This window comes from uncultured Algibacter sp. (assembly GCF_963976535.1).
Classification (GTDB): Bacteria; Bacteroidota; Bacteroidia; order Flavobacteriales; family Flavobacteriaceae; genus Algibacter_B.
Map to the genome: position 1 here is coordinate 1 of NZ_CAXBLF010000025.1, position 46468 is coordinate 46468.

39 protein-coding genes and 1 tRNA gene are annotated in these 46468 nt (G+C 32.6%); 29 read left to right on the forward strand and 11 right to left on the reverse strand.

Annotation, left to right across the window (positions count from 1 at the left end):
* The first annotated feature begins 83 nt into the window (after nt 1–83).
* From AAC024_RS08615 to AAC024_RS08650, 8 genes are all read left to right on the forward strand, one after another.
* On the forward strand, nt 84–2381 hold the full coding sequence (locus tag AAC024_RS08615) for an NADP-dependent malic enzyme (RefSeq protein WP_339894922.1): 2298 nt from the start codon (nt 84–86) through the stop codon (nt 2379–2381).
* A gap of 51 nt (nt 2382–2432) precedes the next feature.
* On the forward strand, nt 2433–3014 hold the full coding sequence (gene ruvA, locus AAC024_RS08620; RefSeq protein ID WP_339894880.1) for a Holliday junction branch migration protein RuvA: 582 nt from the start codon (nt 2433–2435) through the stop codon (nt 3012–3014).
* A gap of 6 nt (nt 3015–3020) precedes the next feature.
* A complete protein-coding gene (gene sprA, locus AAC024_RS08625) occupies nt 3021–10298 on the forward strand; it encodes a cell surface protein SprA (protein WP_339894881.1) in 7278 nt (2425 codons plus the stop codon).
* Between the two features lie 512 nt (nt 10299–10810).
* The gene (gcvH, locus tag AAC024_RS08630) at nt 10811–11191 is read left to right on the forward strand and encodes a glycine cleavage system protein GcvH (protein ID WP_339894882.1); all 381 of its coding nucleotides are present in this window, start codon (nt 10811–10813) and stop codon (nt 11189–11191) included.
* Nucleotides 11184–11558: a VanZ family protein gene (locus tag AAC024_RS08635; RefSeq protein WP_339894883.1), complete on the forward strand. Its 375-nt coding sequence runs from the start codon at nt 11184–11186 to the stop codon at nt 11556–11558. The genes gcvH and AAC024_RS08635 overlap by 8 nt, the downstream gene beginning before the upstream one ends.
* Nucleotides 11559–11618: 60 nt before the next feature.
* A complete protein-coding gene (locus tag AAC024_RS08640; protein WP_339894884.1) occupies nt 11619–12338 on the forward strand; it encodes an energy transducer TonB in 720 nt (239 codons plus the stop codon).
* 277 nt (nt 12339–12615) lie between these two features.
* On the forward strand, nt 12616–13362 hold the full coding sequence (locus AAC024_RS08645; protein ID WP_339894885.1) for an energy transducer TonB: 747 nt from the start codon (nt 12616–12618) through the stop codon (nt 13360–13362).
* Between the two features lie 539 nt (nt 13363–13901).
* Nucleotides 13902–16001, forward strand: coding sequence for a gliding motility protein RemB (locus AAC024_RS08650; protein ID WP_339894886.1), 2100 nt, complete (start codon nt 13902–13904; stop codon nt 15999–16001).
* A gap of 84 nt (nt 16002–16085) precedes the next feature.
* On the opposite strand, the gene AAC024_RS08655 is transcribed toward AAC024_RS08650, so the two are convergent.
* On the reverse strand, nt 16086–16952 hold the full coding sequence (locus AAC024_RS08655) for an MBL fold metallo-hydrolase (protein ID WP_339894887.1): 867 nt from the start codon (nt 16950–16952) through the stop codon (nt 16086–16088).
* Nucleotides 16953–17459: 507 nt separating this feature from the next.
* Here AAC024_RS08655 and cyoE point away from each other — a divergent pair.
* The 14 genes from cyoE to tsaB all read left to right on the forward strand — a co-directional run bounded on the left by cyoE (nt 17460) and on the right by tsaB (nt 30375).
* The gene (gene cyoE / locus AAC024_RS08660; RefSeq protein WP_339894923.1) at nt 17460–18353 is read left to right on the forward strand and encodes a heme o synthase; all 894 of its coding nucleotides are present in this window, start codon (nt 17460–17462) and stop codon (nt 18351–18353) included.
* Nucleotides 18354–18356: 3 nt separating this feature from the next.
* Complete coding sequence (locus AAC024_RS08665; protein WP_339894888.1) at nt 18357–18938, forward strand: cytochrome c oxidase subunit 3; 582 nt, start codon at nt 18357–18359, stop codon at nt 18936–18938.
* 454 nt (nt 18939–19392) lie between these two features.
* Nucleotides 19393–20385: a cytochrome c oxidase subunit 3 gene (locus AAC024_RS08670; protein WP_339894889.1), complete on the forward strand. Its 993-nt coding sequence runs from the start codon at nt 19393–19395 to the stop codon at nt 20383–20385.
* Between the two features lie 53 nt (nt 20386–20438).
* Nucleotides 20439–20819, forward strand: coding sequence for a cytochrome C oxidase subunit IV family protein (locus AAC024_RS08675; protein WP_339894890.1), 381 nt, complete (start codon nt 20439–20441; stop codon nt 20817–20819).
* Between the two features lie 97 nt (nt 20820–20916).
* Nucleotides 20917–21633, forward strand: a complete 717-nt coding sequence (locus AAC024_RS08680; protein WP_339894891.1) for a hypothetical protein — start codon at nt 20917–20919, stop codon at nt 21631–21633.
* A gap of 113 nt (nt 21634–21746) precedes the next feature.
* On the forward strand, nt 21747–22487 hold the full coding sequence (locus AAC024_RS08685; protein ID WP_339894892.1) for an SCO family protein: 741 nt from the start codon (nt 21747–21749) through the stop codon (nt 22485–22487).
* Nucleotides 22488–22633: 146 nt separating this feature from the next.
* Complete coding sequence (locus AAC024_RS08690; protein ID WP_339894893.1) at nt 22634–23167, forward strand: DUF420 domain-containing protein; 534 nt, start codon at nt 22634–22636, stop codon at nt 23165–23167.
* Nucleotides 23168–23389: 222 nt separating this feature from the next.
* The gene (locus AAC024_RS08695; RefSeq protein WP_339894894.1) at nt 23390–23611 is read left to right on the forward strand and encodes a hypothetical protein; all 222 of its coding nucleotides are present in this window, start codon (nt 23390–23392) and stop codon (nt 23609–23611) included.
* 86 nt (nt 23612–23697) lie between these two features.
* Complete coding sequence (locus AAC024_RS08700) at nt 23698–24396, forward strand: ABC transporter ATP-binding protein (protein ID WP_339894895.1); 699 nt, start codon at nt 23698–23700, stop codon at nt 24394–24396.
* Entirely contained in the window at nt 24389–25618 is a 1230-nt protein-coding gene (locus AAC024_RS08705; protein ID WP_339894896.1) for an ABC transporter permease, read from the forward strand. Before AAC024_RS08700 ends, AAC024_RS08705 begins: the two co-directional genes overlap by 8 nt.
* The gene (locus tag AAC024_RS08710) at nt 25611–26861 is read left to right on the forward strand and encodes an ABC transporter permease (RefSeq protein WP_339894897.1); all 1251 of its coding nucleotides are present in this window, start codon (nt 25611–25613) and stop codon (nt 26859–26861) included. Before AAC024_RS08705 ends, AAC024_RS08710 begins: the two co-directional genes overlap by 8 nt.
* A 102-nt stretch (nt 26862–26963) precedes the next feature.
* The gene (locus AAC024_RS08715) at nt 26964–28082 is read left to right on the forward strand and encodes an efflux RND transporter periplasmic adaptor subunit (RefSeq protein ID WP_339894898.1); all 1119 of its coding nucleotides are present in this window, start codon (nt 26964–26966) and stop codon (nt 28080–28082) included.
* Nucleotides 28069–29403 (forward strand): TolC family protein, encoded by a 1335-nt coding sequence (locus tag AAC024_RS08720; RefSeq protein ID WP_339894899.1) that lies wholly within the window; start codon nt 28069–28071, stop codon nt 29401–29403. The genes AAC024_RS08715 and AAC024_RS08720 overlap by 14 nt, the downstream gene beginning before the upstream one ends.
* A gap of 291 nt (nt 29404–29694) precedes the next feature.
* Nucleotides 29695–30375 (forward strand): tRNA (adenosine(37)-N6)-threonylcarbamoyltransferase complex dimerization subunit type 1 TsaB, encoded by a 681-nt coding sequence (gene tsaB / locus AAC024_RS08725; protein WP_339894900.1) that lies wholly within the window; start codon nt 29695–29697, stop codon nt 30373–30375.
* A gap of 63 nt (nt 30376–30438) precedes the next feature.
* On the opposite strand, the gene AAC024_RS08730 is transcribed toward tsaB, so the two are convergent.
* The 5 genes from AAC024_RS08730 to AAC024_RS08750 form a co-directional block, all read right to left on the reverse strand.
* Nucleotides 30439–31254 carry a mechanosensitive ion channel domain-containing protein gene (locus AAC024_RS08730; protein ID WP_339894901.1) on the reverse strand — a complete coding sequence of 272 codons (816 nt, stop codon included), beginning with the start codon at nt 31252–31254 and terminating at the stop codon, nt 30439–30441.
* A gap of 87 nt (nt 31255–31341) precedes the next feature.
* A complete protein-coding gene (locus AAC024_RS08735; RefSeq protein WP_339894902.1) occupies nt 31342–31695 on the reverse strand; it encodes a DUF1304 domain-containing protein in 354 nt (117 codons plus the stop codon).
* Nucleotides 31692–33728 carry a thioredoxin domain-containing protein gene (locus tag AAC024_RS08740; protein WP_339894903.1) on the reverse strand — a complete coding sequence of 679 codons (2037 nt, stop codon included), beginning with the start codon at nt 33726–33728 and terminating at the stop codon, nt 31692–31694. Before AAC024_RS08740 ends, AAC024_RS08735 begins: the two co-directional genes overlap by 4 nt.
* Nucleotides 33729–34204: 476 nt before the next feature.
* Nucleotides 34205–34405 (reverse strand): dodecin family protein, encoded by a 201-nt coding sequence (locus AAC024_RS08745; RefSeq protein ID WP_339894904.1) that lies wholly within the window; start codon nt 34403–34405, stop codon nt 34205–34207.
* Between the two features lie 87 nt (nt 34406–34492).
* The gene (locus tag AAC024_RS08750; RefSeq protein ID WP_339894906.1) at nt 34493–35398 is read right to left on the reverse strand and encodes a NifU family protein; all 906 of its coding nucleotides are present in this window, start codon (nt 35396–35398) and stop codon (nt 34493–34495) included.
* A 175-nt stretch (nt 35399–35573) separates the two neighbouring features.
* On the opposite strand from AAC024_RS08750, the gene AAC024_RS08755 reads away from it, so the two are divergent.
* The 4 genes from AAC024_RS08755 (at nt 35574) to lspA (ending at nt 38881) form a co-directional block, all read left to right on the forward strand.
* Nucleotides 35574–36584, forward strand: a complete 1011-nt coding sequence (locus AAC024_RS08755; RefSeq protein ID WP_339894907.1) for a type IX secretion system membrane protein PorP/SprF — start codon at nt 35574–35576, stop codon at nt 36582–36584.
* A 292-nt stretch (nt 36585–36876) separates the two neighbouring features.
* Complete coding sequence (locus tag AAC024_RS08760; RefSeq protein WP_339894908.1) at nt 36877–37392, forward strand: gamma carbonic anhydrase family protein; 516 nt, start codon at nt 36877–36879, stop codon at nt 37390–37392.
* Nucleotides 37393–37474: 82 nt separating this feature from the next.
* Entirely contained in the window at nt 37475–38368 is an 894-nt protein-coding gene (gene fabD, locus AAC024_RS08765) for an ACP S-malonyltransferase (RefSeq protein ID WP_339894910.1), read from the forward strand.
* A complete protein-coding gene (gene lspA, locus AAC024_RS08770) occupies nt 38369–38881 on the forward strand; it encodes a signal peptidase II (protein ID WP_339894911.1) in 513 nt (170 codons plus the stop codon).
* A 53-nt stretch (nt 38882–38934) separates the two neighbouring features.
* On the opposite strand, the gene galE is transcribed toward lspA, so the two are convergent.
* Complete coding sequence (galE, locus tag AAC024_RS08775; protein WP_339894912.1) at nt 38935–39960, reverse strand: UDP-glucose 4-epimerase GalE; 1026 nt, start codon at nt 39958–39960, stop codon at nt 38935–38937.
* Nucleotides 39953–41110, reverse strand: a complete 1158-nt coding sequence (locus AAC024_RS08780) for a DegT/DnrJ/EryC1/StrS family aminotransferase (protein WP_339894913.1) — start codon at nt 41108–41110, stop codon at nt 39953–39955. Before AAC024_RS08780 ends, galE begins: the two co-directional genes overlap by 8 nt.
* 215 nt (nt 41111–41325) lie before the next feature.
* On the opposite strand from AAC024_RS08780, the gene AAC024_RS08785 reads away from it, so the two are divergent.
* Nucleotides 41326–42501 carry a glycosyltransferase N-terminal domain-containing protein gene (locus AAC024_RS08785; RefSeq protein ID WP_339894915.1) on the forward strand — a complete coding sequence of 392 codons (1176 nt, stop codon included), beginning with the start codon at nt 41326–41328 and terminating at the stop codon, nt 42499–42501.
* A gap of 97 nt (nt 42502–42598) precedes the next feature.
* On the forward strand, nt 42599–42922 hold the full coding sequence (locus AAC024_RS08790) for a hypothetical protein (RefSeq protein ID WP_339894916.1): 324 nt from the start codon (nt 42599–42601) through the stop codon (nt 42920–42922).
* A gap of 279 nt (nt 42923–43201) precedes the next feature.
* Here AAC024_RS08790 and AAC024_RS08795 read toward each other — a convergent pair.
* Nucleotides 43202–43300, reverse strand: a tRNA-Leu gene (locus AAC024_RS08795).
* A gap of 115 nt (nt 43301–43415) precedes the next feature.
* On the opposite strand from AAC024_RS08795, the gene AAC024_RS08800 reads away from it, so the two are divergent.
* On the forward strand, nt 43416–44630 hold the full coding sequence (locus AAC024_RS08800; RefSeq protein WP_339894917.1) for a site-specific integrase: 1215 nt from the start codon (nt 43416–43418) through the stop codon (nt 44628–44630).
* A 7-nt stretch (nt 44631–44637) separates the two neighbouring features.
* Here the strand turns inward: AAC024_RS08800 and AAC024_RS08805 are convergent, their stop codons facing one another.
* Nucleotides 44638–45297: a hypothetical protein gene (locus AAC024_RS08805; protein WP_339894918.1), complete on the reverse strand. Its 660-nt coding sequence runs from the start codon at nt 45295–45297 to the stop codon at nt 44638–44640.
* The gene (locus AAC024_RS08810) at nt 45297–45707 is read right to left on the reverse strand and encodes a BfmA/BtgA family mobilization protein (protein ID WP_339894920.1); all 411 of its coding nucleotides are present in this window, start codon (nt 45705–45707) and stop codon (nt 45297–45299) included. Before AAC024_RS08810 ends, AAC024_RS08805 begins: the two co-directional genes overlap by 1 nt.
* Nucleotides 45708–46468: the final 761 nt, after the last annotated feature.

Consider the following 46468-nt stretch of genomic DNA (forward strand, 5'->3'; position numbering starts at 1 on the left):
AAAAGAAACATCAATTTTCTAAAAGATTAGAGGTTTCCTTAAAAGGATTATTATATTTTTACGTTTACTTAATATCCAATGTTATGAGCGAAGAAAGCAAACGAAGAGAGGCCCTTATATACCACGCAAAACCAACTCCAGGTAAAATTAAAGTAGTTCCAACCAAAAAATATGCAAGTCAAAGAGATTTATCTTTAGCTTATTCTCCGGGTGTAGCTGCACCTTGTTTAGAGATTGAAAAAGATATAGATGCCGCCTATAAATATACGGCCAAAGGAAATTTAGTTGCTGTAATTTCCAACGGAACTGCCGTTTTAGGTTTAGGGAATATTGGTCCTGAAGCTTCAAAACCTGTTATGGAAGGTAAAGGTTTGTTGTTTAAAATCTTTGCAGACATTGATGTATTTGATATTGAGGTAGGCACTGAAAATGTAGAAGAATTTATTCAAACGGTAAAAATGATTGCGCCTACTTTTGGCGGTATTAATCTTGAAGATATTAAAGCTCCTGAAGCTTTTGAAATTGAAAGGCGTTTAAAGGAAGAGTTGGATATTCCAGTAATGCACGATGACCAACATGGTACAGCTATTATTTCGGCAGCAGCCTTGTTAAATGCAGTAGAACTTTCTGAAAAGAAACTTGGCGACGTAAAAATAGTTATAAGCGGTGCAGGAGCAGCAGCCATTTCATGTTCACGCTTATACCAAGCCTGTGGAGCAACACGTGAAAATATGGTGATGCTAGATAGTAAGGGTGTTATTAGAAATGATAGAGCAAGTTTAACCTCAGAAAAAGCCGAATTTGCCACGGATAGAAAAATAGATACACTTGATGAAGCCATGAAAGATGCCGATGTGTTCATCGGGCTTTCTAAGGCAGATATTGTAACTCCAGATATGCTTCTGGTTATGGCTAAAAACCCCATAGTTTTTGCTATGGCCAATCCAAATCCTGAAATAAAATACGATATTGCAGTTGCTACCCGAAAGGACATTATTATGGCAACTGGCCGTAGCGACCATCCTAACCAAGTAAATAATGTATTAGGATTTCCATTTATTTTTAGAGGCGCTCTGGATGTGCGTGCTACCAAAATTAACGAAGCTATGAAAATGGCTGCGGTACAAGCCCTAGCTAAATTAGCAAAAGAGCCTGTTCCAGAACAAGTAAATATTGCCTATGGCGAAACACGTTTAACTTTTGGAAAAGATTACATAATCCCAAAACCTTTTGATCCACGTTTAATAGCTGAAGTTCCTCCAGCTGTAGCAAAAGCAGCTATGGAGAGTGGTGTTGCTAAAAAACCAATTACTGATTGGGAAAAATATACAGATGTTTTATTGGAGCGTTTAGGGTCTGATAATAAATTAGTGAGGTTGTTGTTAAATCGAGCTAAACTAAATCCGAAGCGTGTTGTTTTTGCTGAGGCAGATCAGCTTGATGTTTTAAAAGCAGCTCAAATAGTACATGAAGATGGTATTGCAATTCCAATTCTTTTAGGAAGAAAAGAGACTATAAAAACACTTATGGTAGAAATTGAGTTTGATGCCAATATCCTTGTTATAGATCCTAAAGAGGAAGAAGAAAACGATAGAAAAAATAAATATGCCAAAGTATATTGGGAGCAACGTAAACGTAGAGGTGTAACGTATTATTCTGCACAACGATTAATGAGAGAGCGTAATTATTTTGCTGCTATGATGGTTAATGAAGGCGATGCAGATGCATTGATTTCTGGGTATTCTCGTAATTATCCAACAGTGGTAAAACCTATGTTAGAGTTAATTGGAATGGCAAATGGGGTTTCTAAAGTGGCTACTACTAACCTAATGATGACTAAAAGAGGGCCGTTATTTTTAAGTGATACTTCTATAAATATAGATCCAGACTCAAAAACTTTAGCTAAGATTACTCAAATGACTTCTAACGTTATTAAAATGTTTGGTTTGAAACCTGTGCTAGCTATGGTGTCATATTCTAATTTTGGTTCTTCAGAAAACGAAAAAGCTTCAAAAATAAGAGAAGCAGTTTCTATTTTACATAGAAATAATCCAGAGATGGATGTTGATGGTGAGCTACAAACAGATTTTGCTTTAAATGACGAGATGCTTCGCGAAAGATTTCCTTTTTCTAAATTAGTTGGTAAAAAGGTAAACGCGCTTATTTTTCCAAATTTGGATTCAGCAAATATTACTTATAAACTATTGAAAGAACTTAATGAAGCAGATTCTATAGGGCCTATTATGATGGGGATGAGAAAACCGGTTCATATTTTACAATTAGGGGCAAGCGTTGACGAAATTGTGAACATGACTGCTATTGCTGTTATAGATGCGCAACACAAAGAAAAACGGGAAATAGAAAATGCTGAGAGTAAGTAAATGAAATGTGAATAATTTTATTACATTTGGTTGTTTAACGAATTGCTCTAAATGATAACACATATTCAAGGAAAACTTACTGAAAAAAATCCAACACATGTTGTTATTGATTGCAACGGTGTAGGCTATATGCTTAATATTTCTCTACATACCTATTCTCAAATTTCAGATAACGAACAGTTAAAGTTATTTACCCATCTTCAAGTAAAAGAAGACTCTCATACTTTGTTTGGTTTTTCGTCTTTAGCAGAGCGAGAAATATTCAGATTATTAATTTCTGTAAGTGGTATAGGCGCAAGTATAGCGCGAACCATGTTATCATCGTTAACTCCAAAACAAATAAGGGAAGGGATAGCCACAGGAGATGTTGTTTTAATTCAGTCTATTAAAGGCATTGGAGCTAAAACAGCACAACGTGTTATTTTGGACTTAAAAGATAAAATATTAAAGATTTACGATATTGACGAAGTTTCTGTTTCTCAAGGCAATACCAATAAAGATGAAGCGTTATCTGCTTTAGAAGTTCTTGGTTTTGTGAAAAAACAGGCAGAACGTGTTGTGGATAAAATTATGGTAACTCAACCTGATGCCAATGTTGAAACTATCATAAAACAGGCCTTAAAAAATTTATAATATATTTTGAACCGAACTAACCATAGCCTTTACAAATTAGCCAAACAATCTCTCCTAATAGTATTCGCTCTATGCTATTCTCTAATAGCTTGGTCTCAGCAACCTACACAAGACTCAGTGAAAACAGGATTTAGTTTGGGTAATATTAAAATACCAAACCCTAATAGCGTAGAGTCTAAATACACATACGACCCACTAAGTGATCGTTACATTTATACTGAGAAAATAGGAGAATTTAATATTAACTATCCTATCATTCTAACACCCAAAGAATACTATGCTTTAGTTGCTAAAGAAAATTTACGGAATTATTATAAAGATAAAATTGATGCTTTTGATGGAAAAAAAGAGGGTACGGAAGACGAGCGTAAAAATTTGCTTCCAGAATTTTATGTTGACTCTGGTTTTTTCGAAAGTATTTTTGGAAGTAATACCATTGAAGTTGTTCCACAAGGATCTGTTGAAATGGATTTAGGAGTGCTATTTTCAAAACAAGATAATCCATCTTTTTCACCAAGAAATAGAAGTAATTTTACTTTTGATTTTGATCAGCGTATCAGCTTAAGTTTACTAGGTAAAGTTGGTACAAGACTACAGGTTACAGCTAATTATGACACGCAGTCTACTTTTGATTTTCAACAGCTTATAAAATTAGAATACACGCCAACCGAAGATGATATTATTCAAAAAATAGAAGTTGGTAATGTGAGTATGCCTTTAAATAGTTCTTTAATTACAGGAGCACAAAGTTTATTTGGTGTAAAAGCACAACTTCAATTTGGAAAAACGACAGTAACAGGAGTGTTTTCAGAACAAAAATCTCAAGCTAATACCGTTATTGCTCAAGGCGGTGGTACACTTGAAGAATTTGAATTTTTTATTAGAGAGTACGATGAAAATAGGCATTTCTTTTTAGCACAATATTTTAGAGATGAATATGATAATGCGTTGGCAAATTATCCATTTATCAACAATAAAGGTTTACAAGTTACACGATTAGAGGTTTGGGTTACTAATAGAAGTAATAGAACCGAAAACGTTAGAAATATTGTGGCGCTTCAAGATTTAGGAGAAAGTGATAAAGTGTTTTCTGCAGTTCCTGTCTTTTCTGGACCAGGGGCTTTTCCTGATAATGAGAATAATGGTTTTAACCCTATAACCATAACAACAGGAGGGTCAACCTTAACAGAACAAATACGAGATATTTCTACCGCAGATCAGGGTTTTGGTGCTTTAAATAATCAAGTTAATGAAGGCGCAGATTATGCCAAACTTGAAAATGCTAGAAAATTAATCAATGGGCAAGAATATAATTTGAACACGGATTTAGGTTATATTTCCTTAAATCAACGATTAAATAATGATGAGGTTTTAGCTGTTGCATTTCAGTATACTGTGGCAGGACAAGTGTATCAAGTAGGTGAATTTGCTAATGATGGCCTTGATGCGACGGATGTTGGCACGAATGCCCAAGGTCAAGTGACTTCTGTAGTTAATACAGCTCTAGTTTTAAAAATGCTAAAGAGTAGTATTACCAATGTCAATCAACCTGTTTGGGATTTGATGATGAAAAACGTGTATGATACAGGTGCTTTTAATTTAAGTCAAGACGATTTCACCTTAAACATTTTCTATAACGAAGCATCGCCTTTAAACTTTATTTCACCTGTTGGCGCTAATTTTGATTTAGATATTAACGGAAACCCAGTTAGCGGGAGTACACCAAGTGACGATCTTATTGAAAACTCACCATTATTGCGTGTTTTCAATCTGGATAAATTGAATTTTAATAACGATCCGCAATCCAGAGGAGATGGATTCTTTGATTATGTTCCAGGGCAAACAGTAATTCCCCAAAACGGAAAAATTGTATTTACCAGTGCTGAACCTTTTGGTGAATATTTATTTAACATATTAGGTGGTGGTAATTACAATGGTGACAATTCGTTATATAACGATGACCAGAGAAAATATGTTTACGACATACTTTATAAAAGCACCAAAACAGAAGCTTTAGACGAGATTGAAAAAAATAAATTCAAACTTAAAGGACGTTATAAGTCTTCTGGCGGTGGCGATGGTATTCCTATTGGATCTTTTAATGTGCCTAGAGGTTCTGTTAGGGTTACTGCAGGTGGTCGTGTTTTAGTTGAAGGGATTGATTATACTGTAAATTATCAATTAGGCCGTGTTCAAATTTTAGATGAATCTTTAAAAGCATCAAATACACCAATTCAGGTTTCAACAGAAAACAATGCTGTTTTTGGTCAGCAAACCAGACGTTTTACAGGATTAAATGTAGAGCATAAATTCAATGATAATTTTGTTTTAGGAGGAACTTTATTAAACTTAAACGAACGCCCTATTACACAAAAAGCAAATTTTGGTAATGAATCTATAAATAATACCATTTTCGGATTAAATGGGAATTATTCTACCAAAGTCCCTTTCTTAACCCGATTAGCAAACAAATTACCAAATATTGATACCGATGTAGAATCTAATTTATCGCTTCGTGGTGAATTCGCGTATTTGGCTCCAGGTGCTCCAAAAGGCACTAATTTTAATGGTGAAGCCACCTCTTATATTGACGATTTTGAGGGTTCGCAAAACGGTATCGATTTAAAATCACAGCAGTCATGGTTTTTATCGAGTAGACCTTTAGATATAAATGGCAATGGTAATCCGGATGAGTTAGAAGACGAAGCAGGTATTCAAAATGGTTATGGCAGAGGGCTTTTAAACTGGTACACTATTGACCCTATTTTTTATAGTAGTCAACGTCCTACTGAAATATCTGATGACGATGTTTCTAATTTATATACAAGCCGTGTTTTTATTAATGAACTGTTTCCAGAGAGAGATTTAGTTCAAGGTCAAAATTCAGTTCTGTTCACATTAGATTTAGCCTATTATCCAGAAGAAAGAGGCCCTTATAATTTTGAGCCAGATTCTGAAGATGACGTATTGGATAATCCAATGGATAGTTGGGCAGGTATAACAAGACAAATAACGTCCACCGATTTTGAACAACAAAATGTGGAGTATATTGATTTTTGGTTACAAGATCCATTTCAAGATAGTCCAACAAATCCTGGAGGGAAGTTAGTTTTCAACTTAGGAAATATTTCAGAAGATATTATAAAAGATGGTAAAAAACTTTATGAGAACGGATTGCCTGATGATGGTGATGTTACTATATTGAGGCAACAGCCAACAAGCTGGGGAACCATTGTGCCACAAAATCAATCCCTAATTTATGCTTTTGATACTACAGGAGCTGAGCGAGATAATCAAGATGTTGGTTATGATGGTTATGATGACGCTAACGAAATAGATGTTTTTGGTAGTCAATTTGGGGATGATCCTGCAAAGGATAATTACACATACTTTTTAACTGCTGAAGGTGATATTTTTGATCGTTACAAAAAATATAACGGTGTAGAAGGCAATACGCCTGATTTATTCACTAATACAGATAGAGGTTCTAATACACAACCCGATGTAGAAGATATTAATCGTGATAACACTATGAATACGATTGATAGTTACTTTGAATATGAGTTAGACTTAACAAGACAAAATTTACCGCAAACACAATCTGATTTTGATAACCTTCCAGATTCAAACCCTTTAAAAGAATTTTTAAGAGATTTTAAAGAAAAACAACGTTCATTTCCTAACGGAGATTCACGAAATGTAAGATGGTATCAATTCAGGGTACCTGTTGAAGGAAGCCATGTTAAGGCAGTTGGTGGTATAAATGATTTGCGTTCCGTAAGGTTCACAAGAGTCTATCTAAAAGATTTTCAAGAAGCAACCGTATTCCGTTTTGGTACTTTAGATTTAGTGAGAAGTGACTGGAGGCGATATACACAAGCTTTAGATAAGAACGACCCAACGCCTGAGGATTCACAAACCGATTTTTCTGTAGGTGTTATTGGCACTATTGAAAATGAAGTGAGTTACGACAGTCCTCCAGGAATTGAGCCAGAACAGTTATTTAATAATAATACAGTAGTACGTCAAAATGAACAATCCTTAGTTGTTAAAGTATGTAACTTAGAAACTGAAGATTCAAGAGGTGTATTTAAAAATATAAATATTGATATGCGCCAGTATAAGCGTATGAGAATGTTTATGCATGCTGAAGATGGTGAATCAGGAATAGGAGATTTAGCTAGTGATGATTTAGTAGGATTTATCAGATTGGGTAATGACCTTACTGAAAATTATTATCAAATAGAAATTCCGTTACAGGTGTCTACATCTACCTCAAGAGAGGGTTTATGGCCAACAGCGAATGAAATTAATTTACCCATTGAAATTTTAGGAAAAATCAAAGCTCAAGGCATTTCGGATATGACTTTAAGTAACGAAGACCCTACGTTTTATGATGTTGTAAATGGCGAAATAGTGCTAGCTGCGAATCCATTTGGAGGTTATACTGTAGGTCAACATCGTGTTGGAATTAGAGGAAATCCTAATTTTGGAGATGTAAGAACATTAATGGTTGGTGTTAAAAATGTTTCAGGAGATAATGACCTTTGTGCTGAAGTATGGTTTAATGAATTACGTTTGTCAGATTTAGATAACGAAGGCGGTTGGGCAGCCGTTGTAAGTATGGATACCAACATTGCAGATTTTGCAAATATTAGTGCAACAGGAAGACAAAGCACTTCTGGTTTTGGCTCTTTAGAGCAAGGGCCTAGTCAGCGTAGTTTAGAAGATGTAAAGCAATATGATGTGGTTACCAATATAAATGTTGGTCAATTACTCCCAAAAAAGTGGGGCATTCAAGTGCCTTTTAATTATGCACAAAGTGAAGAGCTTATTACACCAAAGTACGACCAGTTTTATAAAGATTTAACTTTAAACTCTAGATTGGATGCTGCGGATAGTAATGCTGAAAGAGAAGACATAAAACAACAGTCTGAAGATTATACAAAACGCCAAAGTATCAATTTTATTGGTATTAGAAAAAATAGAACAACAGATAAAAAGCCTCGTTTTTATGATGTTGAAAATGTGACTTTAAACTATTCATATAACAAAGTTGAACGCAGAGATTTTGAAATTGAAAACTCGGTTAATAAAACACTACGTATTGGGGCAAATTATGCACATAATTTTAACCCAGTTACTATTGAACCGTTCAAGAAAAACGACTCACTTTTCACGGGTAAATATTGGAAAATTTTAAAAGATTTTAATTTCAATTTATTGCCAACCAGTTTTACAATTAATACAGATATTAACAGACAGTTCAATAGACAAAAATTTAGAGAAATTGATTTAACTGCAGGTAGTGGAAATATAGGTATTGAAGAGTTGTTTAGAAGAAATTACACCTTCGATTTTCAATATGCTATTAACTATAACCTAACCAATTCGTTACAATTTAACTTTACTGCGGCTAACAACAATATTGTTCGAAATTATTTTAAAGACAATGATTTAATTGCAGGAGAACAAGATGGTGACTTGGATGTTTGGGATGGTTTATTAGATGTAGGAGATCCAAATAGGCAAACTCAAAACCTTGGAATCACTTATCAGTTGCCACTTAACAAAATACCAACATTTAGTTTTATTGATGCAACATATCAATATACAGGTAGTTTTCAATGGCAAAAAGGGTCAGATTTATTTGGGAATTTAGAGGTTAATGGGCAAACTTATGATTTAGGAAATACCGTTCAAAATTCAAACGTTCATAATATCAATACGTCGTTGGATATGAAACGTTTTTACAAGTACATAGGTTTGGTTAAAAAACCAATTAGAAGAGTAAGAACAAGAGCAACACCTGGTGGTGCACCTCCAGGAGCAAAACAAGAGGAAGCTAAAAAGCCAACTAAAAGACCAAAAAATCAATCCGTTACAAAACTTTTAAACGCAGGTGTTGATATTTTAACAAGTATTAAAAGAATTCAAGTAAATTATTCTGAGAATAATGGTATGTTCTTGCCAGGTTATACAAATACTCCAGGGTTTATTGGTACCTTAAAACCAACAGTTGGTTTTACATTTGGTAGTCAAAGCGATGTTAGATATTTAGCAGCAAGACGTGGCTGGCTAACAACGTTTGATGAGTTTAACCAACAATATACAGCAACAAATACAAAACAATTAGATATTTCTGCAAGTTTACAACCCGTTAGAGATTTAAAAATAGACATAGTTGGAAATAGAGCATATTATCAAAATTTTACCGAAAACTATCGGGTTGAAAATGGGGTATATAACCCTTTGACGCCTAATACTTTTGGTAATTATAATATTTCAACAGTGTTGATAAAAACAGCATTTAGTAAGAGTGATGAGGTAAGTTCTCCTGCTTTTGATGACTTTAGAGTTAACAGATTAAAAATTGCAGACAGGCTAGCTAAAAAATTCTATGGGACTGATTCTTATACCAGAGATGCAGAAGGCTTTCCTGAGGGTTTTGGAAAAAACAACCAAAAGGTGTTACTGCCAGCATTTTTAGCCGCTTATTCCGGTCAAGATGCCAACAAAATAACAACCAGTGCTTTTAGAGACATTCCAATACCAAACTGGGATTTAAAATACACAGGATTCATGAAGTTTAATTGGTTTAAAAAGCGTTTTAAACGTTTTTCTGTAACCCATGGCTATCGTTCATCCTATACCATCAATCAGTTTAGCACCAATTTAAATTTGGATTTAAATGGCACTGATAATGATGCTCCTCCAACTCCTGGTCTTCCTTATGCAGATCAATCAGATGCTTCAAAAGATCAATCAGGTAATTTTAAGAATGAACAACTATTCAGTAATATCAATTTAACAGAATTATTTAGCCCGTTAGTTAGAATAGATATGGAAATGAAAAATTCTGTTAGAATTCTAGCGGAAATCAAAAAAGATAGAATGTTATCATTGAGTTTTGATAATAATTTAGTCACCGAAGTTCAGGGATATGAATATATAATAGGATTAGGTTTCAGAATTAAAGATTTGCCTATTCGCTCTAAGTTAGCAGGACCAAAAAAGCGTGTTGTTAGTGATTTAAATATGAAAGCTGATATTTCTGTAAGAGATAACAAAACAATTATTAGGTATTTAGATTTAGAAAACAATCAAATTACATCTGGACAAACCATTTGGGGGTTTAAATATTCCGCAGATTATGCGTTTAGTAAAAACTTAACTGGAATTTTTTATTTTGATTATACCTTTTCAGACTACGCGATTTCAACGGCTTTTCCGCAAACAACAATTAGATCAGGATTTACTATCAGATATAATTTTGGTAATTAAATATTTTAAAACAACTTGAAAAATGGGTATATAGCATAGCCAAAAGATGTGTTTCTTTTAATTCAAACTCCCTTTAACCTTACTAATACCCAGTAATCTGACATCGCTATTGAGCTAAGCTCGGTATCTTCAAAGAAAAATATATTTTCATTTTGATAACTCTCAAGGGGACAATTGTTAACGTAAATAGAGTATGTTTTAGATTCTGGCTAAATTGTTGAAACATCACGAAATTTTTATTCTAAAGTTTAATATGTAATTTGTCCCCTTGAGGGGACTTTAGAGGTGTTCATAAGAGGTGTTCTTCAGAGAATTAGTATTTCTATATTTCTTCGATCAATTCTTTTACAGTATCTTCAATAAACAATAAAACACTAAACATATTTTTCTTAACTTTAACCAATAAGGAACGAAAAAAGTTGAGTGAATATATAACAAAACGAAAAGTAGAAAGTGTTTGAATTTAAATTACAAATAAATACATTTGCCAAATAAAAACTTAAATTAAAAACATGAACATTCCATCAGAATTAAAATATACTAAAGACCACGAATGGATTAAAATAGACGGTGATATTGCTACCATTGGAATTACTGATTTTGCGCAAAGCGAATTAGGAGATATAGTCTATGTTGAAGTAGAAACTGTAGATGAAACTTTAGAAGCTGATGAAGTTTTTGGAACCGTTGAAGCTGTTAAAACAGTATCTGATTTGTTTTTACCATTATCAGGCAAAATTATTGAATTTAATGAAGGTTTAGAAGATGAGCCAGAAGTTGTAAATTCAGACCCATACCATGCCGGATGGATGATAAAATTGAAGTGTTCAGATTTATCACAAGTTGATAAACTCATGTCTGCAGACGATTACAAAATACTTATAGGTGCTTAAAAAGGTTACGTTTTTAGTGGCCCTAGGATATTCAGTTGCATTAGGCGCAGTCAGTTTAATAACCTTAGACATTCCAAATGTACAGATTTCTTTTGCTGATAAAATATTTCATTTCTTAGCCTATAGCCTCTTTACCGTTTTATGGTATCTTGCCTTTTTTTATACGTTTAGTTTTAAAAAAAGAAAGTCAATAATATATGCTGCAGTTTTGGCAATATTATTTGGTATAGTTATTGAGGTTTTACAAGATACTATAACAACCTCAAGAACATTAGATGTATATGACGCTTTAGCTAATACTTTTGGGGCGTTAGTTACAACAATGATAATAGGGATTAAAAATAGTCTGTACGTTAAAAACTCTTAAACACTTGTTTTTTTGAAAAATAAATAGTTATTTTAGCAATCAGGATAAACGATTTAAATTATGGAATCTAAAAAAAATACCAAAGCAAATGTTGGACGTAACAGTTCACTTTACTTCGCCATTGGATTAGCGGCAATGTTGTTTATAACAAACTACGCTATTAATTACAAAACTTATGACAAATCTGATATTGACATCGGGCAATTAAATATGGATGAGTTAGATGAAGAAGAAATTCCAATTACAGAACAAATTCAAACACCACCACCACCACCACCTCCTCCTGCGGCGCCAGAAGTAATAGAGATTGTTGAAGATGAAGAAGAAGTTGAAGAAACGGTTATTGAATCTACTGAGGTTGATCAAGAAACAGAGATTGTAGAAGTGGAAGAAGTTGAAGTAGAAGAAGTTGAAGAAGATATTGATGTACCGTTTTCTGTAATTGAAAATGTGCCAATTTTCCCGGGTTGTGAAAAAGGAAACAACTCTGCAAAAAGAGATTGTATGTCTAAAAAAATAGCTCAATTTGTAAACAAAAAGTTTAATACAGAGTTGGCTAGTGATTTAGGTTTATCAGGAAGACAACGTATAAACGTTATTTTTAAAATTGATAAAACTGGTAATGTAGTAGGTATTCGTGCTAGAGCGCCACATCCAGGATTAGAAAAAGAAGCTACAAGAGTTATTGGTTTATTACCTAAAATGAAACCAGGAAAACAACGTGGTAAACCTGTAAATGTTCCATATTCGTTACCAATTATTTTCCAAGTTCAAGATTAAGAATAAGCATCTATATTTATAAATATTAAAACCTCGAAGATTAAACTTCGGGGTTTTTTATTTTACTCATCCATTGGAGCCATCGAAACTGTATTTCGCAGTTTTGGGAGAGGTATAAAATCCCGTTACAAAACTGTAACGGGATTTTTTTTTTGGTATGCTTATTGTGATTTTATCATAACATTAACCTGCCTGCCGTCAGGCTGGCATTTAATCTATAATTATTATGAGGAATCAAAAGAATTCTCACGAACTCATTCGGCAAAATGAGCAAATCGTGAAAAAATCACAAAAGCATGATGCCAATTTACAAAAAAACTCGACCCTATATTTTCAAATAGGGTTAATTGTGTGTTTGCTAGTAGCATTCGGGCTATTGGAGATGAAGTTTGAAACGACAATTCCAAGCATTTCGAAAGTTCTTCCGCCCGATGATCCAATTGAAATTTCAGTTGAAAATTTCAAAGTTTATGTTGAACCTAAAACTGAAGTTCGGCCAGAGGTTAGGAAGAAAGTAATCTTGACTAATAAAATAAAAGAAGTTGATAATGATTTCAAATTAGAAAAGGTTATTGATATTATTACTAGTGAGCAGAATACTTCTTCAGAACCAGCAATTGATCCTAGTAAAATATCAGTTGTTGATAACCCTGATGATGATGGGTCTGTATCAATAGTTTTTGTTCAAAAAGTCCCGATTTATCCGGGTTGCGAAAATGCAAAGAATAACCCAGAAAGGAAAAAATGCATGTCTGAAAAAATTGGAAAACTCATTCAAAGGAAATTTGATGGAAGTGATATTGCATCTAATTACGGTTTGACAGGAAAACAAAAAATAGATGTTCAATTTACTATTGATAAAACAGGACATGTAACCGATATCAAAACGAGGTCTCCACATCCACAACTTGATAAAGAGGCAGTTCGTGTTATTAATTTTATTCCAGAAATGACTCCAGGAAAACAAAATAATAAAAACGTTGGTGTTATTTATAACCTGCCAATAGTATTTCAAGTTCAATAAATAATACCAATTTAACGTTCAAATGGTATACAGAAAAAAAAGTTTTTTTTGCACATGACAAAAATTTAGATCCGAACTGTAAGCTACATATAACGTATTACGACTTTTTCGTTACAAAGATCTCACAGGTTTTCAAAACCTGTGAGATCTTTGTTATCCTGAAAATGGCGAGTAGTTATTTCTCAAAATAAATTTTTGTCATGTACTTAATTTTTTATAAAACCCGGTGATTGTTTTGCATAGCCATAGCTACGGAAATCATGAACAAGGAAATAGAATGAAATATGAGCGAGTTTTAGCCGTTTTTTCTGAGTACATGACAAAAATTGATAATATATCGGATGTCAATCTGAGCGCAGTCGAAGACATTGGAAATATCGTATTCAAAAGCATTTCGACTGCGCTCAATGTGACACTTTTATATTTTTGTCATGTACTAAACCTTTTTTTAGGAAATAGAGAAAGTCAAGATGAGTTCTATGACTAGAATCTAAAAATATAGTATCTTTCTAGTCTAAATTAATACTTAACAAAAAAACATGAAGCAATTCATTGTACTACTCCTACTTTTAGTTCAATATAATGTCTATTCTCAAAATGCTTTACTGTCTGAAAAGGCACCAGTTTTTCCTAATTGTGAAAGTGTAGCTATTGATTCATTACAGGCGTGTTTTGATAAACATGTAAAAGATATTATTTACAATAATTTTAAAGTTCCAGAACGCGTTTCAAAAGAAAGTTACAAAGGCGAAGTTGTTGTGATTTTTGAAGTAGATACTACGGGCCGGTTTCGAGTGATTTATACAGATGCTTTATATAATGAATTAAAAGAAGAAGCTAAGCGTGTTTTTTCTGAGTTCCCAAAGATTAAACCAGCAACTTATAACGGCAGAACAACATTTAAGCAATATTCTATTCCTATTAAAATACCGTTAGTTAATCAATCTGTGGTTTCGCAAGATTTAGCTAAAGAAAAAGAAATTTCTAAGTTAGAAGAAGCTGCTAAGAAAGAGTTTGATGATATTGATAAAGGGTTGAAAGCTTTTAAAAGCAAAGCTTTTAAAAGTCAGTTAAATATTCAATTTACACATAGTGACTACGCTAGGTTTGATAGGCAAATGAACCTTATAGGAACAAATAGTCATACGGCATCTAAACCGTTTGTTTATGAAGAGGTTTCAAAATATTATGATTTTGAAGGGGAACAAGAACAATTGAAAAAAGAAACGGAAACTTGGGGAGGAAAAAAATTGTGGAATGAACATTTGGTTCAGTTACAAAGTGAAGATTATTGGTTTACCGTTGATCCTATTTTAGATTTACAAGTTGGTAAAGACACGGATGCTGAATTTAGTTCGACATACAACAATACCAGAGGATTATTGGTGCAAGGTGGCTTAGGTAGTAAATTAAATTTTTACGCTTCTGTTTTTGAAAGTCAAGGACGATTTGCAGATTATGTAAATAGGTATGCAGAAAGTTTAAAAGCATTTGGACCAGATCCAGCCATAATTCCTGGTCGAGGTATTGCAAAACGTTTTAAATCGGATTCTTATGATTATCCGGTTGCCGAAGCTTACTTATCTTATACACCATCTAAATTTATAAATATTCAATTTGGGCATGGTAAAAATTTTATTGGTGACGGATACCGTTCGTTATTGGTAAGTGATGTTGCGAGTCCGTATCCGTTTTTGAAATTAAATACTAAATTCTGGAAAATAAAATACACGAACACTTGGATGTGGCTAAAAGATGTACGCCCAGAAGTAGAACAGGATAAAGCTTTTTTGACTAAGTATATTGCGAATCATTATTTAAGCTGGAATGTGTCAAAACGTTTAAATATAGGTTTATTTGAATCTGTATTGTGGACCAATTCTAACGGTAGAGGTTTTGATGTGAACTACTTAAACCCTATTATTTTTTATAGAGCTATTGAGTTTGAAACAGGTCAAGGTGCTGGTAATGCTTTGATGGGAGCTTCAGCAAAGTATAAATGGAACAATAATGTGAATATTTATAGTCAGTTTATTTTAGATGAATTTTCGTTAGGTGATGTAAAAGGAGGAGAAAAAAGCTGGAAAAATAAATTTGGCTATCAATTAGGTGTTAAATATTATAATGCGTTTAAAGTTGATAATTTATTGTTGCAATTTGAATATAATCGTGTAAGGCCATATACTTATTCGCATAATACCATTGTACTAAACTATGCAAACAATAACCAACCTATGGCACATTTATGGGGCGCCAACTTTAGTGAGGCTATTATAATTGGACGTTATCGCTATAAGCGCTGGTTTGGTGATGCTAAACTAATTTTTGGAACGCGTGGATTAGATTTTAATAATGGTGTTGATAATTTTAGTTACGGCGCTGATATTTATAGAGATTATAACGATAGACCTTTTGATACCGGTGTTGAAGTTGGGCAAGGCATAAAAACAAAAATATTTAACGGTAATCTACAAGCGGGTTATTTGATAAATCCTGCTACTAATTTAAAGGTGTTTACTGATATTACGGTTCGGAATTTTAATCCAGATGCCATAACAACATCAACGTTTAAAAACAATACCGTTTGGTTTAATTTTGGAATTAGAACCGATTTGTTTAATTGGTATTTTGATAATTAAATTACTGTTTTGTCATTCCCACGAAGGTGGGAATCTCATAAATTGAATCTCTTACCTTAAATTAATTTGGGACTTTACTTTTTACTACTTTTTTAAACTTTTATAAAGTGTTCTTCGCATTTTTTCTGAAGAGATAAAACAGCAACCATAATTTAGATCGTCGTAGGTTTTGGTTAAGCTTGCATTTAATACGACATCCTCTTCGGTTTTTTTATTGCTAATTTCGGTTTCAACTTTGTTTTTTAAATTTTCTAGCATGTTTAAAAACGTGGTGTATTCCTTTTTGTTTGATTGATTACCATGACCTGGGATAATTTTGGTGTTGTCGTCAATTAGAATCATAGCACTTTTTGCAGCTTGTATGTAACCGTCAACACTTCCGCCAGAGTTTAAATCGATGTATGGGTAGCGGGCGTTAAAGTATGTGTCGCCTGTGTGTAGAACGTTGCTTTTTGTGAAATATAATAGCGCATCGCCATCTGTATGGGCGTTGTCTACATGAAAAATGATGACTTGCTCGCCATTGATGTATAAGCTCAATTTATCATTAAAAGTAATTACAGGAAGTGACGCATCGGATTGTTTTGAATTACTTTTTACACGTTTATACACATTATCGTGAGCAATGATGGTTGTGTTTAATTTGGATATGTTTTCGTTACCTCCGGTATGGTCTCCGTGGTGATGTGTATTTGCTAAAAATTTGATGGGTTTATCGCTAAGTTTTTTAATAGCGTCTAAAATTTTTGGCGTTAAGGGAGCAAATTGGCTATCAATCATAAAAACACCATCGTCACCAACTGAAATCCCAATATTTCCACCTTGTCCTTCTAACATATAAATATTTTCAGTGAGCTTATGGGTTGTAATAGTTACGGCTTTGTTTTGTGCACAAGTTGTTATTACTAAACCAAAAGTAAATAGTGAGATAATGAGTTTTAGAGATTTCATGTATGTAGTAGTTGAAAATTATTTGCACAATAAAAATACAACTTTTGGTTTATATTTGGGGCTCAATTTTAATATAGAACAAATTTATACTTTTTGAATAATGCCACGAATGCACTATTTTTTTCTTTTATTATGGATTAATTTAAGTATATGACAAAAATTAATTTTGAGAAATAAACGACTCGAAATTTTCAGGTCTACGTAATGAAAAAGCCGTAACACACTATATATGTGCGGTTTATAGTTCTATTCTAAATTTTTGTCATGTACTAAATGGATTGTTACAAAATGAATCTACACTAATTTTAAAAAAAAAGCTACAGATTTTTTTATTCGTGATAATTATTTCAACACCTATTTTTAGTTTTATTCGTGCATTAGTGGCAAAAATGACTCTAAAATAAAAGTATGAGTTTCCCCTGAAATTTAGTGTTATAGCATTGCTCAAATTGCTTTTATAGAGTATCTTTGCACTCGCCATACAAAAGACGTCAAGAACATACCATATTGAGTTATTCAAAACCTTCATTAGCAACTCCTTCTGTAATCTCAGATTTTAAGGAAATCACTAAAATGCGATTAGCATTAAGTGTAGTGTTTTCTTCGCTTGCTGGCTATTTATTAGGTGTTGAAACTGTAGATTTTAAAACTTTGGTTTTATTAGCTTTTGGGGGTTACTTTATGGTTGGCGCTTCAAATGCGTTCAATCAAATTATTGAAAAGGATTTAGATGCCTTAATGGATAGGACTAAAAACAGACCTATACCTGCAGGACGAATGTCTGTGAATACTGCTTTTGTTATTGCATCGATATTTACTTTATTAGGCATTATAATTTTATATACCATCAATAAGCAAACAGCTATGTTTGGTGCTATATCTATTTTTATTTATACCTGTATTTATACCCCTTTAAAAACAAAAACACCTATTGCTGTATTTGTTGGTGCTATTCCCGGAGCTATTCCGTTTATGTTAGGTTGGGTTGCGGCTACTGATGATTTTGGGATTGAACCCGGAACCTTGTTTGCATTACAATTTTTTTGGCAATTCCCGCATTTTTGGGCTATTGGTTGGTTCCTTTTTGAAGATTATAAAAAAGGTGGTTTTTATATGTTACCTACAGGAAAGCAGGACAAGGGCACTGCAGTACAAACGATAATGTACACTATTTGGACAATTTTAGTGTCTATAATTCCGGTTTTTGGCTTTACTGGTAAGTTGCAACTATCTATTGTGGCAGCGATACTAGTTTTTCTTGTAGGCTTATGGATGCTATATTATGCCATAGGATTGTTTAAAAAAATGACTGAAAAAGCAGCAAAACAATTAATGCTTGTTAGTGTGTCTTACATTACTTTAGTGCAAATTATTTATGTTGTAGATAAATTTATCAGATAAATTATGGATTTAACTCAAGGTACTCACGAAGAAAAAAATAACAGAGCAAAAAAAATGATGCTTTGGTTTGGAATTATTTCCCTAATTATGTCTTTTGCTGGATGGACAAGTGCATTTGTAGTGAGTAGTTCGAGACCAGATTGGTTAAAAGATTTTCAACTGCCAAATGCTTTTATAGTTAGTACGATAGTTATAATTATTAGTAGTTTAACCTTTATTTTAGCAAAACGGGCTTTAAAAAGCGGGAATCATAAAGCAACAACACTTTGGCTGTTTGCAACATTAATTCTGGGTGTTGTTTTTATTTTCAATCAGTTTTCTGGCTTTCAAGAAATTATTGATTTAGGTTATAATTTTACCGGTCCTACCAGTAATGTAACCATGTCTTACATTTATTTGATAGCGATTGTGCATATTTTACATGTTGTTGTTGGGCTAATTTGCTTGTTAGTGGTAATTTATAATCATTTTAAACAAAAGTATAACCCAACTAATATGTTAGGTTTAGAGTTGGTAGCAACGTTTTGGCATTTTATAGATATACTGTGGGTGTATCTCTTTTTGTTTTTATATTTTGTGAGGTAATAAAATGTAAGTAAGTCTTTAATTGGCTGTTTTATTAGGGTTCTGGCGGATAAGTGTGTTAGGGATTGAAGGGCATGTTTGATCCCGATGATAATCGGGAGAGTAGTGTGAAAGCCCGACTTTTTGTGATCCTGCAAGGTTTTAAAAACCTTGTTGGTATGAGCAAAACGGAACGCCCATACCATTTTTAACCTAAATTAATTTCTTGTTTTTAATTTTTAAAGCAGTATGTTTTATTAGATAAATAAAATCATTATTTTTGTCCAACTTTTAAACAATATCTGTTTAAAGTGCATGATGAAGTAAATAAAGCGACTTTGCTTTTTTGTTATATGACGCTATGATTGTTTTGAATAGCCTAAGCTATGGGAAACATGAACAAGGAAATAGAACGAAAAATGAACGAGTTTTATGCTTTATTATGTAATTTAAAAAGATATACTAACCATTATATATGAGTACAGCAGTAGTAGAAGGTAAAGCTTGGGGAGGTGGTAACCAGCCACTGAAAGCAAGTTACGGTAAAATGATGATGTGGTTTTTCATCGTTTCAGATGCTTTAACATTCTCAGGGTTTTTAGCAGCTTACGGATTTTCAAGATTTAAGTTTATTGATTCATGGCCAATTGCCGACGAAGTGTTTACTCACTTTCCGTTTTTACATGGTGTTGACGCTCCAATGTACTATGTGGCATTTATGACGTTTGTGCTTATTATGTCGTCTGTAACCATGGTATTAGCTGTAGATGCTGGGCATTACATGAACAAGCAAAAAGTAACCTTATACATGTTTTTAACCATTATTGGTGGTTTAATTTTCGTTGGGTCTCAAGCTTGGGAATGGAATACATTTATTAACGGCGATTACGGTGCAATACAAACTAAAGGAGGTAATATTTTACAGTTTGGAGAATATGTAGAGCAGGATGGTGAAAAAGTTTTTAAGCGTGTTGCCGTCAGAGATTTTGCAGCTATTGATGTGCACAAAGAAAGAATTCAGCAAGAACGTAATAATGGTTTATGGTTCGTTGATGAGGGTACACTACCAAATTATACTGTCGCTGAGGTTTCTAATGGTTTAGTAGCAAATAGCAATATTCTGGTAAGAACTCAAATTATAAACGAGGAAGGTGAAAAAACAGTTTTATCAAGAGCGGAGTCTATAAGCCAAATTAAGAAGAATGGAAAATTGTATGTTGAAGGCGCAAATCTTCATGTAAATGAATATGGTTCGCCACTATTTGCTGATTTCTTTTTCTTTATAACAGGATTTCATGGATTTCACGTATTTTCAGGGGTTCTTATTAATATCATTATTTTCTTCAATGTTGTTTTAGGCACGTATGAAAGACGAGGAAGTTACGAAATGGTTGAAAAAGTAGGGCTGTATTGGCACTTTGTAGATTTAGTTTGGGTATTTGTATTTACATTCTTCTACCTTGTATAATAAATAATTTTTTTATTTCCGTGAAGACGGAAATCTTTTAAATCAGAGCAAAAATGGCACACGAACATAAATTAGAAATATTTAGAGGATTAGTAAAATTCAATACCAATACTCAAAAAATTTGGGGGGTTTTAGTTTTTTTAACTATAGTTACTGTAATTGAAGTTGCTTTAGGTATTTCAAAGCCGGAAAGCTTAATGACAAAGTTTTTAGGAATGAAAATCTTAAACTGGATCTTCATCATTTTAACCATAGTAAAAGCATATTACATTACTTGGGATTTTATGCACATGCGTGATGAAACTAAGGCTTTAAAACGTATGGTAGTTTGGACAGCCATTTTCCTTATTCTATATTTAATATTCATCTTATTACAAGAAGGCGGTTACGTTTTTGATGTATATGACGCTGGATACATAAAAAAAGATTTTTAACTATTTAGATTAGTTAAATTCAAGTATAAAGGCGGTTTTTAAACCGCCTTTTTTTATTTTTGCATAGCATTTAATACAATAGTAATACTATTATTTAATGGATTATAAAAAGGTAAGTCGATATGTAGTTTTAGGAATTTTATTCTTTCTGCCTGTAACTTTTTTATTGTTTCTATATCCAGCTACACATAATTACACACCATTAGATATTGTAAATGAATCGGTTTTAGATTTAGACAACTTTATATCAAACTCAGAAGACAAAGTCCTTTTAAAAGATCACATAACTGTGCTTGGTTTTTTTGGAAATGATACTGAAAAAAGCAGCACCATGGCCTTAAACTTAAAGGAGCTGGTTTACGACAAATTTAAAGGATTCAAAAAATTTCAAGTAGTTATTTTAATGCCTAAAGGAACGGAAGAAGCTGTTAAAAAACTGAAAGCTGAAATTAGCTCTTATCAAGATTTAAGATTTTGGCATTTTGTATTTGGAGAATCAAGTGATATTAAACGTGTATTTTTTAGCCTAAAAACTAAAGGAAATTTATCCTCTAATTTAGCAACCAATCAAGTTTATTTAGTCGATAAAGATTTGAATCAACGTGGGAGATTAGATGATAGAACGGATAATGAATTAGAAAAACAGAAGCCTGTTTACGGTTTATATGGCTATGATTGTATTGAAGTAGCCGAAATAAAGAATAAAATGAGTGACGATTTACGTATTTTATTCACGGAGTACAGACAAAAACGAAAAGGTGAATTTAATTCTGATACCAGAAGAGCAACCGATTTAAAAGCTGAAACAAATTAATAAACTTTTGTTTGGTTTTGCTTGTCACACTGAGCGCAGTCGAAGTGCATTTGAAACCTAATTAGGTTGACTGATGAGATTCCCTCCTTCGAGGGAATGATAAAAAAATTAAAATGAAAAAAACAAATTATTCATATATAGGAATAGCCTTTATTATTCTTGTTTTTGGAATTATTTTTATTCCGAAAATTATAGACAGGATATCTAATGATGATATTTCTAGACACGAAAGTAGAAGTAACCAACAAAAAGAGCAGGGTTCTAAAACCTCCGATTTAGTATTTATTACTAGTAATGGTGAAAATCGTAAAGTGCCAAACTTTTCTTTTGTCGATCAACATGGAAAAACTATTACGAACAAAGATTATGAAGGTAAGGTGTATGTTATAGAATTCTTTTTTACTTCATGCCCAACTATTTGCCCTAGAATGAATAAAAACCTTATTCATATTCAAAATGAATTTATAGATTTTGAAGATTTTGGAGTAGCATCTTTTAGCATTAATCCAGATTATGATACTCCAGAAGTTTTAAAGGCGTACGCAGAAAAATATGGAGTAACAAATCCTAATTGGCATTTAATGACAGGTGATAAAGAAACTATTTATAAATTGTCAAACGAAGGGTTTTATATTTACGCTGCAGCAAACCCAGATGTTGAAGGTGGTTTTGAACATTCAGGTAATTTTGCGCTAATTGATAAAAATGGGTTTATAAGAAGTAGAGTTGTAAACGGAAACCCTATTATTTATTATAATGGTATAACTTCTGAATCTGAAAAAACAGATGAAGATGGTAAATCAGAAGAGATTAGTGCCTTAAAAGAAGATATAAAAAAGTTGCTTAGCGAGTAATACCAAATGAATTTGAAAATGATTGATAATAAATTTGAGTTATATTTCATCTAAAGGTAATAGAAACTAATTTAATCGATTATTTTGAAGTTTATTTGGTATAATGTCATTCTGAGCGCAGTCGAAGAATCTAATTATGAAGGATTATGATTGAAGATAAAAAAATTTTAAACGAAAAAAAGTACAACAAGTTAGTTGTTGTATTATCAATTATAATACCTGTAGCAGTAGCTGCTCTTTTTGGAATAAAAATTGATGTTGAATTACCTGTGTTTTTGCCACCTATTTATGCAAGTATCAATGCGCTTACAGCCTTTGTTTTAGTTTTGGCATTTATGGCCATTCAAAAGAAGAAAATAAAACTTCATGAAAGGTTAATGAAGTTTGCAATAGTTTTATCGGTGTTATTTTTACTATTGTACATTGCTTATCATATGACAAGTGATTCTACTAAATTCGGAGGAGAAGGGATAGCAAAATATCTATATTATTTTATATTATTAACACATATTTTGTTATCAATACTAGTGATTCCATTTGTATTAATCACTTATGTTAGAGCGATTACGAACAATATTGAAAAGCATAAAAAAATAGCGAAAATTACTTTTCCATTATGGCTTTATGTTGCTATTACTGGAGTTGTTGTATATATAATGATTTCACCTTATTACGTTTAGGAGAGTACAAAAGTTTGATGTAAGCACTTAACTTAGCTGGTGGGTGCATTAGGGATAGCAGTAGAAAGCCCACAGCGAGTTCCGATAGTTATCGGATAAGCGAGGACTTGTAACGAATAGCCCGACCTTTTGCGATCCTGCAAGGTTTTAAAAACCTGGTAGGTATGAGTAAAGGGGAATGCCATAATTAAAATTGATGCACCATTTTTTAAATTTTTAGTTTTGAAACATAAAATAATCTTTTTTCTCTTTTCTTTTCTCTTTTTTCTAAAGGGTAACGCACAATGCGCTATGTGTCGTGCCGTATTAGAGAGTGAAGAAGGACAAACAACAGCAAAAGGGATTAATGACGGCATTGTGTATTTAATGGCTATACCATATATACTTGTTGCTGGCATTGGATATTTTATTTACAGAAAATATAATACGTTAAAAAAAGAATAAAAACTTTTTTCTACTGCTTTTGTAACATTCCTTTGTATGGTTAGTCTAACTAAAAAGCTTTAATGCTTTACTAAATCAATCTACTCATGTTAAAGATTCATCAACTTCACAAATCCTATCCTATAGGAGATTCAAGTTTACATGTTTTAAAGGGCATAGATCTTAATGTTGAAGACGGTGAGATGGTTGCCATAATGGGGTCTTCAGGTTCAGGGAAATCTACATTACTTAACATTATTGGGATGTTAGATGAAGCGGATTCAGGCGAGTATATTCTTGATGGTCTGCCAATTAAAAATCTTACCGAAAAAAAAGCCGCTGTTTATAGAAATAAGTTTTTAGGTTTTATTTTTCAATCGTTCAATTTAATAAATTACAAAAATGCACTTGAAAATGTTGCACTTCCGCTATATTATCAAGGTATGAAGCGTAAAGAACGTCAAGAAATAGCAATGTTTCACTTGGGGAAAGTAGGCTTGACAGATTGGGCAAAACATTTACCAAAGGAGCTTTCTGGTGGTCAAAACCAGCGTGTTGCTATTGCTAGGGCATTAGCGGCAAATCCTAAATTACTATTAGCCGATGAACCAACAGGCGCTTTAGATACTACAACATCTTACGAAATTATTGAATTCATTCAGCAATTAAATGATGAAGGAAAAACAATTTTAATGGTAACACACGAGGAGGATATAGCTAATATGTGCAAGCGTATTGTGCGCCTTCGTGATGGCGTTATTATGGAAGATAAAAAAGTAACCCAAGTAAGAGCAGAGCATGTTTGATTTAGACCTTTGGCGAGAAATATTTCAAAGTATAAATAAGAATAGAACGAGAGGTTTACTCTCTGGTTTTACGGTAGCCTTTGCTATTTTACTTTTCACTATACTATTTGGTATAGCAAACGGCCTAGAAAACACCTTTGATTCATTTTTTGTAAAGACTGCAGATAATATTATAAAAATTGACAAAGCCACGACTTCAAAACCTTACAAAGGTCTTCAATCGGGGCGTCAAATATTTTATGATAATACAGATTATGAGTTTGTTAAAAATGAATTCAAAGATCAGATAGAATATATATCAGGTAATTTAGGTAGATCCTATCAAGTAAGATCAACTTATGAAAAGGGTAGTTATAATGTTACAGGCGTATCTCCAGATTACCAGTTTATTGAGAAGATTGAAATTAAAGAAGGCCGTTTTTTAAACTTAAACGACTATAACAAAAACAAGAAAGTTATAGTTATTGGCAGATTAGTAGAAGAAGATTTGTTTTTAAAAACCTCTGCTATAGGTAAATATTTAAATTTAGAAGGTATTCAATTTAAGGTTGTTGGGGTATTTACAGATAATGGTGGAGACCAACAAGAACGTTTAATGTATATACCTACCACCACTATACAACATCTATATATTGGGGATAATACGCTTAGAGATATTAGCTTAACCTATAATCGTGATATTGGCATAGATAAAGCCTTAGCTTTTGGTGCAGCGCTCACCAAAAAATTGAAGATTCGTAAAAATGTAGCTCCCAGCGATCAGCGCGCTATAAGAGTATTTAATATGGCTCAACAAACCAAAGGGATAGAAGTTATGACTTCAGGGTTGGGGATTTTAATAATAATAATTGGTTTAGGAACGCTAATAGCCGGCATTGTTGGGATTAGTAATATCATGATTTTTATTGTTAAAGAGCGCACTAAAGAAATAGGCATAAGAAAGGCTTTAGGAGCATCACCAAAATCCATCGTATCTATAATTTTATTAGAATCAGTTATAATTACTGCTATTTCCGGTTATGTAGGTTTGCTTGCGGGTGTTGGTGTTTTGAAATGGATAGGACCAAGCTTAGAAAAATATTTTATAACAAATCCAGAAGTGCATTCTAATATTATAATAACGGCAACTATTATTTTAATAGCAGCTGGAGCTTTAGCAGGGTTTTTTCCGGCTAAAAGAGCATCTAGAATTAAACCTATAATTGCATTAAGAAATGGGTAATTGGTTTAAATTTTTATTTGATAAAGATACTTGGGCAGAAGTTTACTCTAGCCTAAGCAAAAATATGCTTAGAACCATTTTAACTATGGTTGGTGTTTGGTGGGGTATTTTATTACTTATTGGTTTGTTAGGTTCAGCCAGAGGTATAGAAAATAATTTCAACTTACTTTTTGAAAACTTCGCTACAAATAGTGTTTTTATTTTTGGAGGTAATACAAGTGTGCCTTTTAAGGGTTACGAGTCTGGAAGACCAATAATTCTTAAAACAGAAGATGTTAATAAAATTCAAGAAAATATTGAAGGTGTAGAATTTGTTGTTCCAAGAAATATTAGAAATTTAACTGTAAGCCGTAAAACATTGTCTGGTACTTTTACAGGGACAGGGGATTACCCGCTTTTAGACATTGTTGCAAAACAAAATTTATTGTGGGGTCGATTCATTAATCAAAGTGATATTGATGAACGCAAAAAAGTAATACTAATATCTGAAGATGTTTACAAACAAATATTTCAAAAGGATGAATATCCTATTGGAGAAATTGTTTTAGTTGGCAATATAAATTTTAAAGTTATTGGTGTTTACACAGTTGTAAATTTTGGCGGGCCACAAATAGATTTTAATATGCCATTTACAACTGGTCAGCAATTATATAATGTTGGAGGAAGAGTAGATTGGATGATGATTACGGGGAAACCAGAATATGATATAAATCAAATAGAAGCAGACACAAAATTGTTGTTAAAAAATATGAAAAAAGTACACCCCGATGATAACAGAGCCTTTAATGGTTTTAATTTGGGAGAGCGTTTTAGTAGGTTAACAGGTTTTTTAACAGGGATGCAATTTTTAACCTGGTTTGTTGGTATCGCAACTTTAATTGCTGGTGTATTTGCTATAGGAAGCATATTGTTAATAACCGTTAAAGAACGCACAAAAGAAATAGGAATAAGACGCGCATTAGGAGCAACACCAATTGTAATTAAAAGACAAATTATAGTAGAATCTGTTACCATGGCTTTGGTGGCTGGGTTTGTTGGTATAATAAGCGGCGGTTTAATTTTAATGTTGCTGAATAGATCGATGCTAAATAGTGATAATCCTTGGATGAGGAACCCTTCGGTTTCAATTGCTATTGTGTTTTTTTCACTATTGATAGTAATCGTATTAGGCACATTAATTGGTTTAATACCAGCAAATAAAGCAACAAACGTTAAACCCATTGACGCATTAAGAGAAGAGTAAAAAGGAAATTAAAAATGAACCTTCTATAACTTGAAAATTGGTATTCAAATGGACTAAATATAGAAGCACCATTTGTCAAATTAATAAAATGAGAATAGCTAAATGAATAAATCAGTAAAAATTATTATCGGAATTGTAGCATTACTTTTATTTGCAGTGGTTTTAAAATATTTTAAAGATGCTAATGCTAAAAATATAGAAGACTTCAATGTTGAGGAACCGTTCTATACTTCAATAAACTCAAAAGTGGTAGCCACAGGAAGTTTAAACCCTGAGGAAGAAATAGAGCTCAAACCACAAATATCTGGTATTGTGGATGATATATTAGTTGAAGAAGGTGATGTTGTTAATAAAGGCGATTTAATTGCCAAAATAAGAATTGTGCCTAATGAGCAGGCTTTAACGAGTGCAAACAGTCGAGTGAATTCGTCAAGATTATCTTTTGATAATTCTAATACACTATATAAAAGAAATAAAGTGCTTTTTGAGAAAGGCGTGATATCACAACAAGATTTTGAGAATAGTGAGTTGTCAATGAATCAAGCGCAGGAGGCTTTAAAACAAGCACAGAATGATTATCAATTAATTCGACAAGGTTCTATTTCTGGCCAGCGGTTAGCGAATACCAATATTATTTCCCAAATCTCTGGAACAGTATTAGAAATTCCTGTTAGAATTGGAGACCAAGTTATTCAAAGTAATAATTTTAATGCAGGAACTACCATTGCTACAATAGCCAATATGAATAAAATGATTTTTCAGGGACAGGTTGATGAATCCGAAGTAGACAAGCTGGAAGAAGGTAAACCCATTAATATTATTATAGGAGCTCTTAATGAAAAAATATTTCCAGCAAAATTAGCTTTTATAGCACCTAAAGGAATTAGCGACAATGCTGGAGCCGTACAATTTACAGTTAAGGCAGACGTTGAAATTGATGCTTCCTTAAACATTAGAGCAGGTTTCAGTGCCAATGCAGAAATTGATATAGAAAGTAAGGACAGTGTATTTGCTGTTAGAGAGGCATTAATTCAGTATAACAGAATTACTGAAAAACCTTTTGTAGAAATCTCGATCGGAGATAATAAATTCAAGAAAGAAAATGTTGAGTTAGGTCTGTCGGACGGTATCAATGTTGAAATTACTGAAGGCGTTAAAGTAGGCGATAAAATTAAAGTTTGGAATAAAGCATCAAAAGACAACGAAGATGAAGAAGATTAATATTAAACAAGCCGTTTTAATTTTTACGCTTTTATGCTCTGTATCTTCCTTTGCACAACAAAAAAAATGGACGTTACAAGAGTGTGTAAATCACGCTTTAGAAAATAATATTACCGTAAAGCAAAGTCAAAATACATTACTAAGTAATGAGCAAGATATGATTGCTTCCAAAGGTTCTTTTTTACCATCAGTAAGTGCATCAGCCTCTCATAATTTATCTCTAGGTAATAGAGAATTATTTCCAGGTCAATTTATTGATAGAACAGATAATAGCACAAATATTGTTATAGGAGTCACTCAGACTATTTTTGATGGATTTAGGTTAACTAATTTGTACAAACAGTCTCAATTAAGATTAGAGACTAATCAATTAGAACTACAAAGAATAAGAGATGATATTTCATTAAATGTTGTGAACTCCTATTTAAATGTTCTTTTTAATAAAGAACGATTAGAGACCGCCAATGCACAATATAAATTCAGTGAAAAACAGTTAGATCAAGTAAATGAATTGGTAGAAGCAGGTGTACAACCTAAAGCTAATCTTTATGATGCTGAAGCAACTTTAAGTAGAGATGCTCAACAAGTTACTTTAGCAGAAAACAACTTTAATTTGGCATTACTTACCCTGTCTCAATTATTGCAAGTTACCTATAATGGGTTTAATGTTGAAATTATTAATATAGATACACCTTCAACCGCACTGCTTTACAATAACATAAATCCGGTTTTAAATTTTGCATTGCAAAATAGAGTTGAAATTAAAGTTGCAGAAAAAAATGTTGAAAATGCAGTTTTAGGTACTGAAATTTCTAAAAGTGGATTTTATCCAACAGTGAGTGCTAATTATGGTATAGGTTCAAATGTGTTTTTTACAAATTTAACAGATACCGAAGAAGCATTTTTTAATCAGCTTAATCAACAAAAGGGGCATCGTTTTGGGCTAAATTTAAACATTCCTATCTTTTCAAGATTTCAAAACAAAACAGCGGTTGCTAAATCTAGAATCCAAGAAGAAAATAGTAAACTTAATTTAGAGCAAGCAAAATTAGATTTAGAATCAAATATACAACGCGCATTTACTGATGCTCAAGCTGCATTTAAGGCTTATGAGGCCGCTAAAAAATCATTAAAATCTCAAGTCTTAGCATTTAATAACTCAAAAGAGCGCTATGATATTGGTAGTTTGACAGCTTTTGATTTAGAACAAGCTAGAGTACAATTAATAAATGCAGAGTCGTCTTTAATTAATGCAAAATATGATTTTGTTTTTAAAACAAAAGTTTTAGACTTCTACATGGGAAAATCGTTGACTGATTAGCTGTCGCAAGATCTTTCAGGTATTTAAAACATTGATATTCGGAAGAGTTTTTTACCGTTGCTATTATGTTTTAACACCCCTAAAGTCCCCTCAAGGGGACAACTCACTCAGTTAAACAGGACGATTGTCCCCTTGAGGGGACTTTAGGGGTGTTATTTAAAATATTTTACTTTTTTTTTCTCATTATTTAAGTGCTTTTAAAACCTAACAGATTTGCTTAATTATCAGAGTTAAAAAGAAGTGAAAATGTGAATATAAAACGATAGTTTTGTTTTTAATACTATATTACAAATGAGTAGCTATATCCTCAACATAGAATCGGCAACAACCAATTGTTCAGTATCTCTTTCAAAAGATGGTGAAACCATAGTTTTAAAAGAGGATAATGATAAAAGTTATTCGCATGCAGAAAGACTTCATGTTTATATTGATGAAGTTTTAAAAGAAGCCAATATAAATTTTAATGAATTAGATGCTATTGCAGTGAGCAAAGGTCCTGGGTCTTATACAGGTTTACGAATTGGGGTTTCAGCAGCTAAAGGATTGTGTTTTGCACTAGATAAACCATTAATTTCTATCCCAACTTTAGATGCGCTAGCAAACCAACTTAAAATTGATGATGGTGTTATTATTTCTATGCTTGATGCCAGACGCATGGAAGTGTATTCCGCTATTTACGATTCAAATTATAAGCAAATACGAGAAACCCAAGCTCAAATTTTAGATAAAACTTCTTTTAAGGATTATTTAAAACACCAAAAAGTTTATTTTATTGGTAACGGTGTTGAAAAAACAAAAACGTTAATCAATCACCCAAATGCCATTTTTATTGAAGCTAAATTACCTTCTGCTAATGACATGAGCTTGTTGGCTTATACTAAATACAAAATAAGCAACACCGAAGATGTAGCTTATTTTGAACCTTATTATTTAAAAGACTTTGTGGCTTTAAAGCCAAAGCCTAAATCGTAAAAAAAGACCTGTCAGGTTTTTAAAACCTGACAGGTCTGAGAATACTCTTTAAATATTAAAAGTTTAACCTTTCTTTCGTATTTCAACTTGATGTGGGTATGGAATTTCAATGCCAGCTTTATCAAGAGCTTCTTTAACATCCTCAGTAATACCAAAGTAAACCGCCCAATAATCGTCTGTAGTAGACCATGGTCTTACCGCGAAATTTATAGAACTATCTGCCAATTCAGAAACATTTACGGTAGGAGCAGGCTCTTTTAAAACTTTTGGATGCGATGTTAAAACATTCATTAAAATGGCTTTTGTTTTCTTAATATCAGAATCATAACCAACTCCGAAGGTTAAATCTACACGACGCGTGCCTTCTGTTGAATAATTAATTATATTTCCGTTTGATAACGAACCATTGGGAATAATGATTTCTCTGTTGGATAATCCAGTTAATTTAGTTGTAAAAATTTCAATTTCTTTAACAACTCCAAGTTCTCCTTGAGCTTCAATTAAATCTCCAATTTTAATAGGTTTAAAAATCATAAGTAAAACACCACCGGCAAAATTGCCTAATGAGCCTTGTAAAGCTAAACCAATTGCTAAACCAGCTGCTGCTAAAATGGCTGCAAAAGACGTGGTTTCTACTCCTACAGTTCCAAGAACAACAACAATTAGAATAATTTTTAATATCCAGCCTAACATGTTTAATAAAAACTTTTGAAGACTTTCATCATAATCTCTATTAGTCATTAATTTTCTGGTAGTCTTTATTATTTTTTTAATTACCCAAGAACCAATAAGCCAAATAACAACAGCTCCAAGAATTTTTAGTCCATAATCTAAGGCCAACTGAAGCCATCTTTCTGTATCAATGTTTTCTAAATTCATAATTTTTTTAAGTTTTTAGTAATCGCAAAGTTAAATACGAAACGTAAGTTTTTTAGTGTTTAAATGATAAAAAATGATTCATTAATTTTAAATAAAGCAAAAAATTAGCGCAATAATTGCAGGAACTGCTTGCACATATAATAACTTTATTTGCTTTGTGGAGTAAGACCCATATATACCTGCTATGGTCACACAAACAAGAAAGAAAATAGCAATTTTTATATCTTTTTGGATTATAGAGAATACAAGTCCTGCTGCCAAAAAACCATTATAAAGCCCTTGGTTAGCGGCGAGTACTTTGGTGTCTTCTGCAAATTGTTTCGATTTTAAACCAAAAGCTTTAATGCCTTTTGGTTTGGTCCACATAAACATTTCCAAAATCAGGAAATAAAAATGTTCAAAAGCTACAAAAGCTATTAGTATGATTGTTGTAAGTGTCATTTTTTTATAAATTTTATGGCGTCTTTTACTTCTGAAACAGGAAGTTTACAGGCCTTATTTACACACACATAAATAAGGGTATGGTTTGGGTTGTATCTATTTTCCAATAAAGGCATATTGTTTTTAGAAGTACTTCCAGCTATGAGTTTATTGGGGATATAGGTTTTGTTTAATGTGTTTATTTTCTGTTTGGCATCGGCACCAACTATAACCACTTCGTAGTAAGGTTTTGTGTAATTCAGCATTAAATCAAACCAATTAGAGTATCCTGATGGGTATTCTTGCATTTCTGGTTTTATATTGTTTAGCATAGTCATGGCGGTTTTACTGAAGTGTTCGTTATCAAAATAATGTGATAATTTAAACAGATTTTTTGCCATGATAGAATTACTTGCGGGAATAACATTATCTCTGAATTCAATACTTCTAGAAACCAGCGAAGCATCTTCATTTGAAGTGAAAAAGAACATATTACTTGCGCCATCGAAGAAATGATCAAAAGTATAGTTTGCTAAATCTCTAGCAGTAGTTAACCATTTTTCATTTAAAGTGTTTTCATAAAGCGTAATAAAGGCATCCATGGTAGAAGCATAATCTTCTAAATACCCATTTATACTACTTTTTCCGTTTTTATAATTATGATTTAATCCGCCATCTTCTCGTAATTGATTACTTATTATGAAATTTGCGTTTTTTTCCGCGGAAGCGAGATAATCATCATTTCCAAACACGCGATAAGCATCTGCATAGCCTTTAAGCATCATGGCATTCCAAGAAGTTAAAGTTTTGTCGTCTAATCTTGGTTTGAATCTTTTGTTACGTTCTTTAAATAAGATAGCTTTCCATTCGGCTTTCTTTTCAGCTAAAACAGTTTTAGTAAGGTTGTGCTTTTTTATAATCGAGTCATCATCATCTTTTCTAATGAGCACATAATTATCATGTTCCCAAAGCCCATAATTGTTTACATTATAATAGTCTGAAAACAATTCAAAATGGTCTTTTAAAAGCGTTTTTAATTCCTTTTTTGTCCACACATAAAATGCACCTTCTTCAAGTTCGCCTTCTGGGGTTTTACTGTCAGCGTCTAATGATGAATAAAATGCACCATTACTAGTGGTCATTTCTTGTTTTGTGTATTTTAAGGTTTCTGTGACGATGTCTTTGTATAATTCATTTTTACTAATCAGGTATGCATCAGCATATAAACTTACCAATTGCCCATTATCATAAAGCATTTTTTCAAAGTGAGGAACATGCCATTTAGCATCAACAGAATATCTTGAAAACCCACCAGCAATTTGATCAAAAACACCACCATAAGCCATTTTGGTTAGCGTTAGGTTAACAAATTCTAAAAGTTCTTTATCATTATTTTGATACGCATACCTTAATAGAAAATGATAATTATTTGGCATCATGAATTTTGGGGCTCTATTCATACCGCCTTGATTGTTATCAAATTGCTTTGACCAACTTTTAACTGCGTTTTGAATAAAGGGAGTATCAAAAATGGGTTCATCAGAATTCAATTGAACAACATCTAATGATTTAATGCCGGCTTCTAATTTACTAGCATAATCCTGAAGTTTTTCAGGGTTATCGACATATAATTTTGAAATTTGCTCTAAAGCATCTATCCACTGTTCTTTCTTAAAATATGTGCCGCCCCATACAGGTCTTCCATCTGGTAATGCAACCACATTTAAAGGCCACCCGCCACTACCTGTCATGAGTTGAACCGCATTCATATAAACTTGATCTACATCAGGGCGCTCCTCTCTATCTACTTTTATATTGATAAAGTTTTTATTCATCACTTGCGCTACAAGGCTATCTTCAAAACTTTCATGTTCCATAACATGGCACCAATGGCAAGCTGCATAACCAACACTAATGAGTATTAATTTATTTTCAGTTTTAGCTTTTTCTAAAGTGGTTTCATTCCATGCATTCCAATCAACAGGGTTGTGCGCGTGTTGTAATAGATAAGGACTAGTTTCATTAACAAGAGCGTTGGTGTATTGATGTTTCATGGACTTTGAATTCTGGCCTTTACAGCCTATAATAAGTATGATAAACGCGAGTGTAAAAAGGTGCTTCATTCACCAAAGTTAATGATTTAAATACCAATTTAATCAAGAAATATTGCCTATAAATCGTTTCTTTTCAGTTATAACAGCGTTAAAAAAAGAAACCGTAACGAAGGCTATGCTTTATTTTTTCGCCTTATTCTGCCTAAAAATAATTCAATTTATTTAAACAATATGTCATATTTAGTGTCTGGACGGAAACACAGCAAAATTAAATTTGTTTCTTTTTGCGCCCTTTCAGTTTATTTTTAATCGCTTGATACTAAGGCATCAACTCATAAAAACTAAACAAAAATGACATCAAAAATAATTCAAATTATAAAAATCGTCTGTTTCCGTCCAGACACTATTTAAATAGGTAATGAGCACAAAAAAAGCGTCCATATAATGAACGCTTAGGTTTTATATTGAAGCGGAATTTATTCTACTTCAAAAGTGATTTTTAAGTTTACCCTAAAGTCTGTTACCTCATCACCTTTTACGCTCGCACTTTGGTCTTGAACATAAACAGAACGAATATTCTTTATACTTTTTGATGCGTGTTTTACTGCTTTTTTGGTTGCATCTTCCCAACTTTTTTCTGAGTTAGCTAAAATTTCGATTACTTTTAAAACTGCCATGATTCTTTATTTTTAAATTAATAATTAGACTACCTCTTTAAAGGTAACGAATTTTAGACACAAATTGTATAACAAAGTCACAAGGATTTAACCGTTAATAGCTTCAACAGTTTCAACTTTTCCGGGTAACATTTCTTTGAGTATATTTTCAATACCGCTTTTTAACGTGTATGTTGAAGATGGACAACCACTACAAGCGCCTTGCAACATAACACTTACATTTTTTCCTGCTGAATCATAAGAAATAAACTGAATATTTCCACCATCACTAGCCACTGCAGGCTTAACATATTCTTCTAGAATATTTACAATTTCTTTTGAAATATCATCTAAAGCTTCAAAATTGCTATCAATTTGTTTAGAAGATTTTTGTAATGTTTCAAGGGCCTCTGGTAAAACAACATCTTTACCGTTTTCAATATAACTTTTAATAAACTCACGAAGTTCTATAGTAATATCTTGCCATTCAGCCATATCGTATTTAGTAATCGACACATAATTTTCGTCAATAAAAACACGTTGCACAAACGGAAAATGAAATAGTTCTGTCGCTAAAGGAGAGTGTTTCGCCTCGTCAATTGAAGTGAATTCAAAAAGGGCTGTTACTATTTTTTTGTTAGCTACAAACTTCATCACCGATGGGTTTGGTGTACTTTCTGCATAAACCGTTATAGGTACTTTTTTAGTAGTAGTGGAAGATTCTTCAACAACAATACCTCCATCATTTAAATAGGCTTCAATTTGTTCAGAAACTTCATCTTGTACATCATTCCACTCTACAATATCGTATCGTTCAACTGCAACAAAATTTCCAGATATATACACTTTTTTTACAAATGGCAAATAGAATAATTGCTGCGCTAATGGAGATGCTTTAGCTTCATCTATATTATTAAACTCAAAACTTTGGTGTTTGGTAATAAATTGATTGACCTCGAATTTTACTATGGCAGTATTTGATGTTTCTTGCACAGAAACCTTGAAAGTGTTCATTTCAGCTAATTTTTCACAAAAATACTAAAAGAAAACTTTAGATATCCATATATTTGAGTTTTGTTGCCTGTTTATATTGGCTATAGAGGTAAAGGTAGACTTTATCTTTTTTATGTGTAATTTTTTAAGGATCAAGACGTTTGTAATAAACCAAACCTACTTGGTAAAAAAGTTTATGAAATTAAAAAATATCATTTTAGTGGCAGTTTTAGTTGTGTTTTCTAACATAGCAACCTCTCAAGAAGGGCTGCCAATATATACAGATTACCTAACGGATAATTATTATTTAATCCATCCATCTATGGCTGGTGTTGCTAACAGTGCAAAAGTTAGAATCACTGGGCGACAACAATGGTTTGGGCAAGATGATGCGCCTAAACTTTTAACAATGAGTGTTAATGGACGAATCGGTGATACTCAATCGGGTATTGGAGGGATACTTTATGCTGATAAAAATGGGTATCATTCTCAAAAAGGAGCTTATTTTACTTATGCTCATCACTTAATGTTTTCTAGAAGTGAAGCAGATTTAAATATGTTGTCTTTTGGTTTAAGTGCTGGTTTTGTTCAGTATCAACTGGATGAAACAACGTTTTTAAATGGAGCACCTATACCAGATCCAATTATTAATGGAATCGTACAAAATGAAACAAATTTTAATGTTGATTTCGGCTTCTCATATCATTATCTTGATTCTTATGCTCACGTAACTGTTAAAAACCTTTTAGAGAATGCGGGTATTAACAGAGATACGCAGATAACGAGTAATTTAAGACGATATTTGGTTTCTGTTGGAAGTGTGTTTAGCAAATTTGGTAGTGAATGGAGTTATGAGCCTTCTGTGATGTTTCAATATAGAGATTTAACAAAAGAATCGGCAATAGATTTTAATGGTAAGGTTTACAAACAAATGGATTTTGGTAAAGTTTGGGGAGGTTTGTCTTATAGACAGAGTTTAGATGGTGCTGAATTTTTAACAAGTTCTAATGCTGTAAGTAGTCAAAAACTACAACAAATTACACCTATTTTAGGAATTAACTATAATGACTTTATGTTTGCCTATACTTATACCTATCAAATGAATGATGTGGTATTTACAAGTGGTGGTTTTCATCAAATAACACTAGGATATAATTTTAATTATAGACAAAAGCGTTTTGATTGTAATTGTCCTGCAGTAAATTAGTGAAATTTATATTGATATTTTTAGTTGAACTAATCCCGTTGTAAAGCGGAACTTTTTAAAAATAGAATTATACGGATTATTCCCATGTATATTTTTTCTTTTTGGCTTGTTCTTTTATGGCATTGATCATAGCGTTTTCTAAACCATTAGCATCGTCTTTTTTCTGTTTCAAAACATAAGTCTTATTGGTTAGAGTAAACAAAGTAGTTAAATATATAAAAGGAAAAGACGGAAGCGTTGTGCTTAGTAACGGGAAATAAGTTATGATATCCGCTTAAAAATATTCAAATTTATGCCAGTAATAAAATCAGTTAGAGGAAAATCACCTATCATCCCAAAAGACTGTTTCATTGCCGAAAACGCTACCGTAGTTGGCGAAGTCACCATGGGCAACCAATGCAGTGTTTGGTTTAGTGCTGTAGTTCGAGGCGATGTAAACTTCATCAAAATGGGTAACAAGGTCAATATACAAGATGGCGCCGTAATTCATGGTACCTATCAAAAATCGGCCACAACCATTGGTAATAATGTATCTATCGGTCATAACGCTCTAGTTCATGGGTGCACTATTCATGATCATGTTTTAATTGGTATGGGCAGTATCATTATGGATGGTTGTTTGGTAGAAAGTAATAGCATTATCGCTGCAGGAGCAGTCGTAACAAAAAACACCATAGTCAAATCAGGGAGCATTTACGCAGGTGTACCCGCTAAAAAAGTTAAAGATATTAGTAAAGAGCTTATTTCAGAAGAAATAAATCGCATTGCCGATGCCTATATTAAATATTCAAGTTGGTTTAAAGAGTAGTATTAGGGCGTGCAGAAGTTTATTTGGTATTACTACTTCTAAAGATTTATTCCTATTTTTGCAGCACAAAAAATGAACAAACATGAACGCATACATATTTCCTGGTCAGGGAGCTCAATTTTCAGGAATGGGTTTGGACCTTTACGAAAATTCACCTTTAGCACAAGAATTATTTGAACAAGCCAATGATATTTTAGGTTTCAACATCACAGATACCATGTTTGAAGGGTCTGCTGAAGACTTAAAAGAAACTAAAGTAACACAACCTGCCATATTTTTACACTCCGTAATTTTAGCCAAAACATTAGGGGATACTTTTAAGCCAGACATGGTAGCAGGACATTCTCTTGGAGAATTTTCAGCATTAGTAGCCAATGGCGCCTTAAACTTTGAAGACGGCCTAAAATTGGTTTCTCAACGCGCATTAGCTATGCAAAAAGCTTGCGAATTACAACCAAGTACAATGGCTGCCGTTTTAGGATTAGATGATGATGTAGTTGAAAAAATATGTGCCATGACAGAAGGTGTTGTAGTTGCAGCAAATTACAACTGCCCAGGACAATTAGTAATTTCTGGTGAAGTTGAAGCTATTAATAAAGCCTGTGAAACGTTGAAAGAAGAAGGGGCACGCAGAGCTTTGGTTTTACCTGTTGGTGGTGCCTTTCATTCACCTTTGATGGAACCTGCTCGTGAAGAGTTAGCGGCGGCTATTGAAAGCACATCCTTTAGTAAGCCAAATTGCCCAATTTATCAAAATGTAACAGCGAATGCTGTTATTGATGAAGCGGCCATAAAAGCAAATCTTATTTCTCAATTAACAGCCCCTGTCCGTTGGACACAAACTATTCAACAAATGATAGCTGATGGCGCTACATTATTTACTGAAGTTGGTCCTGGGAAAGTTTTACAAGGCTTAGTAAAAAAGATTAACAGAGCGTCTGAAACTGTTTCTGCAACTTTTGAAACCAATAGTTAAATGAAGCTAAACAAACGCTCCACCTATATTATATTAGTTATTGTTTTAACGATTGTGATAGATCAGGTTTCTAAAGTTATAGTTAGAGAGCATATAACGTTAAGAACAGAAATTAATCCTGGTGAACGCATTCCTTTAATTGGCGATGCTTTTATTATGATGAATGTTGAAAATACTGGTGCTTTTTTAGGTATGGGAAGTGAATTAAACCCCACCCTCAGAATTGTTTTATTGCTCATTCTACCAATACTTGTTTTAGGCTATGTACTTCGTTATATATTTAAAGATAAAACTCTAGATCATTGGTCGCTTTTTGCTTTCGCAAGTATTATTGGCGGCGGTATTGCTAATGTTTTTGATAGAATAGCCTTTGGAAAAGTTACCGATTTCTTATTTATAGACCTTGGTGGTGTTTTTAGAACGGGTATTTTTAATCTAGCAGATTTATCAGTAACTACAGGAATGATTATACTGGTATTTATAAGTTTTAGGAAGAAGAAAATTACTAAATAACAAAAGGTCGCTAAATTAAAAAAGCGACCTTTTGTTATAAATTCAAAAGAGACTTATTCGTTAGCTCTAACTTTCTGCTCCCACTTCCAAGCAGAACGCATAGCATCATCAAGAGACAACTTTGTTTTCCAACCTAAATCATCATTGGCTTTATTAGTATCAGCATAGGCCGAAATAATATCACCTTCTCTTCTATCAACAATCTTATAATTTAGTTTTTTGCCTGAAACTTTCTCAAAAGATTTCACTACTTCTAACACTGAACTTCCTTTTCCTGTACCAAGGTTAAAAGTTTCATAGGTCGCTTTATTTTTGTTTTTAAGTAATCGCCCTAATGCAATAACGTGCGCTTTCGCTAAATCTACCACATGTATGTAATCTCTAATACAAGTACCATCTGGTGTTGGGTAATCGTCTCCAAAAACAGATAATTCTTGACGTAAACCTATAGCTGTTTGCGTAATAAATGGCACTAAATTTTGTGGCACACCAATAGGTAGTTCACCTATTTCAACAGATTTATGTGCACCAATAGGGTTAAAATAACGTAATGCAATAGCTTTTAACGTTGGTACTACTTTACAGGTATCTTGAATAATTTCTTCACCTATTTGTTTGGTGTTTCCGTAAGGAGATTCAGCTCGTTTAACTGGAGCATTCTCAGTAATTGGCAACTCTTCGGCTTGCCCATAAACCGTACAAGATGAACTAAAAATAAATGCCGCAGATGGTAACTTTTTCAATTCTTTAAGAATATAAACTAAAGTACCAATATTGTTTTCATAATAAAGTAAAGGCTCTTTTACACTTTCTCCCACTGCCTTACTAGCTGCAAAATGAATCACTCCTTTTACGTCATTATGTTTAGCGAAAAATGCTTCAACACCTTCTTTGTCTTTTAAATCTAGTTTTTCAAAAACTGGTGTTTTACCGGTAATAGCAGTAATACCATCTAGTACTTTTATTGATGAGTTTGATAAATCATCAATAATAACAACCTCATAATCTTCATTTTGTAACTCTACAACTGTATGAGAACCAATAAAGCCCAATCCGCCTGTTACTAATATTTTATCCATTAATAAATTTTATAATTGTTGATGTAATAAACTCTATCTGTTCGTCATCTAATTCGGTGTGCATGGGCAACGAAATAACATCTTTTACGAGTTGATTTGTAACTTCAAAATCAGATTCATTATACCTGGAATCTTGATATGCCTTTTGCTTGTGGAGTGCAATAGGGTAGTACACACCACAAGGAATTCCGTTGTCATTTAAGTGTTTAACCAAAGCATCTCTATCTATGCCATTTATTCTAAGCGTATATTGATGAAATACATGGCAATCGCAAGAATCACAAATACCGTCACAACTTTTACTAACTGTTTTAGGCGTTGTAATTTTTTCAATACCTTCTAAAGCTTTGCTATATTTTTTTGCGGCACTTTGTCTTGCTTTATTGTAACTATCTAAACGTGGTAATTTAGCATCTAATACTGCAGCCTGTATACTATCAAGCCTCGAGTTTACACCTACTACATCATGATGGTATCGCTCGTACATCCCATGATTTACTATACCTCTAATTGTGTGTGCTAAATCGTCATTATTTGTAAAAATAGCTCCACCATCACCATAACACCCTAAATTTTTGGATGGAAAAAATGACGTAGCACCAACATGCCCAATAGTTCCAGCTTTCACTTTAGTTCCGTTACTATATGTGTAATTAGCACCAATAGCTTGTGCATTATCTTCAATTACAAATAAGTCATGCTCTTGCGCAATCTCCATTATAGCTTCCATATTAGCACATTGCCCAAATAAATGAACTGGTACAATCGCTTTTGTTTTTGGTGTAATGGCTTTTTTTATAGCTTCCATGTTGATGTTGAAATCATCTTCATTAACATCAACTAAAACAGGTGTTAATTGCAATAAAGCAATAACCTCAACAGTAGCTGCAAAAGTGAAATCGGCAGTAATAACTTCATCCCCAGGCTTTAAGCCTAGACCCATCATAGCTATCTGCAATGCATCCGTTCCATTTGCACATGGAATAACATGTTTCACCCCTAAATAGGACTCTAGGTTTTTTTGAAACTCATGAACCTTAGGGCCGTTTATAAATGTAGTGTTTTCAATTACCTCTTGGATAGAAGGATTAACGATATCTTTTATATCGCTATACTGACCTTTAAGGTCAACCATTTGAATTTTTTTCATCTAAAAAAAATTGTAGTCAATATTTTAAGTTATAATAAGGACTAATTTAATGCTAATCTTATGCGGATTAACAGGCGGTAAAATTACAAAATTGATTGACGCTAACCAATGAATTTATTTCAAAGAAATGTATTTTAGCATTTAAATAAAGAATATTGCGTTTTATCTATAACATAGGAATATATCTTGCAAATTTTGGTTTAAAATTTGGAGCTTTGTTTAACGACAAATTAAAAAAAGGTGTTGTTGGCAGAAAAACAACTTTTAAGGTTTTAAAAAACAATTTAAGTAAGAATGATAAAACACTTTGGTTTCATTGTGCATCTTTAGGTGAATATGAACAAGGGCTTCCTGTTTTTACAAAACTCAGAAATCACTATAAAAATCATAAAATTATTCTTAGTTTTCTCTCTCCTTCTGGATATGAAATTCGAAAAAACACACCAATTGCAGATATCGTTATCTATCTCCCTTTAGACACTAAGACCAATGCTAAACGGTTTTTAGATCTAGTAAACCCTGAACTTACCATTTTTATTAAGTATGATATTTGGCCAAATTTTTTAATTGAATTAAAGCGAAGACAATTACGTGCAATATTAATTTCTGCTGTATTTAGAAAAAATCAAATTTATTTCAAGGCTTACGGAAACCGTTTTAAAGAAGCTTTATTTGCTTTTGAATATATTTTTACACAGAATGAAGCTTCTAAAACACGCCTTCAAACTATCAATTACCAGGCCGTTTCAGTAAGCGGCGACACGCGTTTTGACAGAGTTTATAATCAATTAGACATAGATAATAAATTAAATTTTATTGAAGAATTTAAAAACAATCAAATTTGTGTTGTTGCAGGTAGCACATGGCCTGAAGGTGAATCTTTATTTATCAATTTTATCAATTCTGAAGCCTCAAAAAATGTGAAATTTATAATTGCTCCTCACGATATTAAATCTGAACGTGTTAAAAACTTGCAAGAAAAAATTAATTCAAAAACTACTTTATTTTCTGATAAAAACAGAGAAAATTTATCCGATTGCCAAGTCTTTATAATTGATACTGTTGGGATTCTTTCAAAAATTTACAGCTATGCCGACATCGCATATATTGGAGGTGCTATGGGACATACAGGTTTGCATAACACCTTAGAAGCAGCTGTTTTTGGTGTGCCCATTATAATTGGCAATAATCATGAAAAGTTTCCAGAAGCAAAAGCCATGATTGATAATGGGGGCATGTTTTCTGTTTCTACAAAAAATGATTTCACTTCAATTTTAAATAAATTAATTAGCAATAGTGACTTTAGGTTAAAATGTGGGTCTAAGAATGTAGAATATATCAAAGAGAATCGAGGTGCTGTAATCCAAATACTAGATTATCTGCGTATATAAGTATATTTTGAGCTCTGAATTTTACAAAATTCGTAGTTCTAATAAAAAGTCATTAAATTGGCATTCAATAAAAAAATAAACACTAAAACAAAAACCAATGAAAAAATTATTATTAAGTTCAATCTTATTATTAGCTTTAAGCTTAAGTTTCACATCTTGTAGAGATACAAAAAAAGCAGACTCAATAGAAGAAGCTTTAGAAAATACAGGTGATGCTATTGAAGATGCTGCTGATGAAGCTGTAGATTCTGCTGGTGACGCCGTAGATTCTGCTGTTGATGCCGCTGGTGACGCTGTTGAAAATGCTGCTGATGCTGCTGGTGATGCTGTAGATTCTGCTGTTGACGCTGCAGGTGAAACAGTTGACAAAGCTGCGGACGCGGTGAAAAAAGAAGCAGATAAATTAAAAGCTGGTCACTAATTTAGCTTAGATTTTATACAATTTATAAAAACCACCTTATAGGTGGTTTTTTTGTACATAACATTTAAATTTTAAGCATAAAAAAAGCCTTATCAAAATTTAATAAGGCTTTAGTACTGAAGACGGGAATTGACTACGTCGAGTCCCATATCAACATCTTGAGAAAAGTCAATCCAAAATTTTGAATTACTTTTTTATTTTTAAACTGTACCAAAATTCAAACATTCAGTAAAATTTAAAAATAAAAAAGCCGAAACGAAAGTTTCGGCTTTTCATCTGTACTGAAGACGGGACTTGAACCCGTACGTCCTAATGGACATTGGATTTTAAGTCCAATCATATTTAACTCAAATAACACCAAACTAATTCATATTCAATTGATTAACAGTAATTTAATTTTTTATGATATCATTTAAAATCAAGCAAAATCAATATTTGTTGTACCTATGTTGTACCTAAAATGATTATCTTTAGTATCTAAAGTATTAAAAAAATGTCTTCAAATGCAAAAATTGTTCTTCGAAAGAAGCAAAACAAAAATGGTTTATACCCTTTAGCGATTAGAATTTCGAAAAACAGACGTTCCAACTATCATTACATAGGTCATTATATAGAATTAGAATATTGGGATGAGAAAAATATCCGTGTTAGAAAATCACATCCAAATGCAGTAAATCTTAATAATCTGTTGGTGAAAAAATTATCTGAAGCTAGTAAGATGCTCATGGATTTGCAGGCTGAAAAACAAGACTTATCATCAATTAGGATTAAGGAGAAACTATATAAAAATTCAAAATCCTCAAGCTTTTCTGAAATTTCAAAAGCTTTTTTAGATGAACTTGAGGCTAATAAAAAATTGGCTCGGTATTATGCAGATAAGGTAAGAGTAAATCATGTATTAAATTTTTCAAAATCAAATCAACTTTCCTTTCAAGAAATTGATGAACAATTCCTCAGAAATTTTAAAACACATTTAAGAACGAAGATTGGTTTATCTGAAAGATCTATAGTCAACAACCTTGTTGTAATAAGAACTATATATAATAGAGCCATCAAGTTAGGAATTGTCGATAGAAAATTATACCCTTTCGGGTCAGATAGAATTCAAATTAAATTTCCAGAAAGTCAAAAAATTGGGTTAAATAAGGAAGAGCTTATTGCTTTAGAAAGTGTCAAAAGTTTAACTGAAAACGAAATACATGCAAGAAATATTTGGCTTTTTAGTTTCTATTTTGCTGGCATACGTGTTGCTGATGTACTCAAAATTAGGTGGTCTGATATTTCCGACAATAGACTTAACTATCGTATGAATAAAAACTCAAAATTATTATCATTAAAGATACCTGAAAAAGCTTTTCCTATTTTAGAACAATACTCGATTAATAAACTGGACGATAATGATTTTATTTTTCCAGAGATGAAAATGGTTAATCTTAGAGAATCAAAGGATGTCTTTAGAAAAGTTAACGCTGCAACAACAATGTTAAATAAGTATTTAGCAAGGGTTGCGGAAAAGGCTGAAATTAATAAGAAAGTTACCATGCACATTGCCCGCCATAGCTTTGGTAATATCTCTGAGGATAAAATCCCTATTAAGATGCTTCAAAAGCTATATCGTCATTCCTCAATTACCACCACTATCAACTATCAAGCTAACTTTATGCATAAAGATGCTGATGATGCTTTAGACAGCGTAATAAACTTTTGATATCTAATTATAATGGAATATCATAATCTTTAACGTTATTATTCTTCAAGTTATCCACATAGCCAGAAAATGGACTGGTGTATTCCTCTTTTATTATAAAACCTTTCTCAACAAAATTTTTAGCGCTCTCTTTCCAGTTTTGAATGTTTAGGCCTCTACTAAGCTTCCAATTTTTTGTTTCATAATATGCATAAAATTTTCGCCCTTCTTTTTCAGGCCAACTATTCTTCTTAAAAAATTCAAAAACTTCTAATTCATTTTTTGGCCTTGCCAGTTTATTTAAGTTTTCTTTTGTTTTATGTTTATAAGAAGATACCAAATTTTGGCCTAGTTCTGGGACGCAGTTGTCCAAATTTTGGACTGGTTGGCCACAAAAAATGACCATCTTAATTTTAGAACCTCTAGCTGGGTGGTATGATGGAAAATATTTTAAATAGCCCCAGTTATTAAGATCATTCAGATAATTGTGATAAGTCGTTTTTGATTTAAATTTTGCTTTTTCCATAATCAATTCTCTGTTGATGGTTATGGTCTTTTTGAAAAATTCTCGATTCCATTTTTGAAAAAATGCCAGATACAATGTTATATGACCTTGTCTAATTCGAGCATCCTTATTGAAGCGTTCAAAAATTGCGTTTAGCTGAATAATATAGTTTACTCTTTCCATTAGTCATACTTATCAATGAATTTCTTTGCTGTATATTTAACTTCTTTCTTTTCCTCAAAATACTTTTTTTCTAAAATCAATTTTTCCTTGGGTGGTTCTGCTTGTTCAAAAAGAGATTGCATCATTGCCACCGTCGGTTTGGTCTGGTTTTTTTCAATGTCTTTCATTATGGCAATCATTCCGTTCATCCGTTTCTTAATGAGTAATGAAAGTCGCTTTTCTAATGTTTCCATATTTGGTCCTATTGACTCTACCGGGGAAATACCGTTTTCATTGAAAAAGTTCATCATTAAAAGTAGTGTCATCGATTGGGATTTCGACAACATTTTACTAAATTTTCTAAAGTCATTAGCCACAGACTTCTTAATCTTTAGCGTTTCAAATTCTTCGTTTTCAAATCCTTTATCCATAGTTTTTAGTAAAAAAATTACCTGTTTACGGTGGTTACAAAGTGTTTTTAGTAAAAAGTAGCGTTTATAACAAAATCTCGAAAAACCTAAAAACTATGCTAAACCCTATAAACGCTATGTTTATAGCAAAAATCGTATAAACGTAACATCGCGAAGCGTGTTACCCTCTTGCTATACGATTCCTTCATTTCATTTCAGGATCTTAATACTTTTCAACCAAAGCTGAAAAGCCTAATTAGCTACTTTCATTACCATAGTTTTTTAGTAATAAAGTGAAGTTAATAATTTACAAACACCTGACAATCATTTAAATAAACTAATTTTCATATTCATTTTAAATGGTTCTATTTGATGTAATTTGATATATATTTCCGTTTAATAACACATACTTATTATATCTTAAGCGTTTTCCTTTTCATTTGACATGAAATACTATATTATCTTAATGTTAACGCTTTTATTTGTGGCAAAATGATACAGATTAGACCTCAATTCAAATTCATTCACTTACTTCCCATAGCGCCATCGCCGTTACCTTTTCGGTAACTGACACTAAAATTGTGAACGAGTAAGAACTTATAAAAGTGAGTAAGCGAACGGTTATGCAGTTCGTCTCGGACAGAATTTTAAACTTTGTGAAGAAATAGGTTGTGGTAATCTTTTTGCTTAGCGAACGCTGTCGCTTTTTCTGCGATTGTGTTCAAGATGGTTTAGTGAACCGCTTTTCTCGGAATGAAGTTTTTCGCGTAATGTAGAGGAAT

Coding starts and splice junctions, on each gene's coding strand:
- AAC024_RS08740 (WP_339894903.1), bottom strand. CDS start 33,728: ATGAAACATCAATACACCAACGCTCTTGTTAATGAAACTAGTCCTTAT.
- AAC024_RS08655 (WP_339894887.1), bottom strand. CDS start 16,952: ATGAAATCTCTAAAACTCATTATCTCACTATTTACTTTTGGTTTAGTA.
- AAC024_RS08800 (WP_339894917.1), top strand. CDS start 43,416: ATGTCTTCAAATGCAAAAATTGTTCTTCGAAAGAAGCAAAACAAAAAT.
- AAC024_RS08750 (WP_339894906.1), bottom strand. CDS start 35,398: ATGAACACTTTCAAGGTTTCTGTGCAAGAAACATCAAATACTGCCATA.
- AAC024_RS08700 (WP_339894895.1), top strand. CDS start 23,698: ATGTTAAAGATTCATCAACTTCACAAATCCTATCCTATAGGAGATTCA.
- AAC024_RS08705 (WP_339894896.1), top strand. CDS start 24,389: ATGTTTGATTTAGACCTTTGGCGAGAAATATTTCAAAGTATAAATAAG.
- AAC024_RS08720 (WP_339894899.1), top strand. CDS start 28,069: ATGAAGAAGATTAATATTAAACAAGCCGTTTTAATTTTTACGCTTTTA.
- AAC024_RS08715 (WP_339894898.1), top strand. CDS start 26,964: ATGAATAAATCAGTAAAAATTATTATCGGAATTGTAGCATTACTTTTA.
- AAC024_RS08680 (WP_339894891.1), top strand. CDS start 20,917: ATGGATTATAAAAAGGTAAGTCGATATGTAGTTTTAGGAATTTTATTC.
- AAC024_RS08670 (WP_339894889.1), top strand. CDS start 19,393: ATGAGTACAGCAGTAGTAGAAGGTAAAGCTTGGGGAGGTGGTAACCAG.
- AAC024_RS08690 (WP_339894893.1), top strand. CDS start 22,634: ATGATTGAAGATAAAAAAATTTTAAACGAAAAAAAGTACAACAAGTTA.
- AAC024_RS08735 (WP_339894902.1), bottom strand. CDS start 31,695: ATGACACTTACAACAATCATACTAATAGCTTTTGTAGCTTTTGAACAT.
- galE (WP_339894912.1), bottom strand. CDS start 39,960: ATGGATAAAATATTAGTAACAGGCGGATTGGGCTTTATTGGTTCTCAT.
- AAC024_RS08730 (WP_339894901.1), bottom strand. CDS start 31,254: ATGAATTTAGAAAACATTGATACAGAAAGATGGCTTCAGTTGGCCTTA.
- AAC024_RS08760 (WP_339894908.1), top strand. CDS start 36,877: ATGCCAGTAATAAAATCAGTTAGAGGAAAATCACCTATCATCCCAAAA.
- AAC024_RS08685 (WP_339894892.1), top strand. CDS start 21,747: ATGAAAAAAACAAATTATTCATATATAGGAATAGCCTTTATTATTCTT.
- AAC024_RS08665 (WP_339894888.1), top strand. CDS start 18,357: ATGGATTTAACTCAAGGTACTCACGAAGAAAAAAATAACAGAGCAAAA.
- AAC024_RS08650 (WP_339894886.1), top strand. CDS start 13,902: ATGAAGCAATTCATTGTACTACTCCTACTTTTAGTTCAATATAATGTC.
- AAC024_RS08805 (WP_339894918.1), bottom strand. CDS start 45,297: ATGGAAAGAGTAAACTATATTATTCAGCTAAACGCAATTTTTGAACGC.
- gcvH (WP_339894882.1), top strand. CDS start 10,811: ATGAACATTCCATCAGAATTAAAATATACTAAAGACCACGAATGGATT.
- fabD (WP_339894910.1), top strand. CDS start 37,475: ATGAACGCATACATATTTCCTGGTCAGGGAGCTCAATTTTCAGGAATG.
- tsaB (WP_339894900.1), top strand. CDS start 29,695: ATGAGTAGCTATATCCTCAACATAGAATCGGCAACAACCAATTGTTCA.
- AAC024_RS08745 (WP_339894904.1), bottom strand. CDS start 34,405: ATGGCAGTTTTAAAAGTAATCGAAATTTTAGCTAACTCAGAAAAAAGT.
- AAC024_RS08710 (WP_339894897.1), top strand. CDS start 25,611: ATGGGTAATTGGTTTAAATTTTTATTTGATAAAGATACTTGGGCAGAA.
- AAC024_RS08810 (WP_339894920.1), bottom strand. CDS start 45,707: ATGGATAAAGGATTTGAAAACGAAGAATTTGAAACGCTAAAGATTAAG.
- lspA (WP_339894911.1), top strand. CDS start 38,369: ATGAAGCTAAACAAACGCTCCACCTATATTATATTAGTTATTGTTTTA.
- AAC024_RS08790 (WP_339894916.1), top strand. CDS start 42,599: ATGAAAAAATTATTATTAAGTTCAATCTTATTATTAGCTTTAAGCTTA.
- AAC024_RS08755 (WP_339894907.1), top strand. CDS start 35,574: ATGAAATTAAAAAATATCATTTTAGTGGCAGTTTTAGTTGTGTTTTCT.
- AAC024_RS08780 (WP_339894913.1), bottom strand. CDS start 41,110: ATGAAAAAAATTCAAATGGTTGACCTTAAAGGTCAGTATAGCGATATA.
- AAC024_RS08675 (WP_339894890.1), top strand. CDS start 20,439: ATGGCACACGAACATAAATTAGAAATATTTAGAGGATTAGTAAAATTC.
- AAC024_RS08640 (WP_339894884.1), top strand. CDS start 11,619: ATGGAATCTAAAAAAAATACCAAAGCAAATGTTGGACGTAACAGTTCA.
- ruvA (WP_339894880.1), top strand. CDS start 2,433: ATGATAACACATATTCAAGGAAAACTTACTGAAAAAAATCCAACACAT.
- AAC024_RS08615 (WP_339894922.1), top strand. CDS start 84: ATGAGCGAAGAAAGCAAACGAAGAGAGGCCCTTATATACCACGCAAAA.